The organism is Streptomyces sp. NPDC000880, from assembly GCF_053599675.1.
In genome coordinates, this window is the sequence record NZ_JBSFMS010000043.1 from 1 (window position 1) to 51,378 (window position 51,378).

General features: G+C 70.8%; 47 protein-coding genes and 1 pseudogene. 30 read left to right on the forward strand and 18 right to left on the reverse strand.

Features of this window, described 5'->3' with window-relative positions; translation table 11 throughout:
• Together ACWDO5_RS16525 and ACWDO5_RS16530 are read left to right on the forward strand one after the other, a co-directional pair.
• On the forward strand, nt 1–255 hold a 255-nt coding region (locus tag ACWDO5_RS16525), incomplete at its 5' end, for a hypothetical protein (RefSeq protein WP_450530984.1).
• 9 nt (nt 256–264) lie between these two features.
• Nucleotides 265–1,203, forward strand: a complete 939-nt coding sequence (locus ACWDO5_RS16530) for a LysR family transcriptional regulator (protein WP_450530985.1) — start codon at nt 265–267, stop codon at nt 1,201–1,203.
• A gap of 22 nt (nt 1,204–1,225) precedes the next feature.
• Here the strand turns inward: ACWDO5_RS16530 and ACWDO5_RS16535 are convergent, their stop codons facing one another.
• From ACWDO5_RS16535 to ACWDO5_RS16545, 3 genes are all read right to left on the reverse strand, one after another.
• Complete coding sequence (locus ACWDO5_RS16535; protein WP_450531030.1) at nt 1,226–1,903, reverse strand: gamma-glutamyl-gamma-aminobutyrate hydrolase family protein; 678 nt, start codon at nt 1,901–1,903, stop codon at nt 1,226–1,228.
• Nucleotides 1,904–1,956: 53 nt separating this feature from the next.
• The gene (eat, locus tag ACWDO5_RS16540; RefSeq protein ID WP_450530986.1) at nt 1,957–3,402 is read right to left on the reverse strand and encodes an ethanolamine permease; all 1,446 of its coding nucleotides are present in this window, start codon (nt 3,400–3,402) and stop codon (nt 1,957–1,959) included.
• A 190-nt stretch (nt 3,403–3,592) separates the two neighbouring features.
• Complete coding sequence (locus ACWDO5_RS16545; protein WP_450530987.1) at nt 3,593–4,342, reverse strand: FadR/GntR family transcriptional regulator; 750 nt, start codon at nt 4,340–4,342, stop codon at nt 3,593–3,595.
• Nucleotides 4,343–4,399: 57 nt separating this feature from the next.
• Here ACWDO5_RS16545 and ACWDO5_RS16550 point away from each other — a divergent pair, with 57 nt between their 5' ends.
• Genes ACWDO5_RS16550 through ACWDO5_RS16565 form a run of 4 tightly spaced genes read left to right on the forward strand, consistent with a single transcriptional unit; the run spans nt 4,400 to nt 8,916 of the window.
• Nucleotides 4,400–5,764 (forward strand): glutamine synthetase family protein, encoded by a 1,365-nt coding sequence (locus ACWDO5_RS16550; protein ID WP_450530989.1) that lies wholly within the window; start codon nt 4,400–4,402, stop codon nt 5,762–5,764.
• Nucleotides 5,731–7,140, forward strand: a complete 1,410-nt coding sequence (locus ACWDO5_RS16555) for an aldehyde dehydrogenase family protein (protein ID WP_450531031.1) — start codon at nt 5,731–5,733, stop codon at nt 7,138–7,140. The genes ACWDO5_RS16550 and ACWDO5_RS16555 overlap by 34 nt, the downstream gene beginning before the upstream one ends.
• Before the next feature lie 4 nt (nt 7,141–7,144).
• Nucleotides 7,145–7,927 (forward strand): 3-oxoacyl-ACP reductase, encoded by a 783-nt coding sequence (locus tag ACWDO5_RS16560; protein WP_450530990.1) that lies wholly within the window; start codon nt 7,145–7,147, stop codon nt 7,925–7,927.
• Between the two features lie 32 nt (nt 7,928–7,959).
• Complete coding sequence (locus ACWDO5_RS16565; protein WP_450530991.1) at nt 7,960–8,916, forward strand: DUF2510 domain-containing protein; 957 nt, start codon at nt 7,960–7,962, stop codon at nt 8,914–8,916.
• Between the two features lie 288 nt (nt 8,917–9,204).
• On the opposite strand, the gene ACWDO5_RS16570 is transcribed toward ACWDO5_RS16565, so the two are convergent.
• Genes ACWDO5_RS16570 through ACWDO5_RS16585 form a run of 4 tightly spaced genes read right to left on the reverse strand, consistent with a single transcriptional unit; the run spans nt 9,205 to nt 13,385 of the window.
• Nucleotides 9,205–9,975 carry a DeoR/GlpR family DNA-binding transcription regulator gene (locus tag ACWDO5_RS16570; RefSeq protein ID WP_450530992.1) on the reverse strand — a complete coding sequence of 257 codons (771 nt, stop codon included), beginning with the start codon at nt 9,973–9,975 and terminating at the stop codon, nt 9,205–9,207.
• On the reverse strand, nt 9,972–11,006 hold the full coding sequence (gene pdxA / locus ACWDO5_RS16575; RefSeq protein WP_450530993.1) for a 4-hydroxythreonine-4-phosphate dehydrogenase PdxA: 1,035 nt from the start codon (nt 11,004–11,006) through the stop codon (nt 9,972–9,974). The genes ACWDO5_RS16570 and pdxA overlap by 4 nt, the downstream gene beginning before the upstream one ends.
• Before the next feature lie 46 nt (nt 11,007–11,052).
• Nucleotides 11,053–12,315, reverse strand: coding sequence for a four-carbon acid sugar kinase family protein (locus tag ACWDO5_RS16580; protein ID WP_450530994.1), 1,263 nt, complete (start codon nt 12,313–12,315; stop codon nt 11,053–11,055).
• A gap of 20 nt (nt 12,316–12,335) precedes the next feature.
• Nucleotides 12,336–13,385, reverse strand: a complete 1,050-nt coding sequence (locus ACWDO5_RS16585; RefSeq protein WP_450530995.1) for a 2-keto-3-deoxygluconate permease — start codon at nt 13,383–13,385, stop codon at nt 12,336–12,338.
• Nucleotides 13,386–13,933: 548 nt separating this feature from the next.
• Between ACWDO5_RS16585 and ACWDO5_RS16590 the strand changes: the two genes are divergently transcribed.
• The 4 genes from ACWDO5_RS16590 (at nt 13,934) to ACWDO5_RS16605 (ending at nt 19,294) form a co-directional block, all read left to right on the forward strand.
• Complete coding sequence (locus ACWDO5_RS16590) at nt 13,934–16,618, forward strand: bifunctional YncE family protein/alkaline phosphatase family protein (protein ID WP_450530996.1); 2,685 nt, start codon at nt 13,934–13,936, stop codon at nt 16,616–16,618.
• A 226-nt stretch (nt 16,619–16,844) separates the two neighbouring features.
• Nucleotides 16,845–17,921 carry an ABC transporter ATP-binding protein gene (locus tag ACWDO5_RS16595; protein ID WP_450530997.1) on the forward strand — a complete coding sequence of 359 codons (1,077 nt, stop codon included), beginning with the start codon at nt 16,845–16,847 and terminating at the stop codon, nt 17,919–17,921.
• Nucleotides 17,918–18,793 (forward strand): ABC transporter permease subunit, encoded by an 876-nt coding sequence (locus ACWDO5_RS16600; protein WP_450530998.1) that lies wholly within the window; start codon nt 17,918–17,920, stop codon nt 18,791–18,793. The genes ACWDO5_RS16595 and ACWDO5_RS16600 overlap by 4 nt, the downstream gene beginning before the upstream one ends.
• A 15-nt stretch (nt 18,794–18,808) precedes the next feature.
• Nucleotides 18,809–19,294, forward strand: a complete 486-nt coding sequence (locus ACWDO5_RS16605; protein ID WP_450530999.1) for a hypothetical protein — start codon at nt 18,809–18,811, stop codon at nt 19,292–19,294.
• A gap of 29 nt (nt 19,295–19,323) precedes the next feature.
• Here the strand turns inward: ACWDO5_RS16605 and ACWDO5_RS16610 are convergent, their stop codons facing one another.
• The 3 genes from ACWDO5_RS16610 to ACWDO5_RS16620 all read right to left on the reverse strand — a co-directional run bounded on the left by ACWDO5_RS16610 (nt 19,324) and on the right by ACWDO5_RS16620 (nt 21,833).
• On the reverse strand, nt 19,324–20,526 hold the full coding sequence (locus ACWDO5_RS16610) for an amino acid deaminase/aldolase (protein ID WP_450531000.1): 1,203 nt from the start codon (nt 20,524–20,526) through the stop codon (nt 19,324–19,326).
• A 230-nt stretch (nt 20,527–20,756) separates the two neighbouring features.
• The gene (locus tag ACWDO5_RS16615) at nt 20,757–21,026 is read right to left on the reverse strand and encodes a hypothetical protein (RefSeq protein ID WP_450531001.1); all 270 of its coding nucleotides are present in this window, start codon (nt 21,024–21,026) and stop codon (nt 20,757–20,759) included.
• A gap of 294 nt (nt 21,027–21,320) precedes the next feature.
• The gene (locus ACWDO5_RS16620; RefSeq protein WP_450531002.1) at nt 21,321–21,833 is read right to left on the reverse strand and encodes a hypothetical protein; all 513 of its coding nucleotides are present in this window, start codon (nt 21,831–21,833) and stop codon (nt 21,321–21,323) included.
• Here ACWDO5_RS16620 and ACWDO5_RS16625 point away from each other — a divergent pair.
• Both ACWDO5_RS16625 and mycP read left to right on the forward strand, forming a co-directional pair.
• Nucleotides 21,826–22,611 (forward strand): hypothetical protein, encoded by a 786-nt coding sequence (locus tag ACWDO5_RS16625; RefSeq protein WP_450531003.1) that lies wholly within the window; start codon nt 21,826–21,828, stop codon nt 22,609–22,611. The genes ACWDO5_RS16620 and ACWDO5_RS16625 overlap by 8 nt on opposite strands.
• Nucleotides 22,608–23,810 (forward strand): type VII secretion-associated serine protease mycosin, encoded by a 1,203-nt coding sequence (mycP, locus tag ACWDO5_RS16630; protein WP_450531004.1) that lies wholly within the window; start codon nt 22,608–22,610, stop codon nt 23,808–23,810. Before ACWDO5_RS16625 ends, mycP begins: the two co-directional genes overlap by 4 nt.
• Here mycP and ACWDO5_RS16635 read toward each other — a convergent pair.
• Nucleotides 23,797–24,693 (reverse strand): serine hydrolase, encoded by an 897-nt coding sequence (locus tag ACWDO5_RS16635; protein ID WP_450531005.1) that lies wholly within the window; start codon nt 24,691–24,693, stop codon nt 23,797–23,799. The genes mycP and ACWDO5_RS16635 overlap by 14 nt on opposite strands.
• A 95-nt stretch (nt 24,694–24,788) precedes the next feature.
• Here ACWDO5_RS16635 and ACWDO5_RS16640 point away from each other — a divergent pair, with 95 nt between their 5' ends.
• Nucleotides 24,789–25,520: an SseB family protein gene (locus tag ACWDO5_RS16640; protein WP_450531007.1), complete on the forward strand. Its 732-nt coding sequence runs from the start codon at nt 24,789–24,791 to the stop codon at nt 25,518–25,520.
• Between the two features lie 16 nt (nt 25,521–25,536).
• Here ACWDO5_RS16640 and ACWDO5_RS16645 read toward each other — a convergent pair whose 3' ends face one another.
• Nucleotides 25,537–25,899 (reverse strand): DUF1844 domain-containing protein, encoded by a 363-nt coding sequence (locus tag ACWDO5_RS16645; RefSeq protein WP_450531008.1) that lies wholly within the window; start codon nt 25,897–25,899, stop codon nt 25,537–25,539.
• 351 nt (nt 25,900–26,250) lie between these two features.
• Here ACWDO5_RS16645 and infC point away from each other — a divergent pair, with 351 nt between their 5' ends.
• The 10 genes from infC (at nt 26,251) to ACWDO5_RS16695 (ending at nt 37,383) form a co-directional block, all read left to right on the forward strand.
• Nucleotides 26,251–26,925 (forward strand): translation initiation factor IF-3, encoded by a 675-nt coding sequence (gene infC, locus ACWDO5_RS16650; RefSeq protein ID WP_450531009.1) that lies wholly within the window; start codon nt 26,251–26,253, stop codon nt 26,923–26,925.
• 123 nt (nt 26,926–27,048) lie between these two features.
• A complete protein-coding gene (gene rpmI, locus ACWDO5_RS16655; RefSeq protein WP_142216133.1) occupies nt 27,049–27,243 on the forward strand; it encodes a 50S ribosomal protein L35 in 195 nt (64 codons plus the stop codon).
• 109 nt (nt 27,244–27,352) lie between these two features.
• A complete protein-coding gene (rplT, locus tag ACWDO5_RS16660) occupies nt 27,353–27,745 on the forward strand; it encodes a 50S ribosomal protein L20 (protein ID WP_307664534.1) in 393 nt (130 codons plus the stop codon).
• A gap of 151 nt (nt 27,746–27,896) precedes the next feature.
• Nucleotides 27,897–28,733 carry a TrmH family RNA methyltransferase gene (locus ACWDO5_RS16665; RefSeq protein ID WP_450531010.1) on the forward strand — a complete coding sequence of 279 codons (837 nt, stop codon included), beginning with the start codon at nt 27,897–27,899 and terminating at the stop codon, nt 28,731–28,733.
• Between the two features lie 98 nt (nt 28,734–28,831).
• A complete protein-coding gene (locus ACWDO5_RS16670) occupies nt 28,832–29,953 on the forward strand; it encodes an ATP-binding protein (RefSeq protein ID WP_450531012.1) in 1,122 nt (373 codons plus the stop codon).
• 166 nt (nt 29,954–30,119) lie between these two features.
• Nucleotides 30,120–31,274 carry a phenylalanine--tRNA ligase subunit alpha gene (gene pheS, locus ACWDO5_RS16675; RefSeq protein WP_450531013.1) on the forward strand — a complete coding sequence of 385 codons (1,155 nt, stop codon included), beginning with the start codon at nt 30,120–30,122 and terminating at the stop codon, nt 31,272–31,274.
• On the forward strand, nt 31,274–33,853 hold the full coding sequence (gene pheT, locus ACWDO5_RS16680) for a phenylalanine--tRNA ligase subunit beta (RefSeq protein WP_450531014.1): 2,580 nt from the start codon (nt 31,274–31,276) through the stop codon (nt 33,851–33,853). Before pheS ends, pheT begins: the two co-directional genes overlap by 1 nt.
• 197 nt (nt 33,854–34,050) lie before the next feature.
• Nucleotides 34,051–35,163: a PP2C family protein-serine/threonine phosphatase gene (locus ACWDO5_RS16685; RefSeq protein WP_450531015.1), complete on the forward strand. Its 1,113-nt coding sequence runs from the start codon at nt 34,051–34,053 to the stop codon at nt 35,161–35,163.
• A gap of 297 nt (nt 35,164–35,460) precedes the next feature.
• Complete coding sequence (locus ACWDO5_RS16690; RefSeq protein WP_450531016.1) at nt 35,461–36,801, forward strand: transcriptional regulator; 1,341 nt, start codon at nt 35,461–35,463, stop codon at nt 36,799–36,801.
• 51 nt (nt 36,802–36,852) lie between these two features.
• Complete coding sequence (locus tag ACWDO5_RS16695; protein ID WP_307664541.1) at nt 36,853–37,383, forward strand: NUDIX hydrolase; 531 nt, start codon at nt 36,853–36,855, stop codon at nt 37,381–37,383.
• Between the two features lie 17 nt (nt 37,384–37,400).
• On the opposite strand, the gene ACWDO5_RS16700 is transcribed toward ACWDO5_RS16695, so the two are convergent.
• Together ACWDO5_RS16700 and ACWDO5_RS16705 are read right to left on the reverse strand one after the other, a co-directional pair.
• Nucleotides 37,401–37,661 (reverse strand): hypothetical protein, encoded by a 261-nt coding sequence (locus tag ACWDO5_RS16700; RefSeq protein ID WP_450531017.1) that lies wholly within the window; start codon nt 37,659–37,661, stop codon nt 37,401–37,403.
• A 185-nt stretch (nt 37,662–37,846) separates the two neighbouring features.
• Entirely contained in the window at nt 37,847–38,707 is an 861-nt protein-coding gene (locus ACWDO5_RS16705) for a 3-hydroxybutyryl-CoA dehydrogenase (protein ID WP_450531018.1), read from the reverse strand.
• 170 nt (nt 38,708–38,877) lie between these two features.
• Between ACWDO5_RS16705 and ACWDO5_RS16710 the strand changes: the two genes are divergently transcribed.
• Nucleotides 38,878–40,137 (forward strand): glycoside hydrolase family 10 protein, encoded by a 1,260-nt coding sequence (locus ACWDO5_RS16710; protein ID WP_450531019.1) that lies wholly within the window; start codon nt 38,878–38,880, stop codon nt 40,135–40,137.
• A gap of 39 nt (nt 40,138–40,176) precedes the next feature.
• Here ACWDO5_RS16710 and ACWDO5_RS16715 read toward each other — a convergent pair whose 3' ends face one another.
• Together ACWDO5_RS16715 and ACWDO5_RS16720 are read right to left on the reverse strand one after the other, a co-directional pair.
• Nucleotides 40,177–40,368, reverse strand: coding sequence for a DUF1918 domain-containing protein (locus ACWDO5_RS16715; protein ID WP_450531021.1), 192 nt, complete (start codon nt 40,366–40,368; stop codon nt 40,177–40,179).
• 68 nt (nt 40,369–40,436) lie between these two features.
• Nucleotides 40,437–41,333: a DMT family transporter gene (locus tag ACWDO5_RS16720; RefSeq protein WP_450531022.1), complete on the reverse strand. Its 897-nt coding sequence runs from the start codon at nt 41,331–41,333 to the stop codon at nt 40,437–40,439.
• On the opposite strand from ACWDO5_RS16720, the gene ACWDO5_RS16725 reads away from it, so the two are divergent.
• The 3 genes and pseudogenes from ACWDO5_RS16725 (at nt 41,332) to ACWDO5_RS16735 (ending at nt 43,917) form a co-directional block, all read left to right on the forward strand.
• The gene (locus tag ACWDO5_RS16725) at nt 41,332–42,771 is read left to right on the forward strand and encodes an aminotransferase-like domain-containing protein (RefSeq protein WP_450531023.1); all 1,440 of its coding nucleotides are present in this window, start codon (nt 41,332–41,334) and stop codon (nt 42,769–42,771) included. The genes ACWDO5_RS16720 and ACWDO5_RS16725 overlap by 2 nt on opposite strands.
• A gap of 98 nt (nt 42,772–42,869) precedes the next feature.
• Nucleotides 42,870–43,301, forward strand: a complete 432-nt coding sequence (locus ACWDO5_RS16730; protein ID WP_450531024.1) for a GNAT family N-acetyltransferase — start codon at nt 42,870–42,872, stop codon at nt 43,299–43,301.
• A 39-nt stretch (nt 43,302–43,340) separates the two neighbouring features.
• Nucleotides 43,341–43,917 (forward strand): annotated as a pseudogene (locus tag ACWDO5_RS16735) (histidine phosphatase family protein).
• 260 nt (nt 43,918–44,177) lie between these two features.
• Here ACWDO5_RS16735 and ACWDO5_RS16740 read toward each other — a convergent pair.
• A complete protein-coding gene (locus ACWDO5_RS16740) occupies nt 44,178–46,397 on the reverse strand; it encodes an NADP-dependent isocitrate dehydrogenase (protein ID WP_450531025.1) in 2,220 nt (739 codons plus the stop codon).
• Between the two features lie 531 nt (nt 46,398–46,928).
• Here ACWDO5_RS16740 and ACWDO5_RS16745 point away from each other — a divergent pair.
• Nucleotides 46,929–47,525: a dihydrofolate reductase family protein gene (locus ACWDO5_RS16745; RefSeq protein WP_450531026.1), complete on the forward strand. Its 597-nt coding sequence runs from the start codon at nt 46,929–46,931 to the stop codon at nt 47,523–47,525.
• A gap of 331 nt (nt 47,526–47,856) precedes the next feature.
• Here the strand turns inward: ACWDO5_RS16745 and ACWDO5_RS16750 are convergent, their stop codons facing one another.
• Entirely contained in the window at nt 47,857–48,540 is a 684-nt protein-coding gene (locus tag ACWDO5_RS16750; RefSeq protein ID WP_450531027.1) for a GntR family transcriptional regulator, read from the reverse strand.
• 99 nt (nt 48,541–48,639) lie between these two features.
• Here ACWDO5_RS16750 and ACWDO5_RS16755 point away from each other — a divergent pair, with 99 nt between their 5' ends.
• Nucleotides 48,640–49,806, forward strand: a complete 1,167-nt coding sequence (locus ACWDO5_RS16755) for a mandelate racemase/muconate lactonizing enzyme family protein (protein ID WP_450531028.1) — start codon at nt 48,640–48,642, stop codon at nt 49,804–49,806.
• Nucleotides 49,807–49,950: 144 nt separating this feature from the next.
• Complete coding sequence (locus ACWDO5_RS16760) at nt 49,951–51,291, forward strand: cation:dicarboxylate symporter family transporter (RefSeq protein ID WP_450531029.1); 1,341 nt, start codon at nt 49,951–49,953, stop codon at nt 51,289–51,291.
• Nucleotides 51,292–51,378: the final 87 nt, after the last annotated feature.

Sequence of the window (51,378 nt, forward strand, 5' to 3'; positions counted from 1 at the left end):
GAACTGCCGCTCCAGGAGTCGGAGGACCTGCTGGAGGCGCTGGTCGACACGTCCCTGCTGGAGTCGGCGGCACCGGGGCGGTACCGGTACCACGAAGGCCGCGCAGCTGGGGCCGAGGTGGCGGGGGGCCGGCAGGCGTACGGTCGTGAGGGTGGACACGACGGGGCGAGGGCGGTGCTGCACGGCGATGACCACGTTTTCGCTCTCACGTGGGCAGGGCTCCCCACCAGGGATCTCTCCCCTGCGGGCCCATAGGCTGGATTTATGAGCAACGAGGATGAAGTGCGGGTGCCGTTGGCGCACCGGGTGCCGGACCTGGGCGCGCTGGAGCTGCTGCTGGCAGTCGCGCGGCACGGCAGCCTGGGGCGCGCGGCGCGCGAACTCGGCATCACCCAGCCCGCCGCGAGCAGCCGGATCCGCTCGATGGAGCGCCAACTGGGGGTGGCGCTGGTCGACCGCTCCCCGCGTGGGTCGCGGCTGACGGACGCGGGGGCGCTGGTCACGGACTGGGCGCTGCGGGTCGTGGAGGCGGCGGAGGCGTTCGACGCGGGGGCGCAGGCGCTGCGCGGGCGGCGCGATTCGCGGCTGCGGGTGGCGGCTTCGATGACCATCGCGGAGTACCTGCTGCCCGGTTGGCTGATCGCGCTCAGGGCCGGGCGCCCCGGCACGGCGGTCTCGCTGCTGGCCGGGAACTCCGCGGCGGTGGCTCAGCGCCTGCTTGCGGGCGAGGCGGACCTGGGCTTCGTGGAGGGCCTGTCCGTGCCGGACGGCCTGGACGGGACGGTCATCGGCCACGACCGCCTCCTGGTGGTCGTGGCCCCGAGCCATCCGTGGGCCCGCCGCCGAGCCCCACTGACCCCGGCGGAACTGGCGGCCGCGCCGCTGATCCTGCGCGAACGGGGCTCGGGCACCCGCCAGGTCCTCGACTCGGCCCTGTCCGCCTGCGGCGGCCTGGCCGAACCGCTGATCGAACTCGCCTCCACCACTGCGGTAAAGGCAGCGGCGGTGAGCGGCGCCGGCCCGGCAGTCCTGAGCGAACTGGCGGTCACGGAGGAACTGACGGCGCGCCGCCTGACGAGCATCCCCCTGGACTCGGTCGACCTCCGCCGCGCCCTGCGCGCGGTCTGGCCAACCTCCCACCGCCCGACGGGCCCGGCGCGCGACTTGCTGACGCTGACGCGCGGGGGGCCGAGTTCGGGCTGACGGGGCGCGACGCCCCGCACCCTTACCCCGCCGCCCGGACCAGTGCCGACATCACCCGCATGTCGTCCCCCGCCTCGGGATGCCACTGGACCCCCAGTGCCCACCCCGGCCCCGACAGCTCCACCGCCTCCACCGTGCCGTCCTCCGCGTGCGCGCTCGCCACGAGGGCGTCGGCCAGGCGGTCCACCGACTGGTGGTGGTACGTCGGGACCGACGACTCTTCCGGGACGATCTCCGCGTACCGCGTCCCCGGGACCGGCTTGACGGTGTGGGCGCCGAAGACGCCCACACCCCCGACGTGCCCGTCCAGATGCTGGACCAGCGTCCCGCCGAGCGCCACGTTCAGCAGTTGCAGGCCCCGGCAGATCCCCAGCAGCGGCGTCCCGGACGCCAAAGCCGCCCGGATCAGGGCGAGTTCCCACCCGTCCCGGTCCCGCGCCGGCGGGCCCGTACGCGCCTCGGGCTCGGCCCCGTACCGTACGGGCTCGACATCCGCTCCGCCCGCGATCACCAGGCCGTCCAGCCGGGACACGACCCGCTCGGCCTGGGCCGGGTCGTCGGGCGGGAGGAGCGCCGCGAGGCCGCCGGCTGCCTGGACCAGGCGGGGGTATCCGGCCGGCAGCAGCGCCGCGGGCATCTCCCACACGCCCCACGCGGCCGGCTCCAGGTACGTGGTGACGCCGATGAGCGGCTTGGACACAGCGACTCCGTTCTCTTCCGTTCTGTTCTGTTCCATCTGGTTTCGTTTCCGGTTCAGTTTCGTTCGAGTTCGGCCTCGGCCGCCGCCAGTGCCGCGAACTCCTCCTCCGGCGCCCGCGCCACCAGATGATGGCGACTGTAGAACGCGAAGTAGGCGAGGGCGACGGCGTAGACGCCCAGCGCGATGAAGGCCGCGTCCTTGTCCACCAGGAACGTCGCCACCAGCGCGGACAGCGCGAGGATGAACGCGACGGACGAGGTGAGCGTGCCGCCAGGAGTGCGGTAGGGGCGCGGGAGCTCCGGCTCGCGGCGGCGCAGCACGATGTGCGACAGGGCCATCAGTGCGTAACTGATCGTCGCGCCGAAGACCGCGATGTTCAGCATCCGTGCGCCGTTCCCCGTCCCCGCCGCCAGCGCGAAGCCGATCGCCCCCGGGATCAGCAGCCCCAGGTACGGCGACTTGCGGCGGCTGGTGAGGGAGAGGAAGCGCGGGAGATAGCCGGCCCGGGAGAGCGCGAAGAGCTGGCGCGAGCCCGCGTAGATGAGCGAGAAGAAGGACGCGACCAGGCCCGCCAGCCCCGCGTAGTTGACGAAGCGGCTCAGCGGCGTCGGATCGCCGCTCCCCTGCAACGCCACCACCAGCGGGTTTCCGGCCTCTTGGATCGCGGCCGAACCCTGCGCGCCCGTCGAGGCGAAGAACGTCAGCACGGCCAGCAGCACCAGGATCCCCATCGAGATGGCCAGCGCCCGCGGCATCGAGCGCACCGGGTCCTTCGCCTCCTCCGCTGCCAGCGGCACGCCCTCGACACCGAGGAAGAACCACATGCCGAAGGGGAACGCCGCCCATATGCCGAGCAGGCCGAACGGCAGCCAGGAACCCGAGCCGAACGCATCCTTGTCGACGGGGATGTCGTCCAGACCTCCCGCGCTGAAGTCCGTGAACGCGCCGACCGCGAATATCAGCAGCGCCGTGACCGCGATCGCCGTCACCACCAGGCTGAAGCGCAGCGCCTCGCCGACGCCCCACAGATGGATGCCGATGAAGATCGCGAAGCAGGCGAGATAGACCGGCCAGCCGGACTCCAGGCCGAACAGGCCCAGCGATTCGACGTAGTCGCCGATGAAGATGGCGATCGCCGCGGGCGCGAGGATGTACTCGATGAGAATCGCGGTGCCGGTCAGGAACCCGCCCCAGGTGCCGAGCGCGCGGCGGGCGAAGCCGTAGCCGCCGCCCGCCGTCGGCAGGATCGCCGACAGCTCGGCGAGTGCGAAGACGAGACAGGCGTACATCGCGCCCATCAGCAGGGTGGCGATCGCGAGCCCGCCGAAGCCGCCCTTGGACAGGCCGATGTTCCAGCCGGAGAAGTCGCCGGAGACGACGTAGGCGACGCCGAGCCCCGTGAGGAGCAGCCAGCCGGCGCTGCCCCTGCGCAGGGCGCGCCGGTTCAGGTAGGCGTCGTCGGCGGGGGACTGGTCGCGTGTGGTGGTGCCTTCGGCCATGAGTTCGCTCCTGGCAGAGGTCAATGGTTTGTGCGGACACCTTTGCGGCAGGTATCCGGGATGCGCAAGCCCTGTGGGTAAAGCTGCGGTTACGGTTCGGACGCCGCCGAGGGTCAGGAGAGCGTAGAAGCCGAGGGTCAGGAGAGCGTAGAAGTGGAGCAGGGGAGAGGTCGGGAGAGGAGCAGGAGTGTCAGGAGAGAAAGCCGCGCAGCAGCGCCGCCGTCCCCTCGCAGTGCTCCCGCATCACCTCGCGCGCCGCGTCCGCGTCCCGGTCGAGCACCGCGTCGACCAGCGCGGTGTGCTGGTGCTGCGAGTGCTCGAGGTTGCGTACGAGCAGCGGAATGCAGTCCAGCAGATCGTTCAGCGTGGCGCGCACCGCGGCGTATCGCGCGGTCAGCGTGGGGGAGCCGGACAGCTCGGCGAGGGTCAGATGCAGCAGCGTGTCCTGGCGCCGGTACTCGGCGAGCGGCGCGTCGTGCGTCGCGGTAAGGGCCGTACGCAGCCGGTCCGCGCCCTCGTCGGACAGGCCGTGCGCGGCGCACAGCCCGGCGGCCCCCACCTCCAGCACCTCGCGGAAGCGAAGGGTGTCCTCGACGTCCACATCCGCCACGCGTCGGCGCAGCTCGTCCTCGCCGTGGGCGTCGGGGCGGTGCAGCACGAACGTTCCGCCGTAGCGGCCGCGCCTGCTCTCAACGAGCCCCTGCTCGGTGAGCACCTTCAGTACCTCGCGCAGCGTGACCCGGCTGATCCCCATCCGGTCCGCGAGTTCGCGCTCCGCGGGCAGCCGTTCGCCCCCGGCGACCAGTCCGAGGCGCAGCAGCTGAAGAATCTGTTCCAGTGCTTCCTCGAAGCCGTTGCCCGCGCGCACGGGGCGCAGCACGGGCGTCAGCGGATCGGCCGCATCGTTCTTCTTCACCACGTCGCCGTTTCCTCTTCCCATGCAATGGTCTTCAGTAATACCTTATGGCTTCCGGCTGGCCCAAGGAGGCGTAATCCCGTGGCAGACCGCAAACCCCCGCTCGGGGTCGAGGAGCTTCGCATCCTCGTCGCGGGCGGTGAGATCGACACAGTCGTCCTGGCGTTCCCCGATATGCAGGGGCGGCTCCAGGGCAAGCGGTTCGCCGCCCCCTTCTTCCTGGACGAGGTCCTGGAACACGGCACCGAGGGCTGCAACTACCTCCTCGCCGTCGACACCGAGATGAACACCGTCGACGGTTACGAGATGTCCTCGTGGGAGCGCGGCTACGGCGACTTCGCCATGCACCCCGACCTCACCACACTGCGCCGAATCCCCTGGAACGAGGGCACCGCGCTGCTCGTCGCCGACCTCGCCTGGAACGACGGCTCATCCGTCGTCGCCGCGCCCCGCCAGGTCCTGCGCCGCCAACTGGACCGCCTTGCCGAGCACGGCTTCACGGCGCACGTCGGCACGGAGCTCGAATTCATCGTCTTCAAGGACACCTACGAGGAGGCCTGGGACCGCAACTACCGCGATCTCGTCCCGGCCAACCAGTACAACATCGACTACTCCGTCCTCGGCACCGGCCGCATCGAGCCGCTGCTGCGCCGGATCCGCAACGAGATGGCGACCGCCGGTCTGGTCGTCGAGTCCGCCAAGGGCGAGTGCAACCCCGGTCAGCACGAGATCGCCTTCAAGTACGACGAAGCCCTGGTCACCTGCGACCAGCACGCCGTCTACAAGACCGGCGCGAAGGAGATCGCCTCCCAGGAGGGCGTCTCGCTCACCTTCATGGCCAAGTACAACGAGCGCGAGGGCAACTCATGTCATATCCACCTCTCGCTCCAGGACGAGACCGGCGCGAACGTCATGGCGGGCGACGGACCCGGCGGAATGTCGCAGGTCATGCACCACTTCCTGGCCGGACAGCTGGCCGCGCTGCGTGACTTCTCGCTGCTGTACGCGCCCAACATCAACTCGTACAAGCGCTTCCAGCCCGGCTCCTTCGCGCCGACCGCCGTCGCCTGGGGCTACGACAACCGCACCTGTGCGCTGCGCGTCGTCGGCCACGGCCGCTCGATGCGGTTCGAGAACCGGCTGCCGGGCGGCGACGTCAATCCCCACCTGGCCGTCGCGGGCCTTGTCGCGGCCGGTCTGTACGGCATCGAGCAGCAGCTGGAACTGCCGGACGAGTGCTCCGGGAACGCGTACACCGCCGGATACGCGCAGGTGCCCACCACACTGCGCGAAGCGGCCGAACTCTGGGAGAACAGCCCCATCGCCACGGCCGCATTCGGCGACGAAGTCGTCGCGCACTACCGCAACATGGCGCGGGTCGAGCTCGAAGCCTTCGATGCCGCGGTGACCGACTGGGAGCTCCGCCGCTCCTTCGAACGTCTGTGAGGCACGTTTTGCCGTACGCGTACCACGAGGTGCTCAACCCCGCGACCGGGCAGGTCGTCGAGACCGTCCGGGCGACGACGGCCGCCGAGGTCGACGCCGCCGTCGCACGGGCCGCGAAGGCCCAGCAGGGCTGGGCGGCCGCCGCACCCGCCGACCGGGCCAGGCTGCTGCGCCGCTTCGCCGCGGTCGTCGACGAACACCTCGAAGAACTCGCCCTGTTGGAGGTGCGCGAGGCCGGGCACACCATCGGCAACGCCCGCTGGGAAGCGGGCAACGTCCGCGACCTCCTCGACTTCGCGGCCGGGGGAGTCGAGCGCCTGAATGGCCGTCAGATTCCCGTCGCGGGCGGCCTCGACATCACCATCCTCGAACCGCTCGGCGTCATCGGGGTGATCGCGCCCTGGAACTTCCCCATGCCGATCGCCGCCTGGGGCACGGCCCCGGCCCTCGCCGCCGGCAACGCCGTCCTCCTCAAGCCCGCGGAGACCACCCCGCTCACCGCGCTGCGGCTGGCCGACCTCGCCCTGGAGGCAGGTCTGCCCGAGCACCTGTTCCAGGTGCTGCCGGGCGCGGGCGACGAAGCGGGCAACGCGCTGGTCGAGCACCCGGGGGTCGCGAAGATCGTGTTCACCGGCTCCACCCGCGTCGGCAAGCAGATCATGGCCAAGTGCGCGGACCGCGTGAAGCGCGTAACCCTCGAACTCGGCGGCAAGAGCCCCAACATCGTCTTCGCCGACTCCGACCTCGAAGCCGCGGTCGCCGCCACCCCCATGTCCTTCCTGGACAACAGCGGCCAGGACTGCTGCGCCCGCACCCGCATCCTGGTGCAGAGCTCGGTGTACGACCGCTTCCTCGACCTTCTCGCCCCGGCGATCGAGTCCGTCGTCGTCGGCGACCCCGCCGACGAGAACACCCAGATGGGCCCGCTGATCTCGCAGGCGCAGCTGGAGCGGGTACGTGGGTACGTCCCCGACGAGCTGAAGGCGATCCGCGGCACCGCCCCGCAAGGCCCCGGTTTCTGGTTCCCGCCGACCGTCCTCACCGACCTCGCGCCGGACGCCCCCGCCGCCTGTGAAGAGGTCTTCGGCCCGGTCGCCGTCGTCCTCCCCTTCGACGACGAGGCCGACGCGATCCGGCTCGCCAACGCCACCGAGTACGGCCTGTCCGGCTCCATCTGGACCCGCGACGTCGGCCGGGCGATCCGCGTCTCCCGCGCCGTCGCCGCCGGCAACCTCTCCGTCAACTCCCACTCCAGCGTCCGCTACTGGACGCCGTTCGGCGGCTACCGGCAGTCCGGTCTCGGCCGCGAACTCGGCCCCGACGCCCTCACCGCTTTCACCGAAACCAAGAACGTCTTCATCAGCACGGAGGCCTGAAGCAATGACCGCCCAGAACATCTGCCGCCGCCTGGTCGGCCGTACCGCCGTCATCACCGGCGCCGGCAGCGGCATCGGCCTGGCCACCGCGCGCCGCCTCGCCACCGAGGGTGCCAACGTCGTCTGCGCCGACATCGACGAGACCGCGGGCAAGGCCGCGGCCGAGGAGGTCGGCGGCACGTTCGTACGCGTCGACGTCACCGACGCCGAGCAGGTCGAGGCGCTGTTCAAGACCGCGTACGACACCTATGGCAGCGTCGACATCGCCTTCAACAACGCGGGCATCTCGCCGCCCGACGACGACTCGATCCTCACCACGGGCCTGGAGGCCTGGAAGCGTGTCCAGGAGGTCAACCTCACCTCCGTCTTCCTGTGTTGCAAGGCCGCCATCCCTTACATGCAGCGCCAGGGCCGCGGCTCGATCATCAACACGGCGTCGTTCGTGGCCGTCATGGGCGCGGCGACCTCCCAGATCTCGTACACCGCGTCCAAGGGCGGAGTGCTCGCCATGTCGCGCGAGCTCGGCGTGCAGTTCGCCCGCGAGGGGATCCGGGTGAACGCGCTGTGCCCGGGGCCGGTCAACACCCCGTTGCTGCAGGAGCTGTTCGCCAAGGATCCGGAGCGCGCCGCGCGCCGCCTGGTCCACATCCCGGCCGGACGGTTCGCGGAGGCGGACGAGATCGCCGCCGCCGTGGCCTTCCTCGCCAGCGACGACTCCTCGTTCATCAACGCGTCGGACTTCCTCGTCGACGGCGGAATCGCGGGCGCGTACGTCACTCCCGTGTAGAAGCACGGAAGCGGCCCCCCTAGGGTGGCCGGATGAGCATGACGACCCCGGCGGGCTGGTACCCGGACCCCAACGTGCCCGGCAGCGAGCGCTGGTGGGACGGGACCGCCTGGACCGCGCACACCCGCCCGGTCCAGGCGGAGGCCCCCGTCCCGGCCCCGTCCCAGGCCGCCGGGTTCGGTCCGCCGGCCGTGCCGACGCGGCAGGCGGCACCCGGAGGCGGCGGCAAGGCGCGGCTGGTGGCGCTCGGCGCCGCGGGCGTGGTGCTCGTCGCGGCGGTCGCCACCGGCGCGGTGCTGCTCGGGACGGACGACGACGGTACGAAGCCGAAGTCCGCACCGAGCGTTTCCGAACCGGCCCCGACGACGGCGGATCCGAAGAACAGCCAGGCCCCTACCCCGCCCGCGAGCGACGACTCCGCGCTGCTGACCGACCAGCTCAACGGCATCACCATGGCCGTCCCCGAGGGCTGGGAGAAGTCCGACAGCTCCCTCGACGAGGGCACCACGATGGTGACGGACGAGACCTACGACTGCCCGGGAGGAGGCTCCTCGCTCTGCCGGCACGGCCGGGTGTCGTCGATCACCGCCGGCCAGACCGATGTGAACTCGCCCGCGACCCTCGCCAAACAGGACATCGAGACGGCGGCGGACAAGGCGTACGAGGAGGACACCCTCGGCACTCGCATCTTCGGCGGCATCAAGTCCCACACCGTGCTCAAGTCCCAGTCCATCGCGGTGGCCGGGCGTGCGGGCTATCTGGTGCGCTGGCGGGTCATCACCGGAGCGGGCCCTGGCGGGTATGTCCAGTCGTTGGCCTTCCCCTCGACGGTGGGCACCGGGGCGATGGTCGTCGTCCGCTTCGCCTTCGACGCGGGTCCGGACGGGCCGAAGCTCGCCGACATGGACAGGATCGCCGCGAGCATCCGCCCGATCGGCGACTCCACGAGCGGCGGCGTGGGCAGCAGCATCGGCCCGGACCAGAGCTGACGGCCGGCCAGTGGCTCGTCGCGCAGCCTCGACCGGGCAAATCGACGTGCATCTCTGCGGTCAGCAGAGTGTCTCCAGGGTTCGACGCGCCGGCTCCAGAATGGAGCGGGCTTGAGTGAGCTCGCCGGCACCTGGTCGAACAGGATGATGACCGGGCCCGGCCCCCGCTGTCGGGAGCGGGGGGCGGGCCCGGAGTACTGAGGCCCCCGGTGGTAGGCCGGTCTGTCAAGCGTCGGCGCCCGCCAGGCTTGGCGGCCGCCACGTCGCGACTCGCGGGCAGCCGCGGCGTCAGACGCGCGCGTCTGCCAGTTCCACCGTGCACAGCGGGTCCTCGCGGAACGGCGCCAGCTGCGCTTCCGTCGCGCTCGCGTCCGTGATCAGCGTCCAGGGACGGGTGAACGTGGCCCACCAGTGCGACTCCTCGCGGCCCAGTTTCTCTGCGTCGACCAGCACATAGACCGCCCGCGACCGTGCGATCATCAGCTGCTTCAGCGACGCCTGTTCCGGCCGCGCCTCGCAGATGCCGCGGCCCGCCACCACACCGTCCGCGCCGAGGAAGACCGCGTCCGCCGTCAGCTGCGACACCGCCGACTCGGCCAGCGGGCCGACCGTCCCCAGGCTCAGGGGCCGCACCGTACCGCCGAGGACGATCAGCTCGATCCCCGGCACCCCGGCCAGGATGTCGACGGACGTCAGCCCCGGCGTGGCAACCGTCAGCCCGTCGTGGGTCGCCAGCCGGGACGCGAGCGCCCCCACCGTCGTACCCGCATCAAGGAGGACCAGCCGGCAGCCAGCCACATGGGCCTCGGCCGCGCGGGCGATCGCCGCCTTCTCGGCGCGGGCGAGCGTCTCCCGCTCCTGCAGCGGCTGCTCCTCCGCGCCGCCCGGCGACAGCGCGCCGCCGTACGTACGGACGACCTCGCCGGACTCCGACAGCCGCGTCAGGTCCCGGCGGACGGTCGACTCGGACACGCCGTACCGTTTGGCCAGTTCCCTCACCGACAGGGGCCGCACCTGCAGCAGGTCGCGGATCTCCTGGCGCCGCTGCGCCCCGCTCACGCCGCATTCTCTTCGGACCCGGTACCCGCCGCCGCACCGCCCCGTCGCGGCGCCAGTTCCACGGCCTGGCGCAGCGCCTCGACCATCGACGCCTCGTCGGCGCGGCCGGTGCCCGCGATGTCGAACGCGGTCCCGTGGTCGACGCTGGTGCGGATGACGGGCAGGCCGACGGTGATGTTGACACCGGCGTCCAGGCCGAGCACCTTCACCGGGCCGTGGCCCTGGTCGTGGTACATGGCGACGACCAGGTCGAAGTCGCCGCGCACGGCGCGGAAGAACACGGTGTCGGCCGGGAGCGGGCCCTGCGCGTCGATGCCCTCGGCGCGGAGCTTCTCGATCGCGGGGACGACCTTGGCCTCCTCCTCGCCCTGCCCGAACAGGCCGTTCTCGCCGGCGTGCGGGTTGATGCCGCACACCGCGATGCGCGGGGCGGCGATGCCCGTGGCGACCAGTGTCTTGTACCCGCGGCGGATGGTCCGTTCCACCAGGCCCGGCTCGATCTTCGCGACCGCGTCGACCAGTCCGATGTGCGTGGTGACGTGGATGACGCGCAGTTTCGGCGCCGACAGCAGCATCGACACCTCCGGGGTGCCGGTCAGGTGGGCGAGCAGTTCGGTGTGGCCCGGGTACTTGTGGCCGGCCGCGTGCAGCGCCTCTTTGTTCAGCGGCGCCGTGCAGATCGCGTCGACGCGCCCCTCGGTGGCGAGCCGGGTGGCCGCCTCGATGTACCGGTAGGCACCCTCGCCGGCCACCGGCGACAGCTTCCCGAACGGCAGGTCCTCAGGGATGTTCGCGAGGTCCAGACAGTCCACGGTGCCGGGCTGATAGGCGGCCTCCTCGGGGGAGGCGACCGTGTTGACACGAAGACCGACACCTGTCAGTTCGGCCGCGCGGCGCAGCCGGGCCGCGTCTCCCACCACGAAGGGCAGGAAGGGAAGCGAAGCGGCGGCGCCGGCCAGCGCCTTGACGACGACCTCCGGTCCGACGCCGGCGGCGTCCCCCATGGTGATGGCGATTACAGGCTTGGACATGCGTCATCCTTCAGAATCTGTTGCGGTGGCACGGAAACGGTACGGGTCAGGCGGTGGCGGTCGCGGCGGCCGGGCCCCGCAGCGTCCGCGTGGCACGCAGCAGCGTCCCCGGATCGCCGAAGGCCCCGGCCTTGGTGATGACGGTCAGCCCGCCGGGCGTACGCATCCGTACCACCCCGGGCTCGACCTCGCCCTCGACCGCGAGCGTGTGCACGCCGACCGCGAGCAGCACGGCCCGCGCGGTCTCGCCGCCCGTGGCGACCAGGGCTCCCGCGCGGTCCAGACCGGCGCGCGTGACCTCGGCCAGTGCCACGGCGAACTGCTGGGCGCGCTCGGGCTCCACGGCCTGGGCGGGGTCGAGGAAGACAACGGCGTCGTCGCCCTCCGCGAGCGCGGTGCGCAGTTCGCGCATCGCGCGGGCGGCGCTGTGCGGCGCGGTCGTCACCTCGACCGGCACGGCGGGCAGTTCCTCGATGAGCGTGCGGCGCTGGGCGTGCGCCACCTCGCTCCGGCTCCCGACGCAGATGAGCGCCGGGCCGGGGGCCAAAAGGCCCGGCACGGCCGCGGACGGCGCGGCACCGGACGGTACGGCGGCAGCGGGAGCGGCGGGCGCTGCGGGACCGGACGCCGGATCCACGTCCGTCCGCAGCGGGCCCAGCTTGTGGGCCATGCCGCCGGAGCCGACCAGCAGTACGGGCAGGTCCGCCGAGGCCCGGACCGTGAGCGCGAGGTCCTCGTCGGTGAGCGCGTCGACGACCACCGCGTCGGCTGTGCCGGCCGCCGCCGCGAGGGCGCGGGACGGGTCGCCGTCCCGCAGTTCCGCGAGGCTCAGCAGCGCCACGGTCAGGCCCGCGGCCTCCAGCTGTTCGATGAGGGGGCGGCGGCCAGGGTGCCGTTCCTCGACGGGCTCGCCACCGAGGAGGACCCGGCCACCGACGACTGTGCGTCCCGTGGCGGGGAAGGCAGGGGCGACGACCGCGAGGTGACGCCCCCCTTCCCGCTCGTTCAGGGCCGACAGGCAGCCGCTGACCTCGGGACCGATGTTGCCTCGGAGCGTTGAGTCGATCTTCTTGTAGACCAGGGTCTGCGGCCCCGACCGGCGGATGGCCGCCGCGGCCCGGTCGGACGCGGCGCCGGCGGACGCGTAACGGGAGTCGGTGTCGATCGCGACCACCGTCGCCCGCGGCCACTGGGCCTCCGCGTACAGCAGCACCACCGTGTCGGCGCGCCCGGCGAGCGCGACGGCGCTGTCCGCCGCGCCCGACAGGTCGTCGGCGACGATGAGCAGCGAGGGGGACGGGGAGGTCATGTGATGCGGCGGTACCTGGCTCACCGGCGCGTGATCCCGTCGGTTGCCGCGGCGCCGGCGGGCGAGGGTATCGCCGCCGTGGTCTCGGCGGGCACGTCGTCGGCGATTGCCTCCGGCCGTACTCGCAGCAGCCTGCGGTGGTACGCGGCGGTGATGACCGGGGTGAGCAGGGAGGTCACCACCACGGAGGCGGCCACCAGCACGGTGGCCTTGTCGGCGGCTTCCTTGTACACGGGATTCGCGGCCGCGACGAGCGCGGGCACGGCGGCCGCGTTACCGGCGGTGCTGGCGGCCGCGAGGCCGGGCAGACCGTTGCCGCCGATCAGCCTGTCTGTCGCGAAGAGGGTGCTGCCACTGATGATCAGGACGAACAGGCCGAGGCCGAGGCCGAGCAGACCGGCCGTCCACACGGCGCCCAGGTCGATACCGGAGCCGAGCGCGAAGCCGAAGAAGGGGATGCACACCGGCACGGCGGCGCCGAGGAAGCGGCGCATCTCGGGGTCGAGGTTGCCCAGGATCATGCCGACGATGAGCGGCAGGATCGCACCGAGCATGGTCTGCCACGGGAAGGCGGACAGACCGGCGACGCCCAGCGTGAGCATCGTGAGGAACGGACCGGACTCCAGGCTCATCAGCGAGTACGCGGCCGCGTCCTTGGGCTTGCCGAACTGACCCATCAGCGCCATGTACAGGCCGCCGTTTGTGTCGTTGAGCGCGGCCACGATGGCCAGGGTCGACAGACCGGCGAACACCCCGCCGTTGACCGGGGTCTCGCCCAGGAAATGGCCCGCGATGACGCCGATCACGACCGCGACGCCGGCCTTCACGATGAGGAGCGCCCCGCCCTTCTTCAGGATGTAGGGCGTGGTGCGCAGTTCGATCGTGGCGCCCATACAGAGGTAGAACACCGCGAGGATCGTCAGCGCGCCCGAGAACAGTGCGCCCGTGAACGAGCCGAAGAACTCGCCGGTGCCGGAGTGGACGGTGTTGATCGCAGCGCCCACCAGCAGCGGGACGAGCATCATCCCGCCGGGCACGCGCTCCAGGCTTCTCTTGATCGGTATGGACATTGCGGCCTCTGCCTTCTATCGGCCCCATGAGGGTGTCGGCGACACGGCACACCCTCCCAAAGAAGAGGAACCGCGCGCTCCGCTGATGACGTGGACATTAAAGGTGTGTGCGCGCTTCGCGCAAGGTGCTTGAAACGTGCAATTTACAGAGTGTCCTCCATCTGGCGCGGGTGTGACGATCCGGTTGCAGCGGACATCGGGAACGTGTTGCACCCCAACTGGTCGGCCGTGGCGTGCTCTTGTCGGACAGGTCATCGCCGAGCAGGTCGTCGGCGAGGTGGTGCACGCTCGTGTCGATGCGCGCGGGTGAGGGGTGCGGCGAACCTGAGTGCGGCCGCGTGCACAGTCCGGGCTTGATGCGCGTAGTGCGCGGATGGCTCGAAAGAGTCCGCCGATCGGCCCGCAGACGGCCGACCTGACGGGTCTCCACCTGCTCTGATCAGCAGATGTTCACCTGAATGCCGTCTGGCGATCACGGGGTGCGGGAGTGTTTGTCGCCAACACGTCAAAGTGTAGCGGCGTCCTCCGTCCCCAATAATGGAGCTGCAATGCGCATTTCGCGCGTGCGTGTAGTGGTGGCCGCCGCCGCTGTACTTTCCATGGCGGCTACGGCCGCCTATGCCGATCCCGTGCTGTTCGGGTTCGGTAATGCCAAGATCGGCCGTCAGGCCGATGGCTCCGTCATCACCAGTACCGGTCAGCGCCTGACGCCGGCGGGTGTCACCGCCGAGCTCACCGGCCGGCCGCTGGACGAGGCGATCCGCCCTGACGGCAAGACCGCGGTGCTGCTCAACGCTCAGGGTTCGCTGCTCGTGGTTCTGGACCTTGCTACCCACAAGGTTGTGCAGAACTTCGCGGTTGCGGGCGCCAGTGCCTCGTACGCGGGTGTCGCCTACAGCCCCGACGGCAACGAGGTGTATGCCTCGTCGGCCAACGGGAGGATTGTGCGGGCGGCTGTGGCGGCCGATGGCACGCTGAGCAACGCCCGGACCATCACGCTTCCGCAGACCAGCGGCAACCCCTACCCGGGTGGTCTGGCTGTCTCACCCGACGGCAAGACGCTGTATGCGGCGCTGAGCCGGAACAACAGCCTGGCCGAGATCGATCTGGTGGCCGGTCAGGTTGTCCGGGAGATCCCGGTCGGGAACGCGCCGCATGCCGTTGTCGTCAAGGACGGCAAGGCGTATGTCACCGATCAGGGCGGGCGGAAGGCCGCGGAGGGTGACCGGACGGTCAACTCCGCGGGAACGCCTATTGTGGCCGACCCGGTGACCGGGGCGCCGGCCACCGGAACTGTTTCTGTGGTCGACCTGGCCGCGGGCAAGACCGTGCGCAACGTCCCGGTCGGGCTGCAGCCGACGGGGGCCACGATGCACGGCGACGCGCTGTTCGTCACCAACAGTTCCTCCGACACGATCTCGGTCATCGACACCCGTAATCCGTCCCGGGTGCAGACGATCGATGTGCGTCCGCTGCCGCGTCTGCCGAAGGGGAGTCAGCCCAACGGGGTGACTTTCGTCGGCAAGGACCAGTTGGTGGTCACCCTGGGCCGTACGAACGCTCTGGCGGTGTACCGGTGGAAGGGGTTCGGGGGCTCGGCTGAGTTCCGTGGCCTGGTGCCCACCGGCTTCTACCCGACAGCGGTTCTCGGCGACGAGGCGCACGGTCAGCTTGTGGTGGCCAACGGCAAGGGTGTCGGCTCGCTCGGCCCCGCGAACGCGGACGGCGGCCGCAGGGTGCAGGCCCTGGTCGGCAGCGCCGAGTTCGTGGACATCCCCAGCCTGAACAAGCTGGGCAAGTACACCAAGCAGGTGCTTGAGAACAACGGCCTGAACTCGTCGACGGCATACGACCACGCCCGCAAGAATGTCAAGCCGGTGCCGGTCCCGGAGCGGGTCGGTGAGCCCTCGACGATCAAGCATGTGTTCTACATCATCAAGGAGAACCGGACCTACGACCAGGTTCTCGGTGATGTCGACAAGGGTGAGGGTGACGTCAAGCTGACTCAGTTCGGCAAGGAGGTGACTCCGAACCAGCACGCCATGGTGGAGCAGTTCCCGCTGATGGACAACTTCTACGCCGACGGTGATCTGTCCGCGGACGGCCACCAGTGGGCGACGCAGGCCAACGTGCCGGACTATCTGGAGAAGTCGTTCGGCTCGTTCGTGCGCAGCTATCCGTTCAACGGTGGCGACTCCATGGCGTACCTGCCGACCGGCTTCCTGTGGGGTGCGGCCACGAAGGCCGGCAAGTCCGTGTCCGTGATGGGTGAGTACGCGCCGCAGTTCACCGGTCCGGGAAACTTCGGCCCGTGGGCGGACTGGTACAAGGACTCCAAGATCCTGTCCGGTGAGGAGTCCGGGGAGCTGCACGCGCCCCCGCACAACTTCCAGGCCAAGGCTGACGTGCCGGGGCTTGACCCGCTGCTGGTGAGGGACTACCCGAACTACAACAACGGTATCCCCGACGCGTACCGCTACGAGATCTTCAAGCAGCAGTTCGACGGGTGGCAGAAGAACGGCGACCTGCCCGCCCTGACGGTCATGCATCTGCCCGACGACCACACCGCGGGCTCGGCGTCCAACTTCCCCACCCCGCGAGCCATGGTCGCCGACAACGACCTTGCCCTGGGCAAGATCGTCAGTGACATCGCGAAGAGCAAGTACTGGAAGGACTCGGCCATCTTCGTGACCGAGGACGACTCCCAGGCCGGCACCGACCACATCGACGGACACCGCACCACCGGCTACGTCATCAGCCCGTGGACCAAGCGCGGGAGTGTCGACAGCACCTACTACACCCAGGTCAACATGGTGCGGACCATCGAGCAGATCCTCGGTCTGCCGCCGATGAACCAGATGGACCTCGCGGCACCCCCGATGAACACCCTGTTCACCACCAAGCCGGACTACACACCGTACGCCCTGCGGCCCAACCAGATACCGCTGGACGAGATGAACCCGGGTTCCGCCCCGAGCAGCTCGGCGACCGCCGCCGACAAGCCGACCGGTATCGAGAAGGAGTGGGTCGAAGCCAGCAACGCGATGGGCTTCGGTGACCCCACCACCCCGCCGGACGCCACCGACCGCAACGTGCTCAACCACGCGGTGTGGTACGCGACCGAGGGCTACGACAAGCCCTACCCGGGCGAGAGCCGGGTGCTCCACCCGAACGAGGTGCCCAGGATCGAGGGCGCGGTGGACCCGGAGGACGCCTACACCCCGCTGAAGTAACACACCCCCGGCAGTTGCCGGAGACCACCGCTGAACCGGCGCCGTGAGGCCCACGGTTCCGGGCGAGGAGAACCCCGCCCGGAACCGCGCCTCGTGGCCGCCGCATCACCGGGACGAGGCGGGCGCGGCAGGGGAACGGCCCTTTCGGGCGGGTTCCCCCGCCGCGCCCGCCCCAGCACGCCACGGCGGAGTCCCGCTTCTTGTTCGCACACAGAAAGGCAATCAGGTGGATGGGCACACAGTTGACGACGATTCCTCGGCCGGCTACGCGGTCGACATCCGGGGACTGATCAAGAACTTCGGCGAGTTGACCGCCGTCGCCGGAGTGGATCTGCGGATTGAGGCCGGTCGGGTGCACGGGCTCCTCGGGCCCAACGGCGCGGGCAAGACCACCCTGCTGCGGATGCTGTTCGGCCTGATCCGCCCGGACGGCGGCACGGTCGGCCTGCTCGGCAGGGCGAGCGGCCACGGACAGGGCCCGGTCGTGCTGGACGGAGTCGCGGGCTTCGTGGAAAGCCCCAGCTTCTACCCGTACCTGTCCGGCAGGCGCAATCTGGAACTGCTCGCCGCACTCGACGGCATCATCGCCGGCGCCGACAGGGAGAAGGCGATCGAGCAGGCCGTCGAACGCGCCGGACTGCTCGGGCGGGAGGGCCAGAAGGTCGGCGCCTACTCGTTCGGCATGCGCCAGCGCCTGGGTATCGCGGCAGCACTGCTGCGCGAACCGAAGCTTCTCGTTCTCGACGAGCCGGCGAACGGGCTCGACCCGGCCGGACTGCGCGATATGCGCTCCCTCATCGGCGAGTTGGCCGAAGGCGGCCTCACCGTTCTGCTGAGCAGCCACAACATGGCCGAGGTGGAGACGCTGTGCGACAGCGTCACCATCATGCGCACCGGCGGGGTCGTCTACGACGGCTCGATCGAGGACCTGCGCGCGCAGGCACCCGATCCCGGACACCTGCTGCGCACCGGCGACGACCGGCAGGCATTGGCCCTGGCCGGCGTTCATCCGGGCATCCGCGCCGAGGAGCACCCCGACGGCGGACTGTCCGTCCGGGCCGCTCAGGAAGCGCTGGACGGCTTTGTGATCGCCCTGGCCGGGGCGGGGATCGCCGTGCGCGGACTCCAGCTCGTCCAGACGCCGTTGGAGACGCTGTTCGCCATGCTCACGGAGGACACCGAGTCCGCCGCGGACGCCGGGCCGACCCAGGACACCCCCACGGCACCGATCTTCGAGGACAGGAACGCGGCCGCCGCCGAACCGATGAAGCCGGTCGGCAGCGCATCAGGAGGAGCACGATGAGCCAGACAGCCCTTCCCGCCGCCGGCCCCGTCCGAGCAGCGAGCGCCGCACGCCCATTGCGGGGCGCCACGGTGGTCTACCGCTGGGAGATACGGAAGCTGACCGCCCAATGGTGGGTCCGGACGAGCCTTGCCGTGTACTTCCTGGCACCGTTCGCGTTCGCAGCCGCCCTGCGCATGCAGGACACCCTGCCGTCCGACACGCTGTTCGGGCGCTGGGTGCACGACACCGGGTACGCCGCCCCGCTCGTGGTGCTGAGCTTCGCCGGACAGTACGCCCTTCCCCTGCTGGTCTGCATGGTTGCCGGAGACATCTTCGCCTCGGAGGACCGGCACGGTACCTGGAAGACCGTTCTGACGCGGTCGCACAGCCGCACCGACATCCTGGTGGGCAAGTCCCTGACGGCCGCCACCTACACGGTTGCCACGGTGGTGCTGACTGCGGTCGGATCCATCGCCTCGGGCATGCTGGTGCTCGGCCGACAGCCTCTCGTCAGCCTGTCCGGCAGCCTGGTGCCGTCCGGCAGGGCGGCCGAGCTGGTGGCGCTGAGCTGGGCCACCAACCTCCCGCCCGCGCTGGGATTCACCGCGCTGGGACTGCTGCTGTCGCTGGTCACCCGCAACAGCATCGCGGGCGCGCTGGGGCCGGCCCTGATAGCCGGAATCATGCAGATGCTCTCCTTCGTGGGCGGGCTCGGCATCGTCCGGCACCTTCTGCTGACCACCCCCTTCGACGCGTGGCACGGCCTGCTCGTCGCCGAGCCTTACTACGGGCCGCTGTGGGAGGGCCTGCTGGTCTGCGCCGGCTACATCGTGATCTTCATGGGTGCGGCCTACGTCGTACTCCGCCGCCGCGACTTCACCGAAGGCTGAAAGGAAAGCCCAGCCATGCTCATCACATCACCGACCCGGCGTGCAGCCTTCCGGCACCGGGCCCGCAGGACCGTGATCGCCGCCGCGGTCCTCGCCGCACTGCTCGGTACGGCCGGCTGCGGCGCGGAGGAGATCACCCGCGCCCGGGTGGAAGCGGCCGTCGGACCGACGTACAAGAACCTGTACCTGCTCCAGCATCAGATGCAGCACGGAACGAACGAGGCTCCGCCGCCGGTGCCCTCCACCGCGAACTGCACCAAGGGCGGCAGGGCCAACACCGAGGGCGGTCCCGGCACCGACTGGGCCTGCAAGGTGCGCTGGCTGGCGCCCACCGGCGCCGTCGTGGCCCTCACCTATGAAGTCGCGGTGCTGCCCAACGGCTGCTACACCGCCCAGGGGCCGTCCGGCCTGGTGGGACAGCAGAGGATCCGGGGCATGGACTGGACCGACCACACCAATCCGATCTACGAGTTCGACGGCTGTTTCGACACCAACAGCTGACACGCCAAGCCGGGGGACCAGCGGCAGGACTAGAGAAAGGTGCGGCCCTCGCCCCGGTACGTGGGCGCGGTGCCCGTCACCCGGTCACCCTCGATCATTTGCAGCGTGTCGAAGCGCTCGCACAGCTCCCCGGCCTTGGCGTGCCGGAACCACACCTTGTCGCCGATCAGCAGATCGTCGGCGGCCGAGCCGAGCAGTGGGGTCTGCACCTCGCCGGGCCCCTCCTGCGGGTCGTAGCGCAGCCCCTCCGGGAGACAGGGGACGGGCAGCCGGTCCGGGCCGGCCGCACCCGATGCCGGGTAGCCGCCGCCGAGCACCGTCACCACGCCCACGCCCGGCCTGCGCACCACAGGCTGGGCGAAGAGTGCGGCCGGACGCCCCGTGAACGAGGTGTAGTTGTCGAACAGCCGCGGGACATACAGCCCGGACCCGGCGGCGATCTCGGTCACCGCGTCCTCGGCCGCGGTGTGCTGGACGCTGCCGGTGCCGCCGCCGTTGACGAACTCCAGGTCCGGCGTCACGGCCCGCACCGCCCGCACGACCGCGGCCCGCCGGCCCGCCAGCTCCTTTCGGGCCGCGGACTGCATCAGCCGGACGGCCCGCGAACGCAGCGGACTGCCCGCCACGGCGTCCCCGACACCCGCCACATGCCCCTCGTACGCCATCAGCCCCACCAGCCGGAAGCCCGGGCGGCGCGCGATCGACCGCGCCAGCTCGGCCAGCTGGGCGGGCTCACGCAGCGGCGAACGCCGGGTCCCGATCCTTACCCTGCCGCCCAGCAGTTGCAGCGCGGTGTCGAGTTCCAGACAGACCCGGATCTCCTCCTTGCCGCCGGCCCGCGAGCGGTCGATCAGCTCCAGCTGCGCCGCGTCGTCGACCATCACGGTCACGGTGGCCGCGAGCTTGGGGTCGCCCGAGAGCTCCGCGAACCCGGCCCGGTCCGCGGAGGGGTAGGCCAGCAGTACGTCGTCGAACCCGGCCCGCGCCAGCCACAGCGACTCGTCCAGCGTGAACGACATGATCCCCGCGAACCCGTGGCGCGCCAGCACCCGCTCAAGGAGTGCCCGGCAGCGCACGGACTTGCTCGCCAGCCGGATGGGCTTGCCGCCCGCTCTGCGCACCAGATCGTCGGCGTTGGCGTCGAACGCGTCGAGATCGACGACTGCGAGCGGCGCGTCGAGGTGGGCGGTGGCCCTGTCGTAGCGGGCCCGGTCAGCGGCACGGGGAGTCATGGCCTGAGCTTGCCAGACCGAATTACCGGCAGGGTAGGGGGACGTTTTGCGCAGATCCCCCCGGACCCCTGGGCTCGTTCCCGCGGCGCGTGTTCCAGCCCGTAGAGTGACGCACAAGCGGAGACCAACGGGCCTGCCCCGAGAGGCGATCCGTTGGTGTACGTGGACGAGAATTCAGGGGGGGGCGGGATGAGCACGGAGGCGCGACGTCCTCCCGGCCCGGCCTCGCCTCAGCCCGACGACGGGGAGCCGACGCCGAGCACGTCCCGCATCACCGAGGCGGTGGTCCCGCCGGCCCCGAAGACGCTGCGGGCGTCGAGGATTGCGGAACTGGTTCCCCCGGAGCCGGTGCTCCCGCCGCCGGGGCCGGCGGCCCCGCGGCGTCCGGAGACACCGGCGGGCGAGCCGTCTGCCGGTGTCTCCGGACGGGCCCGGCCGGCTGTCCCGCCGTACTCGGAGACGCGGGCGGGCGAGCCCTCCGCCGACGCAGAGACCCGCACGGCGGTCCTGCGGCGTCCGGAGACACCGGCGGGCACGTCATCCGTCGCCGGTCAGGCCCGCCCGGCCGCCCCGCCGCACTCGGAGACGCGAGCGGGTGCGCCGTCTGTCGACGCTCAGGCCCGCCCGGCCGCGCCTGCGATCCGGCCCGCGGCCGGGGCCGGCGGCTTCGGTCGGACCGAGCCGGACGCGGCCGTCCCCGACATGCGGTCCGGGGTTGTGGACAGTGGCTCCGCAGGGCGCGCGCCGAACGTCCGCTACGGGCCGCCTGCTGACGGCGGGCGCCGCCCGTCCTCCTACTCGCTGCCGCCGGATGCGTCGTCCGGCGTTCCGCCGCGTCCGGAGGTACCGCCCGCCCGCTCCGGCGTACCCGCGCCCCCGCGCCCGCCCGCCGCCGAGAGCCCCGCACCACCCCGCCCCGGCGCGTCCCCGAGCGGGTTCCGGCCCGACGTTTCGCCACCGAGCGCGCCCGCGCCGGATGCGTCGTCCGGCGTTCCGCCGCGTCCGGAGGTACCACCCGCCCGCTCCGGCGTACCCGCGCCCCCGCACCCGCCCGCCGCCGAGAGCCCCGTCCCGCCCGTCGAGACCACCGCCCGACTGCGGCCCATCGCCGCGCCCCCCGGCCCCCGTACCGGCTCCGCGCCGCTGCCGGCCGAGGTGCCGCCGCGGCCCGCCGGTGCGCCTGCGCGGCGCAGGGCCGTCGGGGCCGTCGACCTCACGCCGCGGCCCGGCGCACGACCCGCGTACCCCGGCGCCGGAGCCAGTGGCCAGTCCTGGCCGCCGCCGGAGAGCCCGGCCGAGATGACCACCCGGCTCCGTCCCGTACGGACCCGGCACCCCGCGCGCACCCTGGGCGCCGTCGCCTGTGTCGTCCTCGGGCTCGGCCTCATCGGTGGCGCGGCCACCGGCAGTTGGCTGACCGGCGACTCCAGCGCCGATGCCACCGCCCGTACCGGGTACACCGAAAGCCGCACCCTCTGGCACAGCGTTCCCGTCGACACCCTGTTCCCCCGAACCCTCAAGGGCGAGGGCGCGGGACCCGGCGGCGCGGACCGGGTCTGGACCCGGATCGCCGTCGCGCCCGACGGCGGCTGCGCGACCGCCCTCGACCCGCTGCTGGTCACGACGTTGCAGCCGGTCGGCTGCGCCCGCGTGCTGCGCGCCACCTACGCCGACGCGACGGCCAGCAGCGTCACCACGGTCGGGCTGATCTTCACCGAGGCCGACGCGGCCGCCATGCACGCGCTGGCTTCCCGCTTCAGCGCGGAAGGCCTCGACGAGCGCCCCGATCTGATGCCCCGCACCCTCCCGGCGGAAGGCACCGTCGCCGCCGGTTTCGGCCGCCGGCAGCGCGCCAGCTGGACCGTGAACGTCCTGACCGAAGCGCCCGTCGTCGTCTACGCCGTGTCCGGCTTTGCCGACGGCCGTACTGTCACCGACCCGCAGCCCGCCGACGAGGCCAAGGCCAAGGGCGCGACGTCCGCGCCCGCCCAGGCGGGCCTCGGCCATGAGGCCAAGGGCATCGCGGACCGTATCCAGGGCGCACTGCGCAAGACCGTAAGCACGGCCACGGAGAAGCCCGAATGACCCGCCGCCCCGGCCCCCGCCCGCGTCGCCGCTCCCGTCCCCGCCACCGCGCCGCCGCCACCCTCGCGGCCGCCGCCCTCGCGCTCCTGCCGTCGACGCCCGCGCACGCGGACGGCATCCGGACCCAGCAGTGGGCGCTCAGCTCCCTGAATACCGACCAGGCCTGGCGCACCACCAAGGGCGGGGGCATCACCGTCGCGGTCCTCGACACGGGCGTCGACGACCGCCACCCCGACCTCGCGGGCTCGGTCCTGCCCGGCAAGGACTTCATCGGCTTCGGAGCCCAGCGGGGCGAACGCGCCTGGGCTCGCCACGGCACCGCCATGGCCGGCATCATCGCCGCCCACGGCCACGGCCCGGGCAGCGAGGACGGCGTCATGGGCATCGCGCCCGCGGCGAAGATCCTTCCCGTCCGGGTCATCCTCGAAGGCACCGACAAGGCCCGCGAGAAGGCCCGCAACTCCCGCGGCAACGCCCTCGCCCAGGGCATCCGCTGGGCCGCCGACCAGGGCGCCGACGTCATCAACCTCTCCCTCGGCGACGACAGCGAGTCCGCGCACCCCGAGGCGGCCGAGGACGCCGCCGTGCAGTACGCGCTCGCCAAGGGCTCCGTCGTCGTCGCCTCGGCCGGCAACGGCGGCGAGAAGGGCGACCACATCTCGTACCCCGCCGCCTACCCGGGCGTGATCGCCGTGACCGCCGTCGACCGCTTCGGCACCCACGCGGCCTTCTCCACCCGCCGCTGGTACGCCACTGTCAGCGCCCCCGGTGTCGACATCGTCATGGCCGACCCCGACCAGAAGTACTACCAGGGCTGGGGCACCAGCGCGGCCTCCGCCTTCGTCTCCGGCGCGGTCGCCCTGGTCCGCGCCGCCCACCCGGGCCTGGCCCCCGCACAGATCAAGAAACTCCTCGCGGACTCCGCCCGCAACGGCCCCGAGGGCGGCCGCGACGACGCCAAGGGCTACGGCATCGTCGACCCGGCCGCCGCGATCAAGGCGGGCGCGAAGCTGCGCCCCGCCGGCCTGAAGGCCGCCTCCTCGGGCTACGACGAGGAGTACTTCGGCCCCGGCCCCGCGGCCGCGAAGAAGGACGCGGAGCCGGCCGGCTGGCTCGCCCCGCTCGCGGGCGGCATCGGCGCGCTGGTGCTGGCGGGCGCGGTCGTGCTCTGGCGCGGTGGCCGGGTCAGAAGGACCTGACCGCCTCTCGCGCCGCCGCCTCGACGAGCGCGATGCCCGCCTCCTTCGTCGTATGCCCGTCGGAGAGGACCGCCACCAGGCAGACACGGCCGTCCACCGAGACCCGTCCGATGCTGTTGACGTCCCAGAGCCCGGTGGCGGTCCGCGACATCCAGCCGTTCTTGAGCGCCCAGCTGCCGCCGGCCGCCGACACCCCCCAGTCCTGGTCCGCCGCGATCTGCTCCATCAGCCCCTGCAGATACGTACGGGACGCCTCGCTCAGCACCGAGTCCGTACCGAACACGGCCTGAAGCAGGGCGAGTTGATCGCGGGCAGTGGTCTGCGTCAGCCCCCAGGCGTCAGCCCCGGCCGTCTCGGTGAGACCGAGCCGCTCATTGGCCGCGTCGAGCCCCTCCGCCCCACCGATCGTCTGCCACAGCGCCGTTGCCGCGGCGTTGTCGCTGCGCTGGATCATGGCGGCCGCCTGGGTCTTCTCCAGGGCGGTGAGTGAACGCCCGGTGTCCTGCGCTCCCAGCAGCAGGGTCGCCAGGATGTCGACCTTGACGATGCTCGCGGTGTCGTACGTCTCGTCCCCGTAAACCGCGCTGTCCCCGCTCCCGGTGTCGAGCACCGCGACCGACAGTGACGCGTCGGACTGCCCGACGACCGGTTCGACCGCGGCGGCCAGCACCGTATCGAGATCCACGGCTGCCTCCGCGGTTTCGGGAGTCCCCGACGGGGACGCAGACGGTGAAGCCGACGATACGGCGCGGGGCGCGGCATCCGGCGAGTGCCCGAGGGAGTACGCCCCCGCGGCGACCGAACCGGTCACCAGGAACGCCGCCGTCACCGCCGCGGAGATGACGGATCTGCGGGGGGCACGGGCTCTGTGGCGAGGAGACATGGGCAGGACGCTAGGAACCGTGTCTGGGAGCAGCCTGTGCCCCGCCTTCGGGCCCGGTAGGAAAATGCCGTGGGCGCGGCGGCTAGGCTCGTCGCGTGGCGCTCAAGAACATCCCTGACCCCGGTTTCTCCGACGACGACGGCACCGCCGATCCCCGGCTGACGGCGGCCCTCGCGGCCTGGTCCGCGGACCGCACGGCCCAGCAGCCGGTGCTCGAGGCCCTCAAGGACGCCCGACTGCTGGTCCCGGTCGTCGCCATGCTCGGCGAGGTCGAGGAGGACGAGAACGGCCTGCGCCGCGAGAAGACCAGCGAGATGGCGATCCCCACGCTGACGGCGGGCGACCGCCGTGCGCTGCCCGCGTTCACCTCGATCGACTCGCTGGCCCGCTGGGACCCGCACGCGCGCCCCGTGGCCGTACCGCTGCACCAGGCATTGCAGGCCGCCGCCCACGAGCAGGCCGACACACTGCTGCTCGACGTCGCGGGTCCCGTCCCGTACCAACTGACCGGCAGCGCGCTGCTCGCCCTCTCCGAAGGCCGCACCAGCGCCGACCCGCTCGACGACCCGGCGGTCACCGCGGCGGTACGGGACGCGGTCGCCGCCGAGCCCGCGGTGCTCCGCGCCCACCTCGGCCCCGGCCGCGCGGACGGCATCCTCGCCCTGGTCCTCGCCGCGGACGCGGCCCCTGCCCAGGCGGCCCGCCGCGTCGCCGAGACGCTGGCGGCCGACGACGTACTGAGGGCCCGCCTGGTGCGGGGCCTCGACCTGGCACTGCTTCCGGCCGAGGCCACCCCGCCGGGCGAGCCCCTCTTCGTACGCGGTTAGAGGGCAGGATCCAGGCTCAGCCGTACACCGGGCCGGTGTACTTCTCGCCCGGTCCACGGCCCGGCTCGTCCGGGACCAGCGACGCCTCGCGGAACGCCAGCTGCAGCGACTTCAGCCCGTCGCGCAGCGGCGCCGCGTGGAAGGAGCTGATCTCGGTCGCGCTCGCGTCCATCAGACCCGCCAGCGCGTGCACCAGCTTCCGTGCCTCGTCCAGATCCTTGTGGTCTGCGCCGTCCTCGGTCAGACCGAGCTTCACGGCGGCCGCGCTCATCAGATTCACCGCGACCGTGACGATCACCTCGACGGCGGGGACCTCCGCGATGTCGCGGGTCATGTCGTCGAAGCCGGGGGATTCATTGGGGGTGGTCGCGTCACTCATGACGCATACGATATGCCCCGCCGCAGACGAGCGGGCCCCGGCCACCGGTTAGCCGCTTCCGGCCGGAGCTGCTAACCTCGTGTAACGACCGGCTGGACACCTGTGTGCCCGGCCCACAAGTGGAGGCTCCGATCTCCCACCTGACTGTCCTCCGGGGCGGCGGGTCACCGGTCAGGTGGCGTCCATCGTTCCGTACGGACGATGGAGCCGCCCGATAAGCCCCGCGGTAGCACGCGGCGGTGTTCCGGTATTCCGAGGAGCTCCCGCCTGTGTCCCGTCCGGGGCATTTTTCACGTTCCGGCGCGGTTGGTCTTAAAGAACAGACGTTACGCGGCTGCCTGCCAGACATCCGTGTGGTGCTACTTAGGAGGATCCATCAGCGCCGAGCCCCGCATCAACGACCGGATTCGCGTTCCCGAAGTGCGACTTGTCGGTCCCAGCGGCGAGCAGGTCGGGATTGTTCCGCTTGCCAAGGCCCTCGAGCTTGCGCAGGAGTACGACCTTGACCTGGTCGAGGTCGCGGCGAGCGCCCGTCCGCCCGTGTGCAAGCTCATGGACTACGGGAAGTTCAAGTACGAGTCGGCCATGAAGGCACGTGAGGCGCGCAAGAACCAGGCGCACACGGTCATCAAGGAGATGAAGCTCCGGCCGAAGATCGACCCGCACGACTACGACACCAAGAAGGGTCACGTCGTCCGGTTCCTCAAGCAGGGGGACAAGGTCAAGATCACGATCATGTTCCGTGGTCGTGAGCAGTCCCGCCCTGAGCTTGGCTTCCGCCTGCTGCAGCGGCTCGCTTCCGATGTCGAGGACCTCGGGTTCATCGAGTCGAACCCGAAGCAGGACGGCCGGAACATGATCATGGTTCTTGGCCCGCACAAGAAGAAGACCGAGGCCATGGCCGAGGCGCGTGAGGCCCAGGCCGCCCGCAAGGCGGAGCGTCAGGGCTACGCGCACGAGGAGTCGACGGACGAGGCCGCCCAGGCCCCGGCCGAGGCCCCTTCCGAGACGCACTCCGAGGCGTGACCTGATGGGGCTGCCACCCAGGCAGCCCCGGGTACCGCCCGGAACCCACAAACCAAGATCTGACGCTCCTGTTGTCCGGTGTCCGCACCGGGGGAGCGCCACTGACGAGGAGATAACGGCGCGATGCCGAAGAACAAGACGCACAGCGGTGCCAAGAAGCGCTTCAAGATCACCGGCTCCGGCAAGGTGCTCCGTGAGCGCGCCGGCAAGCGCCACCTGCTGGAGCACAAGTCGTCCAAGCTGACGCGTCGCCTCACCGGCAACGCCGAGATGGCCCCGGGTGACTCGAAGACCATCAAGAAGCTTCTCGGCAAGTGACGTATGTGTCCCCGGTGACCGGGGGCACGCGCCGAGACCGGGACCAATTCGTTTCCGGGCCGGGGTGAGTCGAACTCTCAATCCCAGCCCCGCTGCAAGGAGTTAACAAGTGGCACGCGTCAAGCGGGCAGTCAACGCCCACAAGAAGCGCCGGGCGATTCTCGAGCAGGCCAGCGGCTACCGCGGTCAGCGTTCGCGCCTGTACCGCAAGGCCAAGGAGCAGGTCACCCACTCCCTGGTCTACAACTACAACGACCGCAAGAAGCGCAAGGGCGACTTCCGTCAGCTGTGGATCCAGCGCATCAATGCCGCTGCCCGCCAGAACGGCATGACGTACAACCGCCTCATCCAGGGTCTGAAGGCCGCCAACATCGAGGTGGACCGCAAGATCCTGGCCGAGCTCGCGGTCAACGACGCGGGTGCGTTCGCCGCGCTCGTCGAGGTCGCCCAGAAGGCGCTTCCGAGCGACGTCAACGCCCCGAAGGCCGCGTCGGCGGCCTGACGGCCGCGTCCAGCCGGACCGCTTTTGGACCCGCAGGCCTTCGGCCTGCGGGTCCGGTTCGTTCTGCCCTGCATTCGGGGGACGCCCCCGACCCCCCCGTGCAGGCCCTTCCGGGGCCGGCCCCGGACCTGAATCAGAGAGCCGCAGGCACATGGCCCCCGAGCTGATCTCCCCGCGTTCCCCGCGCGTCACCGCCGCCCGGCGGCTTGCCAAGCGCGCCTTCCGGGGCAAGGAGCGCCTGTTCATCGCCGAGGGACCGCAGGCCGTACGGGAAGCGGTCGCCCACCGCGGCCCCAGTGGCGACCCCACCCTCGTCGAGCTCTTCACCACCGTCGAGGCCGCCGAGCGCTACGCGGACATCGTCGACGCCGCCCGCGCCGCCGGGGCCCGGGTGCACCACGCCTCCGACGCCGTGCTCGCCGAGGTCTCCCAGACCGTCACCCCGCAGGGCCTGGTCGGCGTCTGCCGGTTCCTCGACTCGCCGTTCGAGGAGATCCTGGCGGCGCGGCCGAAGCTCGTCGCCGTACTCGCGCATGTACGCGACCCCGGGAACGCGGGCACGGTGCTGCGCTGCGCGGACGCCGCGGGCGCCGACGCCGTCGTCCTCACCGACGCCTCCGTCGACCTCTACAACCCCAAGTCGGTGCGCGCGTCGGTCGGTTCGCACTTCCATCTGCCCGTCGCCGTCGGCGTCCCCGTCGAACAGGCGGTGCGGGGGCTGCGCGACGCCGGGGTGCGCGTACTGGCCGCCGACGGCGCCGGCGACGACGACCTGGACGACGAGCTCGACGCCGGCACCATGGGCGGACCCACCGCATGGATCTTCGGCAACGAGGCCTGGGGGCTGCCGGAGGAGACCCGCGCGCTCGCGGACGCCGTCGTGCGCGTACCGATCCACGGAAAGGCCGAGAGTCTGAACCTCGCGACTGCCGCAGCCGTATGCCTCTATGCCTCGGCGCGTGCCCAACGCGCAGTGGGTACTCACTGAGTGGGAGTACTCGCTCAGGGGGTCCGCTCCGTCACTTCCAGCTAGTAGTGTGACGGGCTCGGGGGCCCACTGCGGCGGCGGAGAGGTGGGGTATGGGGATGGCTGTCGGGACGAGCAGGCTCGCGGAGACAAACAGGGCGTGGCTGCGCCAGTCCGGCGGCCTCGACGCCTTCGGGATCGACCCCGACGACCTCCCCGACGGACTTGTCGTCGCCGACGAGACCGGGCGCGTGATCTGCTTCAACGACGCGGCCGTACGGATCACCGCCGTGCCGAAGGGTGAAGCGCTCGGCCTGCCGCTGGAGCGCGCACTGCCGCTCGAGGACCTCAAGGGCCGCCGCTGGTGGACACTGACCGATCCGTACGGCGGACTCGCCACCCGCGTCGGCCAGCCCGAGCGCAATCTGCTGCTTCCCGGCGGCCGCGAGGTCCTCGTCTCCGTGCGCTATGTGCGCGAGCGCCCCACCGGGCCGGTACGCCGCCTCGTCATCAGCCTGCGCGGCACCGAGGCCCGGCGCCGCACCGAACGCAGTCATGCCGAGCTGATCGCGACGGTCGCCCATGAGCTGCGTTCCCCGCTCACCTCCGTGAAGGGCTTCACGGCGACGCTGCTGGCCAAGTGGGAGCGTTTCACCGACGACCAGAAGCGGCTGATGCTGGAGACGGTCGACGCCGACGCCAACCGAGTCACCCGGCTCATCGCCGAGCTCCTCGACATCTCCCGTATCGACTCCGGACGGCTCGAAGTGCGCCGCCAGCCCATCGACATCGCGGCCGCCGTCGGACGCCACATCCAGGCGCACACAGCCAGTGGCCAGTCTCCCGACCGCTTCTTCGTACGGATCCAGCGCCGGTTGCCCGATCTGTGGGCCGACCCGGACAAGATCGACCAGGTGCTCGGCAATCTGCTGGAAAATGCGGTGCGCCACGGTGCCGGAACAGTCACCATCGAGGTGGCGTCGGCATCGGCGAAGGACGACGAGAAGGGTACGGCCGTCACCGTGAGCGACGAAGGCCCCGGCATCCCCGAGGAGTCGATGGGACGTGTCTTCACCCGCTTCTGGCGGGGGAGCAAGCGCGGCGGCACCGGCCTGGGCCTCTACATCGTCAAGGGCATCGTCGAGGCGCACGGCGGGACGATCACCGTCGGCCGCGGACCCGGCGGCGGCGCCGAGTTCCGATTTATTCTGCCCGTGGGCGCCCCGGCCTACCTGAAGTAAGAGGTTTCGCGAAGCGTCGGGCAGGGTGGTGGCGGGCGACGGGAGGGCTGAGCAGCCCTCGGGCTCATTCGCCTCTCCACACCCCGTTAGACTCGACCTTCGGCACCTTTGCGTCCTCGGTCGACGAGCGGGGGCCCCAGCCAGCCCATCGGAAGTACGGGAAGAGATGTCCGCACCCAATAAGTCGTACGACCCTGTTGAGGTCGAGGCACTGAAGCCGGAAGAGATCGAGCGCATGCGGGACGAGGCGCTCGCCGCCTTCGCCGCCGCCGGTGACCTCGACGAGCTCGCACACGCGAAGGTCGCGCACACCGGTGGCGGCTCGCCGCTCGCGCTCGCCAACCGGGAGATCGGCGCGCTGCCGCCGCAGGCCAAGGCCGAGGCCGGTAAGCGCGTGGGCCAGGCCCGCGGCGTCGTGAGCAAGGCGCTCGCAGCCCGCCAGGCCGAGCTGGAGGCCGAGCGCGACGCCCGGGTGCTGGTCGAGGAGGCAGTGGACGTCACGCTCCCCTACGACCGCACCCCGGCCGGCGCCCGTCATCCGCTGACCACGCTCTCGGAGCGCATCGAGGACATCTTCGTGGCCATGGGCTACGAGGTGGCCGAAGGCCCCGAGGTCGAGACCGAGTGGCTGAACTTCGACGCGCTGAACATCGCCGCGGACCACCCCGCCCGCGGCGAGCACGACACCTTCTTCGTCGAGGGCCCGGACAGTGGTGGGAGCACCACCCGGGCCGAAGGCTCCGGGGGAGGTTCCGGCGTCGTACTGCGTACGCACACCTCGCCCGTGCAGGTCCGCTCGATGCTCGACCGTGAGCCGCCGGTGTACGTGATCTGTCCCGGCCGCGTGTACCGCACCGACGACCTCGACGCGACCCACACCCCGGTCTTCCACCAGGTCGAGCTGCTCGCCGTCGACGAGGGCCTGACCATGGCCGACCTCAAGGGAACCCTGGACCACATGGTCCGGGCGCTGTTCGGCGGCGAAGGGATGAAGACCCGGCTCCGGCCGAACTTCTTCCCCTTCACCGAGCCGTCCGCCGAGATGGACATGGTCTGCTACGTGTGCCGCGGCGAGTCCGTCGGCAACCCGGACCGGCCCTGCCGCACCTGCGGCAGCGAGGGCTGGATCGAGCTCGGCGGCTGCGGCATGGTCAACCCGAAGGTGCTCGTCGCCTGCGGCGTCGACCCCAACAAGTACAGCGGATTCGCCTTCGGGTTCGGCATCGAGCGGATGCTGATGTTCCGCCACAACGTCGATGACATGCGAGACATGGTCGAGGGTGACGTCCGGTTCACCCGGCCGTTCGGGATGGAGATCTGATGCGGGTCCCGCTTTCTTGGCTGCGGGAGTACGTCGAACTGCCGGCCACGGAGACCGGCCGCGACGTACAGACCAAGCTCATTGCGGCAGGTCTCGAGGTCGAGACGGTCGAGCAGCTCGGCGCCGGCCTCAAGGGCCCCCTCGTCGTCGGCAAGGTGCTGACCATCGAGGAGCTGACGGAGTTCAAGAAGCCCATCCGCTTCTGCACCGTCGACGTCGGCATGGCTGGGGGCACCTCCCAGGGCGGAGGCTCTGGGGAAGGCACCGGCGAGCCGCAGGAGATCGTCTGCGGCGCCCGCAACTTCTCCGTCGGCGACAAGGTCGTCGTGGCCCTGCCGGGCGCCGTCCTGCCCGGTGACTTCGCGATCGCCGCGCGCCAGACGTACGGCAGGACCTCGCACGGCATGATCTGCTCCAGTGACGAGCTCGGCATGGGCGACGACGGCAGCGGCGGCATCATCGTGCTGCCGCCCGAGCACGAGGTCGGCACCGACGCCATCGAGCTGCTCGAGCTCGTCGACGAGGTCCTCGACATCGCCGTCACGCCCGACCGCGGGTACTGCCTCTCGATGCGCGGTGTCGCCCGCGAGACCGCCATCGCGTACGGCCTGCCGCTGCGCGACCCCGCACTGCTCGACGTGCGCGCACCCAACTCCTACGGCTACCCGGTCAAGGTCTCCGACCCGGTCGCCTGCGACCGCTTCACCGCGCGCACCGTCGTCGGTCTGGAGCCCGAGGCCCGCTCCCCGATCTGGCTGCAGCGCCGGCTGCAGAAGGCCGGGATGCGTCCGATCTCGCTCGCCGTCGACGTCACGAACTACGTGATGCTCGAAGTCGGCCAGCCACTGCACGCCTACGACCGGTCCCGTCTCGACGGGCCGATCGGGGTGCGCCGCGCCGAGCCCGGCGAGAAGCTCACCACCCTGGACGACGTGCAGCGAGTGCTGGACCCCGAGGATCTGGTGATCACCGACAACCGCGGGCCGATCGGCCTCGCGGGTGTCATGGGCGGCGCCAACACCGAGATCGCCGACCTTCCCCAAGCTCTCGACTCCGCTCGAGCAGGGGAGACCCCAACCACCGCCGGGGCCACCACCGAGGTCGTCATCGAGGCCGCGCACTTCGACCCCGTATCCATCGCCCGTACGGCCCGGCGCCACAAGCTCTCCTCCGAGGCGTCCAAGCGCTTCGAGCGCGGCGTCGACCCGCAGGCCGCCTCCGCCGCCGCGCAGCGGACCGTCGACCTGCTGGTGCTGCTCGCGGGCGGCACCGCGGAGGCCGGCGTCACCGAGATCATCGCGCCGTCCGCGCCGCGTACGGTCTCGATGCCCGCCGACCACCCTGACCGTGTCGCGGGTGTCCACTACGGCCGCGAGACCGTCGTACGCCGCCTCCAGGAGGTCGGCTGCGACGTGTACGGCCAGGACGAACTGCTCGTCACCGTCCCGTCCTGGCGTCCCGACCTCGCCGAGCCGAACGACCTCGCCGAAGAGGTCATCCGGCTGGAGGGGTACGAGAACCTGCCCTCCACGCTGCCCAGGCCGCCGGCCGGGCGCGGGCTCACCGGCCGCCAGCGGCTGCACCGCCGTGTCGGCCGCGCACTGGCCGGTGCCGGCTATGTCGAGGCGCCGAACTACCCGTTCGTCGGCGAGGCCGTGTTCGACCAGCTCGGCCTGGAAGCGGATGACCCGCGACGCACCGTCGTCAAGCTGGTCAACCCGCTCTCCGACGAGGAGCCGGCGTTGCGCACCACACTGCTGCCGGGTCTGCTCGGCGCGCTGCGGCGCAACGACGGCCGTGGCTCGCACGACCTGGCCCTCTTCGAGACGGGTCTGGTCTTCCGGCCGACCGGCGAGGAGACGGTCCCTGGACCGCTGCCCGTCGACCGCCGTCCCACCGATGAGGAGATCGCCGCGCTGAACGCGGCGCTGCCGCACCAGCCGCGCCGCGTCGCCACCGTTCTGGCCGGGGCGCGCGAGCAGGCCGGCTGGTGGGGCAAGGGGCGCCCGGCCGACTGGGCCGACGCGGTCGAGTCCGCCCGTACGGTCGCCCGCGAGACCGGCGTCGAACTCACCGTCCGCGCCGACCAGCACGCCCCGTGGCACCCGGGCCGCTGCGCCGCGCTGTTCGCCACCGTGAATGGCGAGGAGACCCTCGTCGGCCACGCCGGCGAACTGCACCCGCGCGTCATCAAGGCGCTCGGACTGCCGGAGCGCACCTGCGCCATGGAGGTCGAGCTCGACCTTCTTCAGCAGGCCGGTGAGGGCACCCTCCGGGCCCCACGGATCTCCACCTTCCCGATGGCGACCCAGGACGTCGCGCTGGTCGTGTCCCAGGACGTGCCGGCCGCCGAGGTCGAGAAGGCGCTGACCGAGGGCGCGGGTGAACTGCTGGAATCCATCCGGCTGTTCGACGTCTTCACCGGTGAGCAGATCGGCGAGGGCAAGAAGTCCCTGGCGTACGCGCTGCGGTTCCGCGCCCCGGACCGGACGCTGACCGTCGAGGAAGCGTCGGCCGCCCGCGACGCCGCCGTCGCGCTCGCCGCCGAGCGCACCGGCGCGGTGCTGCGCGGGGCCTGACCGCTTAACGATCCCCTGAGGGGCGCGCCCGGACACCGGGTGCGCCCCTCACGCTTTTGCGGGCGTGGGGCACCACCTCACTCATTCGGGTGAGAACGTCGGGCGTCGTTCCTTTCGGGCCCGGTCAGTCGACAGAATCGTCCCGGTCGTAGGGGCGGGCCTGCGCGCCGGACACGGTTTATGAGGGGACCATCCGCATGATCCGTATCAGGTCTCGGGGTCCGTTTCCGGCCTCGCGGTGGGCGAGGGCAGCGCGCGCGGAGGATTCACGGGCAGGGCGGCTGCTCCCCTTGCTGCTTCCCACCGCCTGGGGCGCCGTGGCCCTCACCTGGAAGGTTGCCTGGCCGTCCGGCGAGCCCGAAAGTCTGGGCCACCGGATCGTCACCGGCATCGTGTTCTTCACGGTCGGCACCGGGCTTGTGCTCGGCATGAGGCGGCAGTTGAGCCGTGAGCTCAGCCGCGTCCGCGCGGTCGCCCACGCCGCCCAGCGGGTGCTGCTGCGGCCGCTGCCGCCGTTCCTGGACGGCCTCGCTCTTGCCGCGGGCCAGCTGTCGGTGAGCCGCGGCGCCGCCGTCGGCGGTGATCTGTACGAGGCGGTGGCCACTCCGTACGGCGTCCGCATCGTCATCGGCGATGTCCGCGGCCATGGTCTCGCCGCGATCGGGGCGGTCGCGGCGGTACTGGGCAGTTTCCGGGAGGCAGCCTACGACGAGCCCGAACTGGGCGGTGTCCTCGGTCGGTTGGACCGGGCGATCCAGCGGTATCTGCGGGAGCGGGCCAGGGACGAGCATCCTGCGGCCGGCGGGGAAGAGCCGCACTGCCCGTCGGCGGAGGAGTTCGTCACCGTACTGCTGCTGGAGATCGGGACGGACGGGAGCGTGGTGGCTCTCAACTGCGGTCATCCATGGCCGTATCGACTTGGTCGCCATGGGGCGGAGCCGCTCGCCTGCGCCGATCCGCTGCCGCCGCTCGGCCTGTTTCCGCTCCCCGCCGAACTGCCGGTGCACCGGTGTGCGCGGCTGCTGGCCGACGAGGCGCTGTTCCTGCACACGGACGGAGCGGCGGACGCCCGTGACGCGTCGGGGAGGTTCTTCGCCTTGGAAGCCGTGCTCGCCGGGGCCGCGCTCGGCTCACCGGTCTCGCCCGCCGACGTGATCACCACTGTTCACTCGGAGTTGCTGCGGCACACCGGCGGGCGGCTCGCCGACGATGTGGCGCTGCTTGTGCTACGCAACGACCGCTCGCGGGTGCCGGCGCAGTGCGGGGACACCACCCTGCGCCGTACCCGGCCGGAACCTTCCAATCGCTAGCTGTCATCTGCAGCCATGTGCAGCGATCGGCAACCAAGGGATTGCCGTGCGGCCGGCGCCGCCCGCCCTGCCGCGGAGTGTCGGGCAGATCAGCAGGGCGGACGACGCGATCGAGGGCCGCCGCACTGTACGAGGGGGAGCCGGCGGCCCGGCCGCCTCCTTGAGAGGCATTTCAGTCAACCGGGGCGAACGGTACGGCGGCAGAGCGCGCGAGGCACAGATCAGGGCACTCCGTTCACACCCCGTGCGAATCCTCCTCCACTACGCTGAGCGCACCGAGCCGACGGAGGGGCCCAGATGCAGCCCAATACCCTGCTCGACGCCCTGCTCGACGAGGCGGGCATCTCCAACGCGGGACTTGCCGCCCGCGTCAATCAGGCGGGCCGGGCCAGAGGCCTGTCGCTGCGGTACGAACACACGGCCGTGGCACGGTGGTTGAAGGGCCAGCGCCCGCGCGGCCAGGTGCCCGACCTCATCTGCGAGGTGCTCGCGAGCCGGCTGCACCGGGCCATAACGCTGGGCGACATCGGCCTCGGCGTGCCCGGCGAGTCGGGCTCGCCGCCCGGCTCGCCGCTCTCCGGTTTCGTGGAGCGCGCCACCGCCCTGTGGCGCTCCGACGAACAGCAACGGCCGCACATCATCGAGGCGCCCGCGGTCACCGGCACGCCCGCGGTGATGCCCGTATGGGAGTGGGAGAACCCTCCGGAGGACTCCGACGTCTCCCGCTCCGGACAGACGCACGTCAGCATGGCCGACATCAAAATGCTGCGCGCCGCTCGGGCGCACTACGAGCTGATGTACCGCAAGGCGGGCGGCATCGCGACCCGCGCGCGGATCGTCGGCTTCCTCAACGCCGAGACCGCGCCGCTGCTGCGCGGCGCCTACAGTGACGCGCTGGGCCGCCAACTGCACCGTGCGACAGGCGGTCTGGTGGCGGTCGCCGGCATCTGCGCGTACGACTCCGATGCGCACGGCCTCGCCCAGCGCTACTTCCATCAGGCGCTGCGGCTCGCAAAGGCCAGTGGGGACCGGGGACTTGGCGCGTATGTCATCGCGCTGCTGGTCAACCAGTCGCTGTTCATGGCCGAGCACCGGCAGGCGGTGGCCTTCGCGGAGGCGGCGCTGAGGGCGGCCGGGCGGCAGCTCACCCCGGCGCTGGCCGCCGATCTGTACGCGATGCAGGCGAAGGCGTACGCACATCTCGGCGACGGCGGCAGCGCGCTGCGGTGCATCCGGCGCGCGGAGTTGGAGGCGGAGCGGATCCGTCCCGGGTACGAGCCGGACGAGACCGGTTATGTCCAGCCGGGGCTGGTGAACGTCCAGGTCGCGGAGGCCCTGCTCAGCCTCGGTGATCTGCCGGCGGCACGCGAGCACGCCGCGGCGGCCGTCGACACTCCGGCGCACGACCGCGGCCGGGTCCACCGGCTCGCCATGCTCAGCCAGATCGAACTACGCCAGGGCGAGGTGGACCGGGCGGCGCGGACGGCCGCGGAGATGGTGGAACGGGCGAGGGGGATGGAGTCGCAGCGGCTCAGGGACCGGTTGCGCGCGGTGCGCGAGCATCTCGTGGCGAGCGGTTGCAGCAATGCCGACGAGGCGGCTGAACTTATCGACGGGGCACTGCGCGTTCCCCTCTGACCGAGCTCCTGCTGCGATATTGCCATCTACTTGTCGGAAGGTGGCAGAAAAGTGCAGTGGACAAACTTAAGCGAACAAACCGTCTATGAGAACCGCTGGTTCAGGGTCAACCTCGCGGACGTCGTGCTCCCCGACGGCCGGCACCTGGACCATTTCCTCATCCGGCTCCGCCCGGTCGCCGTAGCGACAGCGGTCAACAGGGCCAACGAGGTGCTGATGCTCTGGCGGCACCGCTTCATCACCAACAGCTGGGGCTGGGAGCTCGCGGCGGGAGTCGTCGAGGACGGCGAGGACATCGAGGCCGCCGCCGCCCGGGAGATGGAGGAGGAGACAGGCTGGCGCCCCGGCCCGCTCCAGCACCTCCTGACCGTTGAACCGTCCAACGGCCTGACCGATGCCCGGCACCATCTCTACTGGGCCGAGGACGCCACGTACATCGGGCACCCCGAGGACGACTTCGAGTCGTCGCGCCGCGAGTGGATACCGCTCAAGCTGGTGCCCGACATGATCGCCCGCGGTGAGGTCCCGGCCGCCAACATGGCGGCCGGGCTGCTGATGCTCCACCATCTGCGGCTGGGCTGACCCCCGGCGGCCAGTGCCTAGTGGCCGCCCAGGGCCTGCCACACGGTGACCGCCAGCGCTCCCAGCGCAGTGAGCGCGGCGACGGCGGGCAGCGGCCACCTGGCCTGCTCGAGTGCCCCGACGCGCGCGGCCAGATCGGTGAGATCCCGGTCGATCTGGTCGTTGCGCTGTGCGAGCAGTGCCAGGTGCCCGTCGATCCGGGCAAGGCCGACGTCGAGGCTGCGGCGTAACTCGGCGAACTCTTCGACGACCACTAAATGTTCGGGGTCGGTGGTCACGTATGGGCTCCTCTTCGACAGAGTTGTACAGCGGACCCTTGACTGAGCGGTACCGAGTCAACTCGCCCTGGTCGGAGGGCGGGAGCGTGTGCGCACGGCATATGCGGGCACGCCCCGCACACTCCGTGTGAATCAGGAGTACGGAACCGTCACGCGACCGTCCGGATCGGGAGTAACCGTCCCGGTCAGGAGTACGGGTAGAACCCGGAGCCCGTCTTGCGGCCGAGACGGCCCGCGTCCACCATCCGCTGCAGCAGCGGGGGAGCGGCGTACAGCGGTTCCTTGTACTCCGCGTACATCGAGTCGGCGACCGAGGCGACGGTGTCGAGGCCGATCAGGTCGGAGAGCTTCAGCGGACCCATCGGGTGGGCGCAGCCCAGCTCCATGCCGTTGTCGATGTCCTCGCGGCTGGCGATGCCCGACTCGAACATCCGGATCGCGGAGAGCAGATACGGGATGAGCAGGGCGTTCACCACGAAGCCCGAGCGGTCCTGGGCGCGGATCGGGTGCTTGTCCAGCACGTTTTGGACCACGGCCTCGGAGCGCTTGATCGTCTCCTCGGAGGTGGTCAGCGCCGGGATCAGCTCGACGAGCTTCTGCACCGGGGCGGGATTGAAGAAGTGGATGCCGATGACCTGGTCGGGGCGGGAGGTCGCGACGGCCAGCTTCACCAGCGGGATGGAGGAGGTGTTGGAGGCGAGGATCGCGTCCTGGCGGGTCACCACCTGGTCGAGCACCCGGAAGATCTCGGTCTTGACCTGCTCGTTCTCCACGACGGCCTCGATGACGAGATCGCGGTCGGCGAACTCCCCGAGGTCGGTGGTGAAGCTGAGCCGCTCCAGCGTCGCGTCGCGCTCCTCCTCGGTGATCTTGCCGCGTTCGGCGGCCTTCGAGAGGGAGTTGTAGAGCCGGGTGCGACCGATCTCCAGGGCCTCGCCCGTGGTCTCGGCGACCTTCACCTCGAGGCCGCTGCGGGCGCACACCTCCGCGATGCCTGCGCCCATCTGGCCGCAGCCCACCACTCCGACGCGTGCAATGTCGGCCATTGAGTCCGTCACCTCGTGCCTTTCGCTGATCTCTGCGCAGGCGCCCCCGTGTGGTTCCGGTGCCCGCCTCGACCCCCTGACGTTACTCCGAATGCATCTGTGCCAGACGGCGAGGGGCGGGCATGCTGTGCGGATGCGGTGACCGGCACCGAGTGCGGACGGAGTGGCATATGGGGCGTATCGGCAGAAGAGGGTTCGTGCTGACGGCGGCCGGAGCGCTGGCCGCGCTGGCGACGGCCGGGGACGCGGTCGCCCGGCCCGTCGGCTCGTCGGCCGGCGCCGCGCGGCGCCGGCACATGCCGCCCCCGGAATTCCGCGGCATGTGGCTCGCGACCGTCGCCAATCGCGACTGGCCGTCCGTGGGCGGCCTCACCGCCGACGAGCAGTGCGCCGAACTCCTCGACCACCTCGATGCCGCCGTCGCCCGCAAGCTGAACGCCGTCGTCTTCCAGGTCAGGCCCGCCGCGGACGCCCTGTGGCCTTCGCCGCACGAGCCCTGGTCGCAGTACCTCACCGGCGAACAGGGGCAGCATCCCGGCTGGGACCCGCTGGGCACCGCCGTGCGCGAGGCCCACCTGCGCGGTCTTGAGCTGCATGCCTGGTTCAACCCGTACCGCGTCGCGACCCACAGTGACCCGTCCCGTCTGGTCGAGAACCACCCGGCCCGGGTGCACCCGGAGTGGGTCCTGCCGTACGGCGGGAAGCTGTACTACAACCCCGGCATCCCCGAGGTCCGGACCTTCGTCCAGGACGCGATGATGGACGCCGTCAGCCGCTATGACATCGACGCGGTCCACTTCGACGACTACTTCTATCCGTATCCGGTGGCCGGCCAGGTCTTCGACGACGACGAGACCTACGCCCGGTACGGCGCGGACTTCCCGGACAAGGCCGCCTGGCGGCGGGACAACATCGACCGGCTCGTCAGCGAGATGGCCGACCGGATCAAGAAGGCCAAGAAGGACGTCGCGTTCGGAATCAGTCCGTTCGGCGTGTGGCGCAATGTCGCCACCGATCCACTCGGCTCGGACACCACGGCGGGCGTGCAGACCTATGACAATCTGCACGCCGACACCCGTAAGTGGATCAAGAAGGGCTGGATCGACTACGTCGTACCGCAGCTGTACTGGCACATCGGCTTCGGCCCGGCCGACTACGCCGAGCTGCTGCCCTGGTGGAGCGACGTCGTACGGGGCACGGGCGTCGGTCTCTATGCCGGTGAGGCCCTCTACAAGGCGGGCGACCCCGCCCAGTCGGCGCCCTGGCAGGACCCCGCCGAGCTCTCCCGGCATCTCACGCTGGCGCGCACGTACCCGGAGGTGCGCGGCCACTGCTTCTTCTCGGCCAAAGAAGTCATGACTGACCCGGTCGGGGCGATGGCCAGGGTGGTGGCCGACCACTATCCGACCAGGGTGCTACCGCCCGCCTGAGGGGCGAGCCGGGTGAGGTGGTTGGTCGAGGGGTGCGGGTCAGGTCTGCTCATGGTGGCGCACGACGGTGTCGGGGCCCGGAGACAGCAATGCCTCATGCCCGTCGTCGAAGCGCACGCGGTACGGGGGACTGCCTTCCTGTCCCAGTACCTCGACGACTTCGGCGGTCCTGTCGTGCTGTCCCACGGTCCTGCCGTGTACCAGCAGCGTGTCGCCCACGTTTGCTTGCATCGGGAGTGACCTCCTCGAAGGCGGTGATCCGTGCTTCGAGTCTACGGCCGGGGCCGGGAGTTGCACCCTCAGCTGCGGGCGCGCTGGGTCACCGCGATACACACCAGGACGGCCACGGCCGCAACCGGGGCGGCGGGGGAGAGCCGCTCGTCCAGCAGGGACACCGACCAGACGAGGGTGAGCAGCGGCTGAGCGAGCTGGAGCTGGCTGGCCTTGGCGATGCCGATGGAGGCCATGCCCCGGTACCAGACGTACAGGCCGAAGAAGGTTGAACCGGCCGCGACCCAGAGCAGTCCGATCACGCCGTGCGCCGTCAGACGGACCGGCTCGAAGGCCAGGGCGAGCGCCGATCCCGCCAGCGCGAGCGGCAGGCAGAGCATCAGCGCCCAGCCGATCACCTGCCAGCCCGGCATATCGCGGGCCAGCCTGCCGCCCTCGGTGTAACCGGCCGCACAGACCAGCAGCGCGCCGAAGAGATACAGGTCGCCGGTCTGGAGCGCGCCACCGCTCTGCTGCACGGTGAAGGCGATCACCACGGCCGCGCCGGCGAGAGCGGCCAGCCAGAAGGTGCGCGAGGGGCGGCGGCCGGTGCGCAGGGCCGCGAAGGCGGCGGTGGTCAGCGGCAGCAGCCCCACCACCACGGCGGCGTGCGAGGTGGTGGAGGTCCGCAGCGCGAGCGTCGTCAGCAGCGGAAAGCCCACCACCACACCGCCGGCCACCACGACGAGGCCCGCCCAGTGCCGACGGCCGGGGAGCGGTACCCGCATCGCCAGCAGAAAGCAGCCGGCGATCAGGGCGGCGAGGGCGCTCCGTACGGCGACCAGGGACCAGGGGCCGAAGCTCTCCAGGCCCCAGACGGTGGACGGGAAAGTGAGCGAGAACGCGATGACGCCGAGTACGGCGAGGAGGGTGCCGCTGCTGACCGCTATCGAAGTGGTGGGAGTAGCGCTATCCTGTGCTGTCATGTATGAGCGTAGCAGTGTGGCGGAACTGGCAAATACACTGAAGCGGGAGCTGGACCGCTACTCGCCCGGTGGGAAGCTGCCGTCGAGCCGGGCACTCGTCGAGCGGTACCGGGTCTCGCCGGTGACCGTCTCCCGCGCGCTTGCCCAGCTCGCTGCCGAGGGCCTGGTCACAACCCGCCCCGGCGCCGGAGCGTTCCGGGCGCAGCCCCGTACCGGTACCGCCCCGGCGCCCGGGGACACCTCCTGGCAGGAGGTCACCCTCAGCGCGGACGCGGCCGCCGAGCCGGTGCCGCGCGCCGTGGACGCGTCCGGGGTCCTGGCCACCCTGGCCGCGCCGCCGCCGGGCGTCGTGGAGTTCAACGGCGGTTATCTGCACGCCTCCCTCCAGCCGGAGCGGGCGATGGCCGCCGCGCTGGCCCGGGCGGGACGGCGGCCCGGGGCCTGGGGGCGGCCGCCCACCGACGGTCTGCCCGAACTGCGCGAGTGGTTCGCCCGCGGCCTCGGCGACAGCATCGGCGCGGCCGACGTACTGATCACGGCGGGCGGCCAGTCCGCGCTGACCACCGCCCTGCGCGCGCTCGCGCCGCCCGGCGCCCCCGTCCTCGTCGAGTCCCCCACTTACCCGGGCATGCTCGCCATCGCCCGCGCCGCCGGGCTGCGTCCTGTGCCGGTCCCGGTCGACTCTCAGGGAGTCCGTACGGAGCTGCTCGCCGCCGCCTTCAAGGCCACCGGCGCCCGGGTCTTCGTCTGCCAGCCGCTCTTCCAGAACCCCACCGGCGCGGTGCTCTCGCCCGATCGCAGGCCCGACGTGCTGCGCATCGCGCGCGCAGCCGGAGCCTTCGTCGTCGAGGACGACTTCGCCCGCCGCATGGTCCACGAGGACGCGGGCCCCCTGCCCAGCCCGCTCGCCGCGGACGACCACGAGGGCGTCGTCGTGCACGTCAGCTCGCTCACCAAAGCGACCTCGCCCAGCCTGCGGGTGGGCATGCTGGCGGCTCGCGGCCCGGTACTCGAGCGGCTGCGGGCCATCCATGTCGTCGACACCTTCTTCGTCCCCCGTCCCCTCCAGGAAGCGGCCCTGGAGCTGGTCGGATCACCGGCCTGGAACCGCCATCTGCGCGCTGTGGCCGCCGAGTTGAAGACCCGTCGCGACACCATGACCGCGGCGCTGCGCCTCGGACTGCCCGAGCTGTCCCTCCCGTACATCCCGTCCGGCGGCTACCACCTCTGGCTGCGCCTCCCCGACGGCGCGGACGAGACAGCCCTGTTCTCCGCAGCTCTGCGCGCGGGCGTGGCCCTGGCCCCCGGCCGCCCCTACTTCTGCGCCGAACCCCCGGCCGGGCATGTCCGGCTGACCTTCGCGGGCGTGGCGGGACCGGCTGAGATCGCGGAGGGCGTACGGCGGTTGCGGAAGGCCTGCGACGAGGTGCTGGGCTGAGCCGAGCGCTTTCCCAGCCGCCACTGACAACGCCTCTGCCATCCCTGTGGCTGCGAAAACGGCTCGACTGCACGGGCCCGTCCTGCGAGGCTCCCGCCATGAGCGAGACGACCTTCGGCATGTACACGATCTCCACCGACCCTGCCCGCCTCGATGTGGCCCGCGTCCACCGCTGGCTCTCCATCGATGCCTACTGGGCGCTCGGCCGCAGCCGCGAAAAGCAGGACCGGGCCATTGCCGAGTCGCTCAACTTCGGTGCGTACGAAGCGAGTTCCGACGAGCTCGTGGCCTACGCACGGATCGTCACCGACCACGCCACCTTCGCCTGGCTCTGCGACGTCTACGTTGACCGTGCCGTCCGCGGCAAGGGGCTGGGCACCGCGCTGGTGGCCGCCGCCCGTGATCACCTCGCCCCCTGCGGGGTGCGCCGCATCCTTCTCGCCACGGACGACGCCCAGGGCGTCTACGAGAGGCTCGGCTTCAAGGCCCTGCATGATCCCGGCAACTGGATGACGCTCGGCCTCCAGTGACCCCTTGACCTGCGTGGCTTTCGCATCCACGATCTCGCCATGAGTGTCCGGATCACGCTGGTCGCCGCTGCGCGCAGTTCCTCCCCGCTCACCGAGCGGTTCGACGACGACCGTCCGCTCGACCAGGCCGGCTGGCACGAGGTGCAGCTCAACGCGTACCGGCTGGTGCCGCTCAGCGCCGCCGAGTTGCGCTACTGCTCGCCGACCGCCCGCAGCCGGGCGACTGGCGATGCACTCGGCTTCGCTCCGCTCGCCCAGCCCGCGCTGCGTGACTGCGACATGGGCCGCTGGCGCGGCTTCACGCTCGCGGAGGTCACGGCCCGTGAACCGGCAGCCGTCGACGCCTGGCTCGCCGACCCGCGCTCCGCGCCGCACGGCGGCGAGCCGCTGCTGGCGTTTCATCTCGCGCATAGGGGGCTGGCTGGACACGAGGCCCGCCGACGACGGCGCTTGTCTCGTCGCGGTCGCCGAACCCGCCGTCGTACGAGCGGCACTGGTGTACGCCCTCAAAGCGCCGCCCTCGTCGTACTGGAACGTGGACGTCCGCCCGCTGTCGACCGTCGCCCTGACCGGTCATCCGGGACGCTGGAGCCTGCGCCTGGAGACGGCGGCCTGATCCCGCGCGTGCGGGCCTACGGCCGACGGCTGGAGCCGCCCGCCGAGACGACCGGCTGGGGGTTTGCGGCACGCCGTCAACCTTCGCCGAGCGCCTCGCGTTTGCGTCGCAGAATGTCGCCGGTCGCTTCACGCACATCCCGTCGGCGTGATGTCCGGGGAACGAGACCGCCCCGGCCGGGCGAGATGCCGGCCGGGGCGGAACAGGCGCAGGTGTGGAAGGGGGCGGTCGCCTGCCCCCTCCCCTCCGCAGCTGTGGCGTCAGCCGAGGATCGCGATGGCCTGGTTGAAGGTCGTCGACGGGCGCATGACGGCCGAGGCCTTCGAGGCGTCGGGCTGGTAGTAGCCGCCGATGTCGGCCGGCGAGCCCTGCACCGCGATCAGCTCGTCAAGGATCGTCTGCTCCTGCTCGGCCAGCGTCTTGGCGAGGGCGGCGAACGCCTCCGCGAGCTGCGCATCCTCGGTCTGCTTCGCCAGCTCCTGCGCCCAGTAGAGCGCCAGGTAGAAGTGGCTTCCGCGGTTGTCGATGCCACCTACTCGGCGGCTGGGCGACTTGTTCTCATTGAGGAAGGTGCCGGTCGCGCGGTCGAGCGTGTCGGCGAGAATCTGAGCGCGCGCGTTGCCCGTGGTCTGCGCGAGGTGCTCGAAGCTGACCGCGAGCGCGAGGAACTCGCCCAGGCTGTCCCAGCGCAGGTAGTTCTCCTTTACCAGCTGCTGGACGTGCTTGGGCGCGGAGCCGCCGGCGCCGGTCTCGAACAGTCCGCCACCATTCATGAGCGGGACGACCGAGAGCATCTTCGCACTCGTGCCGAGCTCAAGGATCGGGAACAGGTCGGTCAGGTAGTCGCGCAGCACGTTGCCGGTGACCGAGATCGTGTCCTCGCCCCGGCGGATCCGCTCCAGGGAGAACGCGATCGCGTCGACCGGCGACATGATCTCGATCTGCAGGCCCTCGGTGTCGTGCTCGGCGAGGTAGGTCTTGACCTTCTCGATGAGGGTCGCGTCGTGCGCGCGGCCCTCGTCCAGCCAGAACACCGCCGGGTCGCCGGTCGCGCGGGCGCGGGTGACGGCAAGCTTGACCCAGTCCTGGATCGGCAGGTCCTTGGTCTGGCACATGCGGAAGATGTCGCCGGCGCCCACGACCTGCTCGAGCACGACGTTGCCGCCCTCGTCGACGACCCGCACCGTGCCCGGGGCAGCGATCTCGAAAGTCTTGTCGTGGCTGCCGTACTCCTCGGCCTTCTGCGCCATCAGGCCGACGTTGGGCACCGAGCCCATCGTCGCCGGGTCGAAGGCGCCGTTCGCGCGGCAGTCGTCGATGACGACCTGGTAGATGCCGGCGTAGCTGCTGTCGGGGAGGACCGCGAGAGTGTCGGCCTCCTGGCCGTCCGGGCCCCACATGTGACCGGAGGTACGGATCATGGCCGGCATGGAGGCGTCGACGATGACATCGCTCGGTACGTGCAGATTGGTGATGCCGCGGTCGGAGTCGACCATCGCCAGCGCGGGGCCGGCGGCGATCTCGGCCGCGAAGGACGCCTTGATCTCCGCGCCCTGGGGCAGCGACTCCAGGCCCTTGAGGATGGCGCCGAGTCCGTCGTTCGGGCTCAGGCCGGCCGCGGCGAGCGCCTCGCCGTGCTCGGCGAACGTCTTGGGGAAGAAGGTCCGCACCACGTGGCCGAAGATGATCGGGTCGGAGACCTTCATCATCGTGGCCTTCAGGTGCACCGAGAACAGCACGCCCTCGGCCTTGGCGCGTGCGACCTGCTCGTCAAGGAACGTGCGCAGCGCGGCCACGCGCATGACGGACGCGTCCACGACCTCGCCCGCGAGCACGGGAACCGACTCACGCAGGACGGTGGTGCTGCCGTCGTCCCCCGCGAGCTCGATGCGCAGCGAGCCGGCCTCGGAGATGACCGCGGACTTCTCGGTGGAGCGGAAGTCGTCGGCGTCCATGTGCGCGACGTTCGTCTTCGAGTCGGACACCCACGCGCCCATCTTGTGCGGGTGCGCCTTGGCATAGTTCTTCACCGAAGCGGGCGCACGCCGGTCGGAGTTGCCCTCGCGCAGCACCGGGTTGACGGCACTGCCCTTGATCTTGTCGTAGCGCGCACGGACGTCCCGGTCCTCGTCGGACTTCGGGTCGTCCGGATAGTCCGGCAGCGCGTAGCCCTGCTGCTGCAGCTCGGCGATCGCAGCCTTCAGCTGCGGAATCGAAGCCGAGATGTTCGGCAGCTTGATGATGTTCGCCCCGGGAGTCTTGGCCAGCTCGCCCAGCTCAGCGAGTGCGTCATCGATGCGCTGGCTCTCCTCAAGACGCTCAGGGAAGCTGGCGATGATCCGCCCCGCCAGAGAGATGTCACGGGTCTCGACACTGACCCCGGCCGTCGAGGCGTACGCCTGGACGACAGGCAGGAACGAATGCGTCGCCAGGGCCGGCGCCTCGTCAGTGTGCGTATAGATGATGGTCGAGTCAGTCACCGGGTGCTCCGCTCCACGTCTGCAACATTGCTCGACATCAAGATATCTCGTGACCCGCCACCTCTGGACAGGGCCCTGCCCCAGTGACCGGGTCTCGGGGTTTCGGCGCCGGCTCTGTTCGTCAGCCGGCGCGCCGGTCTCGGTCATCCACGCCAAGGCCACTACCGCTTCGACCCTGCCCGCGTCGGAGGCCCAGGCCGGCCGACCTGGCCGGGCTGTGGCGTTCAACCGGCCGATGGCGTCGAGCTCCGCGTCGGCAGGCAGGCGCAGGCCGCTGCCGGTCATGGTCGAACTGCTTGCCGACGACGACTGGCGAGTGGTGGAGGCGGCGGCCAACCCGTCGCTGCCGCTTGCCGTGATGTCGGAGCTCCCTCAGCCGAGCGGGGGATACGTCCAGCACGGCCCGCCGCAGCCATGCGGGCCCACTCCACCGAAAGAAACCACTGCGGGATCGAGTGGGCGCGATGATTTCGGAGCGGCGCGACAGTCTGCATCGCCGTAACCCCGGAGTGAGGAAGAGGAGCGAGGCCCATGCGCATCGTCATCAGTGAGTTCATGAGCTTGGACGGCGTCGTGCAGGCGCCAGGCGGACCCGGCGAGGACACCGACGGTGGCTTTACACACGGCGGCTGGTCGCACCCGTTCTTCGATCCGGAGGTGGTGGGCGGTGCCTTCGACGACGCGATGACCAAGGCGGAGGCGCTGCTGTTCGGGCGCCGGACGTGGCAGTCGATGGCCGCGGCGTGGCCCGAGCGAGGCGGTGACCCGTTCGCCGACCAGATGAACGCCATCCCGAAGTACGTCGTGTCCCAGACGCTGGGCGACGATGAGCTGACGTGGGACAACACCACGCGCATCCCCGGCGACAAGGCCGTCGCCCACATCCAGGAGCTGCGCGAGACCGACGGCGGCGACCTGTTGGTCATGGGGAGCCCCACGCTCGTGCGCAGCCTCCTGCGCGAGGGCCTGGTCGACGAGCTCCGGCTCATGATCATGCCGGTGATCCTCGGCGGCGGTAAGACGATCTTCCCCGACGACGGTGCGCTACGCGCGCTCGAGCTGGTCTCCACTGTCACCAGCGGCACGGGCGTGCATGTGTGTACCTACCGGCCGATCGCCGAGGGGTAGGCCGGGGCGGCGGAGCGTACGCCGGGTCCGACCGTGGCGGTCGTACGGTTGCGGCACCTGCCGGCTCGCCTCGTTCGGCCCAACGAGGCGCAGACCATCGGTGTCGTGGAAGAACCAGGAGTTGAACGCTCCAAGATCCTGGGGTGGCAGTTGGGGCTTGTATCGGAGCTCGCAGGGGACCAGCACGTAGTGGTTGTGCTCGACGTCGGCATTGTTGATCTCTCGACCAGGGCCTGGGCGACCACGACCACCGCGGCGACAGCCGGAGAGTCGGGCACGGCCAGGCCCACGTGCAGGACGACATGCTGCGATCGCCCTCTTCAACCGCCGGTCAGTTCTGCTGGTGGCTTTCGCGGTCTTCGAGGGCGCTGATGGCGGTGGCCGTGAGGCTGTGGGTGACGTGGCCGCGCATGAGCTGGGCCGCTTCGGCGGCCTGACCGTCCACGATGAGCGCGACGAGGCGGTGATGCTCTTGAAGGTCGCGGGTGCGAGGTTCGTCGCCGGGCGGGAGCTCGAGGCCGAGGCGGCGGTAACGGTCGGACTTGTCCCACAGATCGTCCAAGAGACGGATGAGGACGTCGTTGTGGGAGGCGCGGTACAGCGCCTGATGGAAGGCGCGGTGGGCGCTGAGTGCTTCCTCGCCCCACTGGCGGGTGACGGGGAGCAGGTTGTTGACCGCGGCTTGCATGGCAGCGATGTCCTGGTCGGTGCGGCGCCTGGCAGCGAGCTCGGCTGCGGTGGGATCCAGGGACAGTCGCACTTCGAAGAGCTGGCGGGCTTCGTCGGAGTTCATGGAGGACACGCGTACGTCGCGGTGGGTCTCGACGGTGACCAGGCCCTCGCTGCTCAGGCGGCGGATGGCCTCGCGCAGCGGCGTGATGCTCATGTTGAGGGAGTCGGCCAGCTCGTACTGCGCCAGCCGTGAGCCGGCCGGGAGGCTGCCAGAGAGGATCTGGCCGCGGAGTTCCGCGTAGGCGAGATCGCTCTTGCTGACAAAAAGGTTCGGACCTGCCATCGCCCCCTGTGATTCCTTCCCGGACGTCTTGACCCCTTGACAGCACCTGTTCGGTCATCTCACTCTAACAGCTCGCAACTTATAAGATATGAGAGAACGATGAAGATCACTGCTGTCTACGAGGGCACCGTCCCGATCAGCTCCTCGATCCGCAACGCTTGGATCGACTTCAGCGCGATGGACTGTTCGATCGTGGCGATCGTCAGCGACGTCATCCGCGACGGAAAGCCGGTCGTGGGCTACGGCTTCAACTCCAACGGCCGCTACAGCGCGGGCGAGATCCTGCGGCGGCGCATCCTGCCGCGGCTGATGGACGCCGAGCCCGGCAGCCTGCTGGACGAGCAGGGCGAGCTGGACCCCGCCAAGGCGTGGGAGATCATGATGCGCAACGAGAAGCCCGGCGGGCACGGGGAACGCTCGGTCGCGGTCGGCGTCGTGGATATGGCCTTGTTCGACCTCGCCTCCAAGATCGCGGGCAAGCCGCTGTACCGGTGGCTGTCGGACCGCTACGGCGACGGCCAGCCCGACGACTCCGTCTTCGTCTACGCCGCAGGCGGCTACTACGCCCCGGGCAAGACCCTCGGTGACCTGCAGGACGAGATGCGTGGCTTCCTCGACCTGGGCTACAACGTCGTCAAGATGAAGATCGGCGGCGCCGACCTGGCCGAGGACCTGCGACGCATCGAAGCGGTCATCGACGTCCTGGACGGGGACGGCTCCCGGCTGGCAGTCGACGTCAACGGCCGCTTCGACCTCACCACCGCCCTGGAGTACGGGCGGGCCATCGAGAAGTACGACCTGTTCTGGTATGAGGAGATCGGTGACCCGCTGGACTACCGGCTGAATGCCGTGGTCGCCGAAAACTACTCCGGCCGGATCGCCACCGGCGAGAACCTCTTCTCCCTCCAGGACGCCCGCAACCTGATCCGTTACGGCGGCATGCGCCCGGACCGCGACATCATCCAGGTCGACCCGGCGCTCAGTTACGGGCTGGTGGAGTACCTGCGCATCCAGGACATGCTGCGCCAGCACGGCTGGTCCTCGCGCCGCTGCATCCCGCACGGCGGACACCAGTTCTCCCTGCACATCGCAGCCGCCCTCAAGCTCGGCGGCAACGAGTCCTACCCGGGCGAGTTCCAGCCCACCGGCGGCTTCGCCGACGACGCCGTGGTCGAAAAGAGCCAGGTCAACCTCACCGATACCCCCGGCATCGGCTTCGAGGGCAAGGCCGCCTTCTACAAGGTGCTGCGCGAGCTGCACAGCTGACCTGACCGGCCGGCCACGACCGGATCCACCGGCGCACTGCTCCATCCGCGCCGTTTGCACGTCACCGGGGACGCGGTATACCCGCGTCCCCGGCACCCCACGGGACAGGGCTTTTCAAGATCGTGCTGCAAGGGAGCACCAACGATGACATCCACCACCGCCACCGGCCGTCCGCAACGGTCCCGGCTGAACCGTCTGATGCGTGAGCTGTGGTTCCAGGTGGTGCTGGCCGCGGTCCTCGGGATCGCCGTCGGTATCGCCTCCCCCGGGTTCGGAGAGAACCTGAAACCGCTCAACGACTGGTTCATCGCGCTGGTCAAGATGATTGTGATACCGGTCGTCTTCTGTGTGGTGACCACCGGCATCGCGTCCATGGACAACCTGCGCAAGGCAGGCCGCATCGGCGTGAAGGCGATCAGCTACTTCCTTGTGCTGTCGCTGGCGTCGATGCTGATCGGACTGGTGGTTGCCAACGTCTTCCATCCCGGTACCGGCCTGCACGTTGACCCCTCGACGCTGAACGCCGACGACGTGCCCGAGACCGCCCAGCAACACGCCACCCTCACCGGGTTCATCTCCTCGCTGATCCCCGCCTCGCTGTTCGGCGCGATAACCGGTGACGCGATCCTGGCCGCCCTGATGGTGTCGATCGTGTTCGGTGTGGCACTGAAGATGTCAGGCGAGCAGGCGGCCCCGCTGACCAACGGCATCCGTGCCCTGTCGGACGTGGTGTTCCGCATCGTGGGCTGGGTCATGCGGCTGGCCCCCCTGGGCACCTTCGGCGCCCTGGCCACCGTGGTCGCCACCTACGGCGCCGAGAGCCTGAAGCAACTCGGCTACCTCATCATCCTGTTCACCGCGACCTGCATCGTCTACATCCTGGTGGTGCTGGGCGCCATCATGCGGGCCTGCGGGCTGGGCCTGTTCGCCCTCATGCGGTTCCTCAAGGCCGAGCTGCTCGTGGCCCTCAGCACGTGTTCCAGCGAGGCCGTCCTGCCGCAGCTGGTGCGCAAGCTGGAGACCCTCGGCATCGGCCGCCCCGTGGTCGGCATCGTCATCCCTTCGGGTTTCTCCTTCAACCTCGACGGCTCCGCTGTCTACCTGACGATGGCCTCCATGTTCCTGGCCCAGGCCGTCGGCATCGACCTCTCCTGGCAGCAGCAGCTGGTCATGGTGGGCGTCATGATGCTCACCAGCAAGGGCACCGCGGGCATCGCGGGCGGCGCGTTCATCGTGCTGGCCAGCACCGTCACCGCGGTCGGCCATATCCCTCTGGCCGCCCTGTCGCTGATCGTCGGCGTCGACCGCATCCTCAACGAGGGCCGCGTCTTCATCAATGTCCTGGGCAACGCCATTGCCACCATCGTGATCGGTAAGTGGGAGAACGACTTCGACACCGCACAAGCCCGCTCGGTGCTCTACCCCTCCAAGAATCCACCGCAGCCGGCAGCGGCCGAGAACACCAAGGTCGGCGTCGGCAGCTGACCAGACCATCCCGGGCCCGTTTTCCCCTGCGGACCCGGTCTCCGCCGCGGTGGGCCTGGCCAACCTCGACATCTTCGAGCGCGAGGG

Excerpts from the sequence above, each read along its gene's own strand:
- ACWDO5_RS16530 (WP_450530985.1), top strand. The coding sequence starts at position 265 with ATGAGCAACGAGGATGAAGTGCGGGTGCCGTTGGCGCACCGGGTGCCG.
- eat (WP_450530986.1), bottom strand. The coding sequence starts at position 3,402 with ATGGCCGAAGGCACCACCACACGCGACCAGTCCCCCGCCGACGACGCC.
- ACWDO5_RS16545 (WP_450530987.1), bottom strand. The coding sequence starts at position 4,342 with ATGGGAAGAGGAAACGGCGACGTGGTGAAGAAGAACGATGCGGCCGAT.
- ACWDO5_RS16560 (WP_450530990.1), top strand. The coding sequence starts at position 7,145 with ATGACCGCCCAGAACATCTGCCGCCGCCTGGTCGGCCGTACCGCCGTC.
- ACWDO5_RS16565 (WP_450530991.1), top strand. The coding sequence starts at position 7,960 with ATGAGCATGACGACCCCGGCGGGCTGGTACCCGGACCCCAACGTGCCC.
- pdxA (WP_450530993.1), bottom strand. The coding sequence starts at position 11,006 with ATGTCCAAGCCTGTAATCGCCATCACCATGGGGGACGCCGCCGGCGTC.
- ACWDO5_RS16580 (WP_450530994.1), bottom strand. The coding sequence starts at position 12,315 with ATGACCTCCCCGTCCCCCTCGCTGCTCATCGTCGCCGACGACCTGTCG.
- ACWDO5_RS16585 (WP_450530995.1), bottom strand. The coding sequence starts at position 13,385 with ATGTCCATACCGATCAAGAGAAGCCTGGAGCGCGTGCCCGGCGGGATG.
- ACWDO5_RS16590 (WP_450530996.1), top strand. The coding sequence starts at position 13,934 with ATGCGCATTTCGCGCGTGCGTGTAGTGGTGGCCGCCGCCGCTGTACTT.
- ACWDO5_RS16600 (WP_450530998.1), top strand. The coding sequence starts at position 17,918 with ATGAGCCAGACAGCCCTTCCCGCCGCCGGCCCCGTCCGAGCAGCGAGC.
- ACWDO5_RS16605 (WP_450530999.1), top strand. The coding sequence starts at position 18,809 with ATGCTCATCACATCACCGACCCGGCGTGCAGCCTTCCGGCACCGGGCC.
- ACWDO5_RS16610 (WP_450531000.1), bottom strand. The coding sequence starts at position 20,526 with ATGACTCCCCGTGCCGCTGACCGGGCCCGCTACGACAGGGCCACCGCC.
- ACWDO5_RS16625 (WP_450531003.1), top strand. The coding sequence starts at position 21,826 with ATGACCACCCGGCTCCGTCCCGTACGGACCCGGCACCCCGCGCGCACC.
- mycP (WP_450531004.1), top strand. The coding sequence starts at position 22,608 with ATGACCCGCCGCCCCGGCCCCCGCCCGCGTCGCCGCTCCCGTCCCCGC.
- ACWDO5_RS16635 (WP_450531005.1), bottom strand. The coding sequence starts at position 24,693 with ATGTCTCCTCGCCACAGAGCCCGTGCCCCCCGCAGATCCGTCATCTCC.
- ACWDO5_RS16645 (WP_450531008.1), bottom strand. The coding sequence starts at position 25,899 with ATGAGTGACGCGACCACCCCCAATGAATCCCCCGGCTTCGACGACATG.
- rpmI (WP_142216133.1), top strand. The coding sequence starts at position 27,049 with ATGCCGAAGAACAAGACGCACAGCGGTGCCAAGAAGCGCTTCAAGATC.
- ACWDO5_RS16665 (WP_450531010.1), top strand. The coding sequence starts at position 27,897 with ATGGCCCCCGAGCTGATCTCCCCGCGTTCCCCGCGCGTCACCGCCGCC.
- ACWDO5_RS16670 (WP_450531012.1), top strand. The coding sequence starts at position 28,832 with ATGGCTGTCGGGACGAGCAGGCTCGCGGAGACAAACAGGGCGTGGCTG.
- pheS (WP_450531013.1), top strand. The coding sequence starts at position 30,120 with ATGTCCGCACCCAATAAGTCGTACGACCCTGTTGAGGTCGAGGCACTG.
- pheT (WP_450531014.1), top strand. The coding sequence starts at position 31,274 with ATGCGGGTCCCGCTTTCTTGGCTGCGGGAGTACGTCGAACTGCCGGCC.
- ACWDO5_RS16685 (WP_450531015.1), top strand. The coding sequence starts at position 34,051 with ATGATCCGTATCAGGTCTCGGGGTCCGTTTCCGGCCTCGCGGTGGGCG.
- ACWDO5_RS16690 (WP_450531016.1), top strand. The coding sequence starts at position 35,461 with ATGCAGCCCAATACCCTGCTCGACGCCCTGCTCGACGAGGCGGGCATC.
- ACWDO5_RS16705 (WP_450531018.1), bottom strand. The coding sequence starts at position 38,707 with ATGGCCGACATTGCACGCGTCGGAGTGGTGGGCTGCGGCCAGATGGGC.
- ACWDO5_RS16710 (WP_450531019.1), top strand. The coding sequence starts at position 38,878 with ATGGGGCGTATCGGCAGAAGAGGGTTCGTGCTGACGGCGGCCGGAGCG.
- ACWDO5_RS16715 (WP_450531021.1), bottom strand. The coding sequence starts at position 40,368 with ATGCAAGCAAACGTGGGCGACACGCTGCTGGTACACGGCAGGACCGTG.
- ACWDO5_RS16725 (WP_450531023.1), top strand. The coding sequence starts at position 41,332 with ATGTATGAGCGTAGCAGTGTGGCGGAACTGGCAAATACACTGAAGCGG.
- ACWDO5_RS16720 (WP_450531022.1), bottom strand. The coding sequence starts at position 41,333 with ATGACAGCACAGGATAGCGCTACTCCCACCACTTCGATAGCGGTCAGC.
- ACWDO5_RS16730 (WP_450531024.1), top strand. The coding sequence starts at position 42,870 with ATGAGCGAGACGACCTTCGGCATGTACACGATCTCCACCGACCCTGCC.
- ACWDO5_RS16745 (WP_450531026.1), top strand. The coding sequence starts at position 46,929 with ATGCGCATCGTCATCAGTGAGTTCATGAGCTTGGACGGCGTCGTGCAG.
- ACWDO5_RS16750 (WP_450531027.1), bottom strand. The coding sequence starts at position 48,540 with ATGGCAGGTCCGAACCTTTTTGTCAGCAAGAGCGATCTCGCCTACGCG.
- ACWDO5_RS16755 (WP_450531028.1), top strand. The coding sequence starts at position 48,640 with ATGAAGATCACTGCTGTCTACGAGGGCACCGTCCCGATCAGCTCCTCG.
- ACWDO5_RS16760 (WP_450531029.1), top strand. The coding sequence starts at position 49,951 with ATGACATCCACCACCGCCACCGGCCGTCCGCAACGGTCCCGGCTGAAC.